This window comes from Tenacibaculum piscium (genome assembly GCF_021390755.1).
In the GTDB taxonomy this organism is placed as follows: Bacteria; Bacteroidota; Bacteroidia; order Flavobacteriales; family Flavobacteriaceae; genus Polaribacter; species Polaribacter piscius.
Genome location: NZ_JAJGWR010000002.1, coordinates 1 through 57,671 on the forward strand (window position 1 = coordinate 1; position 57,671 = coordinate 57,671).

The 57,671-nt window shown below is 30.7% G+C and carries 46 protein-coding genes, 2 tRNA genes and 2 rRNA genes (1 of these 50 running past the window's edge); 28 read left to right on the top strand and 22 right to left on the bottom strand.

The features are described 5' to 3' along the window. Both L0U72_RS04000 and rrf read left to right on the top strand, forming a co-directional pair. A 23S ribosomal RNA gene (locus tag L0U72_RS04000) occupies window positions 1-282 on the top strand; the annotation flags it as partial. 103 nt (window positions 283-385) lie between these two features. Beyond that, a 5S ribosomal RNA gene (gene rrf / locus L0U72_RS04005) occupies window positions 386-494 on the top strand. A 607-nt stretch (window positions 495-1,101) separates the two neighbouring features. Here the strand turns inward: rrf and L0U72_RS04010 are convergent. From L0U72_RS04010 to L0U72_RS04030, 5 genes are read right to left on the bottom strand one after another with little or no spacing between them, the layout of a single operon-like run. Then, entirely contained in the window at window positions 1,102-2,262 is a 1,161-nt protein-coding gene (locus tag L0U72_RS04010) for a metal ABC transporter permease (protein ID WP_233898481.1), read from the bottom strand. A gap of 43 nt (window positions 2,263-2,305) precedes the next feature. After that, on the bottom strand, window positions 2,306-3,436 hold the full coding sequence (locus L0U72_RS04015) for a metal ABC transporter permease (RefSeq protein WP_101917862.1): 1,131 nt from the start codon (window positions 3,434-3,436) through the stop codon (window positions 2,306-2,308). Then, window positions 3,436-4,176: a metal ABC transporter ATP-binding protein gene (locus tag L0U72_RS04020; protein ID WP_101917861.1), complete on the bottom strand. Its 741-nt coding sequence runs from the start codon at window positions 4,174-4,176 to the stop codon at window positions 3,436-3,438. The genes L0U72_RS04015 and L0U72_RS04020 overlap by 1 nt, the downstream gene beginning before the upstream one ends. Before the next feature lie 54 nt (window positions 4,177-4,230). Then, complete coding sequence (locus tag L0U72_RS04025) at window positions 4,231-5,142, bottom strand: metal ABC transporter solute-binding protein, Zn/Mn family (protein ID WP_233898482.1); 912 nt, start codon at window positions 5,140-5,142, stop codon at window positions 4,231-4,233. A gap of 5 nt (window positions 5,143-5,147) precedes the next feature. Next, window positions 5,148-5,804, bottom strand: coding sequence for a metal-dependent transcriptional regulator (locus L0U72_RS04030; RefSeq protein WP_101917860.1), 657 nt, complete (start codon window positions 5,802-5,804; stop codon window positions 5,148-5,150). A 141-nt stretch (window positions 5,805-5,945) separates the two neighbouring features. Between L0U72_RS04030 and L0U72_RS04035 the strand changes: the two genes are divergently transcribed. The 8 genes from L0U72_RS04035 (at window position 5,946) to L0U72_RS04070 (ending at window position 21,742) form a co-directional block, all read left to right on the top strand. Further along, a complete protein-coding gene (locus L0U72_RS04035; protein WP_233898483.1) occupies window positions 5,946-8,288 on the top strand; it encodes a TonB-dependent receptor in 2,343 nt (780 codons plus the stop codon). Window positions 8,289-8,515: 227 nt separating this feature from the next. Continuing rightward, window positions 8,516-11,314, top strand: coding sequence for a TonB-dependent receptor (locus tag L0U72_RS04040; protein ID WP_233884716.1), 2,799 nt, complete (start codon window positions 8,516-8,518; stop codon window positions 11,312-11,314). 222 nt (window positions 11,315-11,536) lie between these two features. After that, window positions 11,537-14,434 carry a hypothetical protein gene (locus L0U72_RS04045; RefSeq protein ID WP_233898484.1) on the top strand — a complete coding sequence of 966 codons (2,898 nt, stop codon included), beginning with the start codon at window positions 11,537-11,539 and terminating at the stop codon, window positions 14,432-14,434. A gap of 170 nt (window positions 14,435-14,604) precedes the next feature. Then, window positions 14,605-17,754, top strand: a complete 3,150-nt coding sequence (locus L0U72_RS04050; protein ID WP_233898485.1) for a UvrD-helicase domain-containing protein — start codon at window positions 14,605-14,607, stop codon at window positions 17,752-17,754. Window positions 17,755-17,991: 237 nt separating this feature from the next. Beyond that, the gene (locus L0U72_RS04055; protein WP_233898486.1) at window positions 17,992-19,365 is read left to right on the top strand and encodes an OmpA family protein; all 1,374 of its coding nucleotides are present in this window, start codon (window positions 17,992-17,994) and stop codon (window positions 19,363-19,365) included. Between the two features lie 182 nt (window positions 19,366-19,547). Next, window positions 19,548-21,059 (top strand): F0F1 ATP synthase subunit beta, encoded by a 1,512-nt coding sequence (gene atpD / locus L0U72_RS04060; RefSeq protein ID WP_101917854.1) that lies wholly within the window; start codon window positions 19,548-19,550, stop codon window positions 21,057-21,059. A gap of 33 nt (window positions 21,060-21,092) precedes the next feature. Next, window positions 21,093-21,386, top strand: coding sequence for a FoF1 ATP synthase subunit delta/epsilon (locus tag L0U72_RS04065; RefSeq protein ID WP_101917853.1), 294 nt, complete (start codon window positions 21,093-21,095; stop codon window positions 21,384-21,386). A 74-nt stretch (window positions 21,387-21,460) separates the two neighbouring features. Further along, window positions 21,461-21,742: a Sec-independent protein translocase subunit TatA/TatB gene (locus tag L0U72_RS04070; protein WP_233884702.1), complete on the top strand. Its 282-nt coding sequence runs from the start codon at window positions 21,461-21,463 to the stop codon at window positions 21,740-21,742. Window positions 21,743-21,745: 3 nt separating this feature from the next. Here L0U72_RS04070 and L0U72_RS04075 read toward each other — a convergent pair whose 3' ends face one another. The 3 genes from L0U72_RS04075 to L0U72_RS04085 are packed head-to-tail and all read right to left on the bottom strand — an operon-like array spanning window position 21,746 to window position 23,307. Further along, a complete protein-coding gene (locus tag L0U72_RS04075; protein WP_233884701.1) occupies window positions 21,746-22,387 on the bottom strand; it encodes an O-methyltransferase in 642 nt (213 codons plus the stop codon). A 37-nt stretch (window positions 22,388-22,424) separates the two neighbouring features. Then, on the bottom strand, window positions 22,425-22,697 hold the full coding sequence (locus L0U72_RS04080; RefSeq protein ID WP_233898487.1) for a hypothetical protein: 273 nt from the start codon (window positions 22,695-22,697) through the stop codon (window positions 22,425-22,427). Window positions 22,698-22,734: 37 nt separating this feature from the next. Then, window positions 22,735-23,307, bottom strand: a complete 573-nt coding sequence (locus L0U72_RS04085) for a sigma-70 family RNA polymerase sigma factor (RefSeq protein WP_233884699.1) — start codon at window positions 23,305-23,307, stop codon at window positions 22,735-22,737. A gap of 176 nt (window positions 23,308-23,483) precedes the next feature. On the opposite strand from L0U72_RS04085, the gene panB reads away from it, so the two are divergent. From panB to L0U72_RS04105, 4 genes are all read left to right on the top strand, one after another. Next, window positions 23,484-24,302, top strand: a complete 819-nt coding sequence (gene panB / locus L0U72_RS04090) for a 3-methyl-2-oxobutanoate hydroxymethyltransferase (protein WP_233897943.1) — start codon at window positions 23,484-23,486, stop codon at window positions 24,300-24,302. Between the two features lie 67 nt (window positions 24,303-24,369). After that, a complete protein-coding gene (locus L0U72_RS04095; RefSeq protein WP_233898679.1) occupies window positions 24,370-25,305 on the top strand; it encodes a 2-hydroxyacid dehydrogenase in 936 nt (311 codons plus the stop codon). Between the two features lie 85 nt (window positions 25,306-25,390). Next, a complete protein-coding gene (locus tag L0U72_RS04100; RefSeq protein WP_101917847.1) occupies window positions 25,391-25,672 on the top strand; it encodes a TM2 domain-containing protein in 282 nt (93 codons plus the stop codon). Window positions 25,673-25,705: 33 nt separating this feature from the next. Beyond that, window positions 25,706-26,038, top strand: a complete 333-nt coding sequence (locus L0U72_RS04105) for a hypothetical protein (protein WP_233898488.1) — start codon at window positions 25,706-25,708, stop codon at window positions 26,036-26,038. Between the two features lie 88 nt (window positions 26,039-26,126). On the opposite strand, the gene bioB is transcribed toward L0U72_RS04105, so the two are convergent. Together bioB and L0U72_RS04115 are read right to left on the bottom strand one after the other, a co-directional pair. Beyond that, window positions 26,127-27,227: a biotin synthase BioB gene (bioB, locus tag L0U72_RS04110; RefSeq protein WP_233898489.1), complete on the bottom strand. Its 1,101-nt coding sequence runs from the start codon at window positions 27,225-27,227 to the stop codon at window positions 26,127-26,129. Between the two features lie 37 nt (window positions 27,228-27,264). After that, on the bottom strand, window positions 27,265-28,407 hold the full coding sequence (locus L0U72_RS04115) for a beta-ketoacyl synthase N-terminal-like domain-containing protein (RefSeq protein ID WP_233898490.1): 1,143 nt from the start codon (window positions 28,405-28,407) through the stop codon (window positions 27,265-27,267). 85 nt (window positions 28,408-28,492) lie between these two features. Here L0U72_RS04115 and L0U72_RS04120 point away from each other — a divergent pair, with 85 nt between their 5' ends. Then, entirely contained in the window at window positions 28,493-28,942 is a 450-nt protein-coding gene (locus L0U72_RS04120) for a cytochrome c oxidase assembly factor Coa1 family protein (protein ID WP_233898491.1), read from the top strand. On the opposite strand, the gene bioA is transcribed toward L0U72_RS04120, so the two are convergent. The 5 genes from bioA to L0U72_RS04145 all read right to left on the bottom strand — a co-directional run bounded on the left by bioA (window position 28,928) and on the right by L0U72_RS04145 (window position 32,249). Further along, on the bottom strand, window positions 28,928-30,193 hold the full coding sequence (bioA, locus tag L0U72_RS04125) for an adenosylmethionine--8-amino-7-oxononanoate transaminase (RefSeq protein WP_233898492.1): 1,266 nt from the start codon (window positions 30,191-30,193) through the stop codon (window positions 28,928-28,930). The genes L0U72_RS04120 and bioA overlap by 15 nt on opposite strands. 4 nt (window positions 30,194-30,197) lie before the next feature. Beyond that, on the bottom strand, window positions 30,198-30,818 hold the full coding sequence (bioD, locus tag L0U72_RS04130; RefSeq protein WP_233898493.1) for a dethiobiotin synthase: 621 nt from the start codon (window positions 30,816-30,818) through the stop codon (window positions 30,198-30,200). Between the two features lie 17 nt (window positions 30,819-30,835). Next, window positions 30,836-31,960 (bottom strand): aminotransferase class I/II-fold pyridoxal phosphate-dependent enzyme, encoded by a 1,125-nt coding sequence (locus L0U72_RS04135; protein WP_233898494.1) that lies wholly within the window; start codon window positions 31,958-31,960, stop codon window positions 30,836-30,838. 74 nt (window positions 31,961-32,034) lie between these two features. Further along, a tRNA-Asn gene (locus L0U72_RS04140) sits at window positions 32,035-32,108 on the bottom strand. 67 nt (window positions 32,109-32,175) lie between these two features. Beyond that, window positions 32,176-32,249 (bottom strand) — tRNA-Asn (locus tag L0U72_RS04145). A gap of 291 nt (window positions 32,250-32,540) precedes the next feature. On the opposite strand from L0U72_RS04145, the gene L0U72_RS04150 reads away from it, so the two are divergent. From L0U72_RS04150 to L0U72_RS04160, 3 genes are all read left to right on the top strand, one after another. Further along, window positions 32,541-35,267 carry a 2-oxoglutarate dehydrogenase E1 component gene (locus L0U72_RS04150; RefSeq protein WP_233884687.1) on the top strand — a complete coding sequence of 909 codons (2,727 nt, stop codon included), beginning with the start codon at window positions 32,541-32,543 and terminating at the stop codon, window positions 35,265-35,267. Window positions 35,268-35,317: 50 nt separating this feature from the next. Beyond that, a complete protein-coding gene (gene odhB, locus L0U72_RS04155; RefSeq protein ID WP_233898495.1) occupies window positions 35,318-36,526 on the top strand; it encodes a 2-oxoglutarate dehydrogenase complex dihydrolipoyllysine-residue succinyltransferase in 1,209 nt (402 codons plus the stop codon). 100 nt (window positions 36,527-36,626) lie between these two features. Further along, the gene (locus L0U72_RS04160) at window positions 36,627-37,208 is read left to right on the top strand and encodes a methyltransferase domain-containing protein (protein WP_233898496.1); all 582 of its coding nucleotides are present in this window, start codon (window positions 36,627-36,629) and stop codon (window positions 37,206-37,208) included. A 401-nt stretch (window positions 37,209-37,609) separates the two neighbouring features. Here L0U72_RS04160 and L0U72_RS04165 read toward each other — a convergent pair whose 3' ends face one another. After that, on the bottom strand, window positions 37,610-38,608 hold the full coding sequence (locus L0U72_RS04165) for a metal-dependent hydrolase (RefSeq protein WP_233898497.1): 999 nt from the start codon (window positions 38,606-38,608) through the stop codon (window positions 37,610-37,612). A gap of 142 nt (window positions 38,609-38,750) precedes the next feature. Here L0U72_RS04165 and L0U72_RS04170 point away from each other — a divergent pair, with 142 nt between their 5' ends. The 5 genes from L0U72_RS04170 (at window position 38,751) to L0U72_RS04190 (ending at window position 47,308) form a co-directional block, all read left to right on the top strand. Beyond that, window positions 38,751-40,055 (top strand): TolC family protein, encoded by a 1,305-nt coding sequence (locus tag L0U72_RS04170; protein WP_233898498.1) that lies wholly within the window; start codon window positions 38,751-38,753, stop codon window positions 40,053-40,055. Window positions 40,056-40,062: 7 nt separating this feature from the next. Beyond that, window positions 40,063-41,172: an efflux RND transporter periplasmic adaptor subunit gene (locus L0U72_RS04175; protein ID WP_233898499.1), complete on the top strand. Its 1,110-nt coding sequence runs from the start codon at window positions 40,063-40,065 to the stop codon at window positions 41,170-41,172. Window positions 41,173-41,281: 109 nt separating this feature from the next. Beyond that, window positions 41,282-44,476: an efflux RND transporter permease subunit gene (locus tag L0U72_RS04180; protein WP_233898500.1), complete on the top strand. Its 3,195-nt coding sequence runs from the start codon at window positions 41,282-41,284 to the stop codon at window positions 44,474-44,476. Window positions 44,477-44,501: 25 nt separating this feature from the next. Then, complete coding sequence (locus tag L0U72_RS04185) at window positions 44,502-44,687, top strand: YgaP family membrane protein (protein WP_101917832.1); 186 nt, start codon at window positions 44,502-44,504, stop codon at window positions 44,685-44,687. Between the two features lie 188 nt (window positions 44,688-44,875). After that, the gene (locus L0U72_RS04190; protein WP_233898501.1) at window positions 44,876-47,308 is read left to right on the top strand and encodes a helix-turn-helix domain-containing protein; all 2,433 of its coding nucleotides are present in this window, start codon (window positions 44,876-44,878) and stop codon (window positions 47,306-47,308) included. A 44-nt stretch (window positions 47,309-47,352) separates the two neighbouring features. Here the strand turns inward: L0U72_RS04190 and L0U72_RS04195 are convergent, their stop codons facing one another. Together L0U72_RS04195 and L0U72_RS04200 are read right to left on the bottom strand one after the other, a co-directional pair. Next, window positions 47,353-49,251 (bottom strand): tetratricopeptide repeat protein, encoded by a 1,899-nt coding sequence (locus L0U72_RS04195; protein WP_233898502.1) that lies wholly within the window; start codon window positions 49,249-49,251, stop codon window positions 47,353-47,355. 15 nt (window positions 49,252-49,266) lie between these two features. Next, window positions 49,267-50,001 carry a LytR/AlgR family response regulator transcription factor gene (locus L0U72_RS04200; RefSeq protein WP_233884672.1) on the bottom strand — a complete coding sequence of 245 codons (735 nt, stop codon included), beginning with the start codon at window positions 49,999-50,001 and terminating at the stop codon, window positions 49,267-49,269. A 249-nt stretch (window positions 50,002-50,250) separates the two neighbouring features. On the opposite strand from L0U72_RS04200, the gene L0U72_RS04205 reads away from it, so the two are divergent. The 4 genes from L0U72_RS04205 to L0U72_RS04220 are packed head-to-tail and all read left to right on the top strand — an operon-like array spanning window position 50,251 to window position 52,950. Continuing rightward, a complete protein-coding gene (locus L0U72_RS04205) occupies window positions 50,251-50,730 on the top strand; it encodes an outer membrane beta-barrel protein (protein WP_101917827.1) in 480 nt (159 codons plus the stop codon). A gap of 32 nt (window positions 50,731-50,762) precedes the next feature. After that, a complete protein-coding gene (locus tag L0U72_RS04210) occupies window positions 50,763-51,320 on the top strand; it encodes a hypothetical protein (protein WP_233898503.1) in 558 nt (185 codons plus the stop codon). Window positions 51,321-51,331: 11 nt separating this feature from the next. Beyond that, window positions 51,332-52,231, top strand: a complete 900-nt coding sequence (locus tag L0U72_RS04215) for a DUF4412 domain-containing protein (protein ID WP_233898504.1) — start codon at window positions 51,332-51,334, stop codon at window positions 52,229-52,231. A gap of 11 nt (window positions 52,232-52,242) precedes the next feature. Next, entirely contained in the window at window positions 52,243-52,950 is a 708-nt protein-coding gene (locus L0U72_RS04220; RefSeq protein ID WP_233898505.1) for a hypothetical protein, read from the top strand. Window positions 52,951-53,023: 73 nt separating this feature from the next. Here the strand turns inward: L0U72_RS04220 and sufD are convergent, their stop codons facing one another. From sufD to L0U72_RS04240, 4 genes are read right to left on the bottom strand one after another with little or no spacing between them, the layout of a single operon-like run. Then, the gene (sufD, locus tag L0U72_RS04225; protein WP_233898506.1) at window positions 53,024-54,340 is read right to left on the bottom strand and encodes a Fe-S cluster assembly protein SufD; all 1,317 of its coding nucleotides are present in this window, start codon (window positions 54,338-54,340) and stop codon (window positions 53,024-53,026) included. Between the two features lie 6 nt (window positions 54,341-54,346). Next, window positions 54,347-55,099 (bottom strand): Fe-S cluster assembly ATPase SufC, encoded by a 753-nt coding sequence (gene sufC, locus L0U72_RS04230; RefSeq protein ID WP_101917822.1) that lies wholly within the window; start codon window positions 55,097-55,099, stop codon window positions 54,347-54,349. Window positions 55,100-55,124: 25 nt separating this feature from the next. Then, window positions 55,125-56,573 (bottom strand): Fe-S cluster assembly protein SufB, encoded by a 1,449-nt coding sequence (gene sufB, locus L0U72_RS04235; RefSeq protein WP_233898507.1) that lies wholly within the window; start codon window positions 56,571-56,573, stop codon window positions 55,125-55,127. Window positions 56,574-56,588: 15 nt separating this feature from the next. Beyond that, window positions 56,589-56,918 (bottom strand): HesB/IscA family protein, encoded by a 330-nt coding sequence (locus tag L0U72_RS04240; protein ID WP_101917820.1) that lies wholly within the window; start codon window positions 56,916-56,918, stop codon window positions 56,589-56,591. Window positions 56,919-57,076: 158 nt separating this feature from the next. On the opposite strand from L0U72_RS04240, the gene L0U72_RS11775 reads away from it, so the two are divergent. Beyond that, window positions 57,077-57,671: the beginning of a LuxR C-terminal-related transcriptional regulator gene (locus tag L0U72_RS11775; protein ID WP_317206238.1), read on the top strand. The gene runs 1,007 nt beyond the window's last position; only the first 595 of its 1,602 coding nucleotides appear in the window; the start codon lies at window positions 57,077-57,079; the stop codon falls past the right edge of the window.

Here is a 57,671-nt window from a genome sequence, read left to right on the forward strand (position 1 = left end):
TTCGGTCTCTATCTGCTGTGGGCGTTAGAAATTTGCGTGGCTTTGACTTTAGTACGAGAGGACCGAGTTGAACTAACCTCTGGTGTATCTGTTGTTCCGCCAGGAGCATTGCAGAGTAGCTACGTTGGGAAGGGATAAGCGCTGAAAGCATATAAGCGCGAAACCCACCACAAGATGAGATTTCTTTAAAGGGTCGTGGAAGATTACCACGTTGATAGGCTATAGGTGTAAAGGCAGTAATGTCATAGCCAAGTAGTACTAATAACCCATAGGCTTATGTAGAAGTCTTGCGCTCGAAAGGGCGCAAGCGTAACTCTTTTGATTATTTACGATATAATTTTTACCAATATGTTAACTTATACAGTTGCAATATACTGAAACATTTTAAGGTGATTATCGCAATGGGGCTCACCTCTTTCCATCCCGAACAGAGAAGTTAAGCCCATTTGCGCCGATGGTACTGCCAATGGTGGGAGAGTAGGTCGTTGCCTTTCTTTTAAACCTCAATCTAAAAAGATTGAGGTTTTTTTTGTGCTAAATTGAAATGATTAAAGCCCCTTTTTAATATATAAAAACGTCCTGCTGAATTTATTTTAGCATCGTATAAAACGAAGAACTACGTCAAATCAGAATGCAAAACTGAAATAAATTTAGGTTGACGGATTCTATTTCTTATTTTTCTCTGATATTTTTTTCAGATAAAATTTAAAACAGACTCTAATAATTACTACTACACGTTTACCTATCTGTTAAAAAGATTCTTTGAAATGACTGGATTTCATAAATAAAAACTAATTTATGAATTTACCGAAACTCAATAAATAGACTTAGCCCCAATTGAAGCTTTGTTTGAGCTCTTTTTTTGATTTTTTTTCAAAAAAAAGCGAGTGCGGAAAGCGGGAATAGCTTCTAATAAAAAATAATGAAATCTTTAATCTAATTCATGAAAAATAGATCAGAGAAATAACTTTTTTAGAGTTGAAAATAAGACAAGCTTTACGACTCTCAATATAATTTTTTAAATCATTAAAATTACTCAAATAGACGAAAAAGAGAAACTGAAATAAATTCGCTTCTATTTTTTAGATGAAATAAAAAAAATTATCCTCGAAATAGAAAAAAGTCTTTTTTCATAGATTCGATTTGAGAATCATCATTCGTAATAATATAATCGATTGCTTTTTCAGTAAAGTTTTTTCCTTTTTGAGTAAGTGATATAATTTGAGTATCAATATGAATTAAATTATTTTTTTCGGCTAACTCTACAATAGCTTTTGCTTTGACTTTATGCCAATTAATATGTTCATTCAAATGATTAATATGGCGCTCTTTTTCTTCTTTATGATTATTTAAATGCAATAAAAAAGTAAGTAATTGCACTTCTTTTTGTTGTTGCTTATTTCGATAAAGTACCGAAATAAGCCCTTGATTTGGAGCAAATAAAAATACTAATAAAAATACCAAACCAAGCATTGTTGTCATAGAACCAGCAATAGAAGCATCGAGCCAATGTGCCATCCAATAGCCTGAAATTGCAGAAAAAATACCAAAAAATATTGAAAAAATAAGCATTTTTTTCAAATCATTCGTTAATAAGTAAGCAGTCGCTGCAGGAGCAATCATTAAGGCAACAACCAAAATTGCACCAACGGCATCAAAAGCTCCCACGGTAGTTATCGAAGCGACAGTCATCAATCCATAATGAATAATAATAGGCGAAAAACCTAAAGAAGTTGCCAAACCAGCATCAAACGTACTTATTTTTAATTCTTTAAAAAAAGCAAGTAATAAACCTATCGTTATTAGTAAAATAATACCAATAATCCATAGTGATTTCGGACCAATATCAACACCTCCAATTAATAATCTATCAAAGGGTGCAAAAGCGAGTTCTCCTAATAAAACGGCATCAACATCCAAATGAATATCATTAGCATTTTTTGCAATTAAAAGCACACCAATACTAAATAATGCGGGAAATACTAAACCAATAGCGGTATCTTCTTTAACTAATTTTGTTTTTTGAATATATTCGACTAAAACCACAGTTATAATTCCTGATAAAGCGCCCATTAATATTAATAAGGGTGAATTTAAATCGTGTGTAATAAAAAAACCGATGACTAATCCAGGTAAAATAGAATGACTGATGGCATCACTAATTAATGCCATTTTTCGCAATACCAAAAACACGCCAGGAATTGCACAAGCTACGGCAACTAAGCTTGCTATTAATTGTATTTCAATTTGAGCACTACTCATTTTAGTTCGTTATTTTTTAGTGTTTTTTAAATTATTTTGATGATTATTTTTCTAAATCATCTATATTTTGATTGTATAAATTACCTGCAAATTGGTATCCTTCTTCTGTCATTGACCACATTTTCCCCTGTACTTTTATATATTTTTTTTCTTCTAGTTTTTTTAATGTTCCGATCGTATATCCTTGAAAATTATTTAAAATTTTTACAGCATGAGGATGCGATTTATCTTGATGAGTTTTCACTAAATCAAACATAAAAGAAAGTGTTTTGTGTAATTCTAAATCACGTCTATTTTTCAAAAAACGAATTTGACGAAAAAGCAATCCTCTTGAGGGCGAAAAAATAAAAGAAAACACCACAAAAACTGCGGCAACCAATACAATTACAGGACCTGTTGATAAATTTGCTTGACTCGCACTAATACCTGTTCCTACAACCCCTGCAAATGCTCCGAAAATCGCTGCTAAAACTACCATCGTACTCAAACTATTTGTCCATTGACGTGCGGCGGCGGCGGGAGCTAATAACATCGCACTCATTAAAACTACGCCCACGGTTTGCAAACCTAAAACGATTGCCAACACAATAAAACTCGTAATTAACGCATCAATAAATTGGATGTTAAATCCTAAGGTTTTTGCATAATCGGCATCAAATAATAAGAGTTTAAATTCTTTCCAAAAAAGTAATAAGACACCCAAACAAATTGCCGTTACAATTGCCATAAACCACACATCTTTGGCTAATAAAGTTGCTGCCTGACCAAATAAAAATTTATCCAATCCAGACTGATTTGCATTGGGCTGTTTTTGAATAAAAGTTAATAATAACATTCCAAATCCGAAGAAAACAGACAATATTAATCCTAAAGCGGTATCAGTTTTTAAATGCGTATTTTTTACGATACTACGAATCCAAAAAGCGCCAATTAATCCACTAATTAAAGCACCTAATAATAATACATTCGTATCTTTTGTACCTGTAATTAAAAAGGCAATAGCTATCCCAGGAAGCGATGCGTGTGAAATGGCATCGCCTAGTAAACTTTGTTTTCTCAATACGGCAAAACTTCCTAGCATACCACAAATAGCTCCTAAAATAGCCGTTCCAATGGTAATTGTTCGAAGGGTATAATCTGAAAAAACGAGCTTAAAATATTCTTGTAAATCCATTATTGTTGTACACTTACTTTATAATTAATTCCGTACGTTTTGGTTAAATTATCATCATTAAAAATTTCTTTAACAGGACCTGTGGCGATTTTTTTGACATTTAAAAAAGTAACCCAATCAAAATATTCAGGAACAGTTTGCAAATCGTGATGCACTACAATTACTGTTTTGCCTGCTTTTCGTAATTCTTTTAAAATATTGATAATCGTAATTTCGGTAGTTGCATCTACGCCTTGAAATGGCTCATCCATAAAATAAATAGACGCATTTTGCGCCAAAGCTCTGGCCAAAAAAACACGCTGTTGTTGTCCGCCTGAAAGTTGTGAAATTTGGCGATTTTTAAAGGCTAACATTCCTACTTTTTCCAAAGCTTCTAAGGCGATTTTTTTCTGTGCATTTCCTGGACGTTTTATCCAACCTAAACTTCCGTAAGTTCCCATGGTAACGACATCTAAAGCTGTGGTTGGAAAATCCCAATCGACACTTCCTTTTTGTGGCACATAAGCGACTAACTTTCGTTGTTTTTCATAGGACTCTCCAAATATCGCAACGCTTCCCGCAATCGGTTTTATAATGCCTAAAATTGATTTTATTAAGGTCGATTTTCCTGCACCGTTTGGTCCAACAATCGCCATTAAAACGCCTTCGGGAATGGCTAAATCAATATCCCAAAGTACGGGTTTGTAATTATAAGCAACCGTTAAATCGTCCACGGTTACGGCATATTTTATATCGCTCATTAACTGTTCTTTTATTATTATACGTTTTAGATTATCAGTATAAATTATACGTTTTTATTTTAATGAATTAACAATCGTATTTACGTTTGCTTTATACATTCCGATATACGTTCCTTCAATGGTTCCTGTGCTTCCTAAAGCATCAGAATATAGCGTTCCACCAATAACAACTTTGTGTCCTTTTGATTTTACGGCTGCTTGTAAAGCTTCAATAGTTCGTTTTGGCACAGAGGTTTCTACAAAAATTGCTTTTACTTTATGTTCGATAATAAATTTTGCTAATTTTTGAACATCTTGAACGCCTGCTTCGGTAGCTGTTGATAATCCTTGCAAACCAACGACATTGAATTTGTGTTGTCTTCCGAAATAATTAAACGCATCGTGAGCGGTTACTAAAATTCTTTTTTCTTCGGATAATTCATTGATTTTTTGTGTTACTTTTATGTTTAAATCTTGTAATTTATCGAGATAAATTTTAGCATTATTTTTATAAAATTCGGCATTTTCAGTATCTATTTCGGCTAATTTATCAGCAAGATAAGAAGTCATTAGTGTCCAATTAGTAATATCGAACCAAATATGCGGATCATAATTTGAGGCAAATAATTCTGAACCTATCAAGTCTTTTTTAGCAATTGCATCTGAAATTTCGATAGTTTTTTTATGTTGATGTTCCATTTTTTCAAAAACCTCTACTAGTTTTCCTTCTAAATGCAATCCACTGTAAATAATAATATCAGCATTAAAAAGCTTAGAAACGTCGCCTTCACTGGCTTTGTATAAATGTGGATCAACGCCTGAACCCATTAATCCATTTACATTTATTTTATCGCCACCGATATTTTTCACCAAATCGGTAACCATTGTAGTGGTGGTTACGATATTTAATTTTCCATCTTTTTTTTCTTCGGATGTTTTACAGCTAATCGCTAATAAAACTAGGAGTATTAAGTATATTTTTTTCATGTTTTTTAGATTTTTTGAATATAAATATTATTGGCAACTTTGTTTGAAATGGTCATTATTTTATCATTTATTTTCACTAAAAACGAATCATCAAAAGGTTCTTTATCCAGTATTTGAATATGTTGTCCTAAGCCGATTTCTTGTTTATCTAAAAAGCGTAAAAATTCAGAAGAAGTATCATTTACACCCACACAAACTCCTTGTTCATTTTTATGCAATGTTGCCAATAAACTTTTTTTGATTTGGGGTAAATTCCCTTGTTTATCAGGGATTGGGTCGCCATGCGGATCTGTTTTCGGATGTCCTAAAAATGCATCTAATTCATCAATTAATTTGGGCGAATGTATATGTTCCAATTGTTCGGCAACCTCATGGACTTCATCCCAAGAAAAATTAAGTTTTTCAACTAAAAAAACCTCCCATAAACGGTGTTTCCGAATAATATTAGCAGCCGTTTTTTTACCAAAATTAGTTAAAGTAACGCCTTGATATTTTTTATAAACAACTAATTTCTTATCGGATAATTTTTTAATCATATCGGTTACCGATGATGCTTTGGTAACCAACATATTTGCAATTGCGTTAGTGGTAATTCCTTTATCGGATACTAAGGCTAAATGATAAATTGTTTTAATATAATTTTCTTCGGATTGACTAAACATCTTCTTTTGATAGTATTTTTTTAATAGGACAAAGATATAATTTTTCATTTATATAAAATAATTTTTAGACAAGTCTAAAAATTATTTTATGTTTGCATTAAATTTAAAACAAGTCTAAACTAAAAAAATAATCATACAGTGATGAAAAAATTACTCTTATTTACTTTTATATTAATTGCATCGTTTGCTAAAGCACAAACAATCAAAGGAAAAATAACCACTTCCAAAGGTGCCATATTACCGTTTGCGAATATCTTGGTTAAAAACACCAATCTTGGCGTAACTGCCGATGAAAATGGCGTGTTTCTTTTAGAGAATATCAAGCTAAACAATCAGAAAAAAGTTACGTTAATTACTTCTGCTATCGGATTTATGTCTTCTCAAAAAAGAATAAATATATCCAAAGAAAAAGTAACAATTATTGATTTTAGCCTGACAGAACACGCCGAATTATTAGATCAAATTACGGTAACAGGAACTCGAACAGACAGACGAAGTACCAAAAATCCTGTGATTGTAAACGTAATAAACAGCCAAACGTTAGCCGATATACAAGCTTGTAATTTATCCGAAGGATTGAAATTTCAAACGGGTTTACGTGTAGAAACTGATTGTCAAACCTGTAATTATACACAACTTAGAATGAACGGTTTATCTGGCGGATATTCGCAAATTTTAATCAATGGTCGCCCAATTTTTAGCCCGCTAACTGGTTTGTATGGTTTGGAACAAATTCCAACCAATATGATTGATAGAATTGAAGTAGTTCGTGGCGGTGGCTCGGCTTTATACGGCTCAAGTGCGATCGGTGGAACGGTGAATGTAATTACCAAAATCCCAAAGAAAAACAACTTTAGTATTGGCTATAATTATCAAAATTTTAAAGGCACTTCCGATCATATTATCGCAGGAAATGCAACGGTTGTAAATGAAGAAAAAAATGCAGGAGTTTCTTTTTTTATCAATAACAGAACTCGTGAAATTTACGATCATAATGGCGATAATTATTCAGAACTTCCAGAATTGAAAAACAATTCATTTGGTACAAATCTATTTTTCTTGCCTACGGATAATCAAAAAATAGAAATTAATTTTAGTAAAATGAACGAATACCGTTATGGTGGTGAAATGATTGAAAACGCACCACATTTCGCCCTACAATCCGAAGAAAGAGTACACGATGTTTATGTTGGAAATGTTGATTATCAAATTAATTTTAATCAAGATAAAAGCTCGTTAATCGCTTATGTAGCCTCACAATATACCGATAGAGAACATTATACAGGAATCCGTCCTGGAACTCAAAATGTAATCGAAGATACCGTGCATTTAGCAAATCCGCCGTACGGAAACTCAGATACAACCACGCTTCAAGGAGGACTTCAATTTAATCATCAATTAGAAGATTTCTTAAAAGGAAATAACGTACTTACTATCGGGTCGGAATTTGTACAAGATGATGTTTTTGATGAAATTAAAGCCTATGAATATAAAGTAGACCAACTTACTCAAAACTACGGTTTCTTCTTTCAAAGTGATTGGGAAATCAATAATAAATGGAATTTATTAGCAGGAGTCCGTTACGATCATCATAAATTAGAAGCGCTCAATAAAGATAAAACAAAGAAATCAATTATCAATAATGTAGCAAGTCCTCGTGTTTCGGTATTATTTAAACCCTTCGAAAAAGCACAACTACGCGCCACTTGGGGAACTGGTTTTAGAGCGCCACAAGCTTTTGATACCGATTTACATATGGCCTTTGCAGGTGGTGGAATCTCAAGAGTACAACTTGCCGATGACTTAAAAAAAGAACGCTCAAATAGCTATACCGTATCTTTTAATTATGATAAACCAACCGAACATTATATCTATGGATTTACTGTTGAAAGTTTTTATACCGAATTAAACAATGCTTTTTATTTAGAAGGAATTGGCGAAGATGAATTTGGAGAAGTTTTCAAAAAAAGAAATGGTGATGGCGCTGTTGTAAATGGAATTACCCTAGAAACACGCTTGAATTATGATGGAATTTTTCAGTTTGATGCAGGTTTTACGTATCAATCTAGCAAATACAATACCGCTGTAAATAATTCGGATGCTCTTGAAAACAAAAAAGAGTTTTTAAGAACACCGAAAACTTATGGATATGCAACAGCAACTTATACGCCAAATCAAAAATTTAAAACCGCATTAAACCTTGTTTATACTGGAGAAATGAACGTATTGCATTTAGCTTCGGATAAAAATTTAGCACAAGATGAATACCTAAAATCACCTAATTTTTTTAATGTCGGAATCAAAACTAGCTACAATTTTAAGTTGGAAAACTTAAAAACTAATATTGAAGTTTCGGCAGGTGTTAAAAATCTTTTTGATGAATATCAAACAACGTTTGATATTGGAAAAGAACGAGATAGCAATTTCATATATGGACCCGCAACGCCAAGAACATATACACTAGGCTTTAAAATATTTCAATAAGCATTTAAAATAATACATTTTATAATGTACTGAAACAGGGAGTTTTACCATAAAGCTCCCTGTTTTTCGTAATATTAACTTAATATTAGATCCCTTAATATCGACTTAATTAACATTAAAGAAACATTCTAATAAAGCAACCATAATTTTCAAGTAACATTAGATTTACAACATAGCATCAGATTTGCAGTGTATATATTAAGAACCTAAGATAAGTATTACGTATAATGAAAAAATTAATAATTATTACTCTTTTAAGCCTTTGTAGTTTTGTGTATGCACAAGATAAAGGAACGGTATCAGGTACGATTTCTGATAAAGAGATGAACGGAGAAGCACTCCCTTTCGCAAATGTTTTTATTAAAGGAACAACTATTGGAGCAACCACCGATATGGATGGTAAATACTCTTTAAGTGTTCCAAGTGGAAGTCAAACAATTGTATTTAGTTTTGTTGGATATCAAACCGTTGAAAAAGCAATTGCTGTAAAAGCAAATCAAAACTTAGTTGTAAACCAACAACTTGGTGCTAGTGAAGGCGTTTCTTTAGACGAAATTGAAATTAAAGCAACCGTTAGTAGAGAAAAAGAAAGTGCTTTGTTATTACAACAAAAGAAAGCAACTGTAATTATTGAAAGTATTGGAGCGCAAGAATTATCAAAAAAAGGAGTTAGTAACGCCGCGGCAGCAACTACTAAAATATCAGGAGTAACTAAAAGTGAAGGTACTGGCGATATTTATATTCGTGGTTTAGGAGATCGTTATTTATCTACCTCAATGAACGGTTTACCTGTTCCTTCGGATAATGTAAATAATAAAAATATCAACCTAAACTTATTTAATACCAACATCATTCAAAATGTAGGAATTTCTAAAACATATACCACTAATAATTATGCAGATCAAGGTTCTGGTTCTGTAAATATTATTTCAAAAGAATTTTCTAAAAAAGGAATTAAAATCGGTTTAAGCGGAGGTAGTAATACCAATGTTATGGAATTAAGTGATTTTAGAAAAACAATCATCAATGAAGATGTTACTTTTGGTTTTCATGAAAAAAAATACGCCTTACAAGACGCTTTAACAAGACAAGGTTGGGATACGAAAACAACCAATATTCCTTTTAATTATGGTGCTTCTATCGGTGGTGGTTATAAATTTGACATCTTCGGAAAAGCTTTAAAATTTGTAGCATCGGCTTCTTACTCTTCTTCAAATAGTTATCAAGAAGGATTATTTAGAAGTTATAAAGCGAATATTTTAGATAAAGGTTTTTCTTATAATGAACAACATGACACTGAAAAATATATTACAAACACTAACGCAACAGGATATATCAATTTCAGTCTAAAATTAAATGACAAGAACAAATTAAAGTACAATACTTTAGTTGTAAATAAAAGTCAAGACTTATTATACGAACAAGGAAGAAAAGGTTTCGGATATGTTTACGATCAAGATCCTAGTGAATATGGTGCTTTTGTAAGAGATCAAAATTTTAAACAAACAACACTTTTTGTAAACCAATTAATGGGAGAGCACAAGTTAGACGAAAACAATACGTTAAACTGGGCTGGAGGTTACAACTTTGTGTTAGCTGAAGAACCTAACAGAATTAGAAATGAAGTAAATATTTTAGATCCTGAAAAACCTTCATCACAAATTCAATATGCACACGTTGGAGATTATCAACAACGTAAATCAAGCCAGAAAATTGAAGACAACGATTATAATGCATTAATTCAAAATAAACTTGCTTTAGGACAAAGTGCTGATGAATTCGAAAAGAAACCATATGCTTTAAATTATGGAATAAATATCCGTAAAAAAGAAAGAAGTTTTAAATCATTATTTGTAGGTGTGAAAGCGAAAGGAATGAAAGCTCCTTCAGTTGATAATATTACCGATACTTTTACTGCTAGTAATTTTAATCCTGATTTATATCCTAATTTAGAATTAAAAGTTCGTCCAAATGATACGTATTCAGCAGATTTAAAAGCTTATGCAGCTTTTGTGAATTTTGATTTTCAACTTGATGAAAAACTTTCAGGAAACTTAGGATTGCGTTTTGAGAAAGATGAAATAAACATGGATTGGAGTGTTGCCAATTATATCGATCAAATAACAGGAAAAGAACGAATTGGTAGTTTGAATAAAAAATACGAAGGTCTTTATCCTAGTGTAAATTTAAAATACGAATTGAACGAAAAAAATTACCTACGTTTCGCTTCAAGTGTAACACAAACATTACCAGAGTTTAAAGAACTTGCTCCTTTAGAATATGTATCGCCAACAGGACGTGTTACCAGAGGAAATCTTGATTTAGAAAAATCAGATATTTATAATATCGATTTAAAATGGGAATTCTTTCCAAGTAGAGAAGAATTGGTATCGGCAACAGTATTTTATAAGCAAATTAAAAATCCTATCAACTTAGGATTAACAAGAGGTTCATCAGGAAACTTCATTTTTGAAAACACTGGAGATAAAGCAGATGTGTTAGGTTTAGAAGTGGAAGGAAAAGTTGGATTGATTAAAAATGAAGACGAAAAAAGCTTATTAAGTGCAACTGGAAATGTTACTGTAATGTATTTAAATCAAGATTTACATAAAGAATTTCAATATAAAGATGTAACAGAATCAAAATTACAAGGAGCTTCTAACTTTATTTTCAATGGTTCTGTAAGTTATAACTCACAAACGGAAAAACCTTTCATCGGAACAGTAACAGGAAACTATTCTTCAGATAAAATATTTTCTTTAGGAGCACCTCGTAGTCAAGATGATAGAGCTACTTTATATAATGACCAAATTATTCAAAAAGGTTTTTTTACTTTAGATGCAATTCTTAGTAAAGAAATTACAAAATACTTAACAGTTAAATTAGTCGGTAAAAATTTATTAAATCCTGAAATTAAACAAACACAATTAGTTAGAAATACAAGTACAGGTATTGAAACTAATGAAACTGTTCAGTTATATAAAAAAGGGCAACAACTTAGTTTAGGACTAAGCCTTTCTTTCTAAGAAACCTTTAACTTTTAAAATAATACTTACTAAAAAATCTTTGTGAATTTTCACAAAGATTTTTTTTTGATTAAAAATTAAAAAACGTAATCAAATATTATAGAAAATCAATAAAAAACAAGTAAACATTTATTAACACTAAAGGCAAACTGTTAACCTTTAATTAAATAACAATAGTTAAACATAGCCTTAATTTGTATAACAGAAATTAAACAAATCAAAATGAAAAAAATAGTCTTAAAAGCTTTTGTAGTAGCGGCATTATTAACAGGAACTACGACTTTCATTAGTTGTGGAAGTGATGAGCCAGAAGTTATTGAAGGTGGTACAGGAACAGGTACTAACCAAGAAGGAACTAAACTTGAAGGAAGAGTTAGTGGTACAATTACCTTAGATGCTTCAAAAGAATATAAGTTAACAGGTTCTTATATTATAGAAGATGGTGGACAATTAATTATTCCTGCAGGGACTAAAATTACGGTTACAGGAACTGGTACAGAAGCATATATTGCGGTATTAATGGGTGGTAAAATTGATATTCAAGGTACAGCAAGCAAGCCTGTCACCATGTCTTCAGCAAATGGAAAACCTGGAGATTGGGGAGGTTTAACTATCTGTGGAAAAGCAACAACAACTGCTGGTGTAGAAGCAGAAGCAGAAGTTGGTGGTTTCAAATATGGTGGAACTGCTGATACTGATAACTCTGGTTCTATTAAGAATTTAATTATTAAAGGAACAGGAGCTTCTATTAACTCTGAATCTCAATATAATGGAATTTCATTATATGCTGTTGGTTCTGGTACTATTATTGAAGATGTAGCTGTAATTGATGGTTCTGATGATGGTATTGAATTTTTTGGAGGTACCGTTTCTGTTAAAAACATCTACTTAGAAAATAACGAAGACGATTCAATTGACTGGACAGAAGGTTGGAATGGAACTGTTGAAAATGCCTATGTTTCTCATACAAAAGCAGGCTTTTCAACTGTATTAGAAGGGGATAAAGCAAATAAGAATCCTAAATTTATTAATTTAACAGCTGTTTCTACAGTAGAAGAAGTTGTTAAAGATAAACCTACTACTGCATTACAATTCAAAAAACAATCTGGAGCAACGATTACAGGATTGTCTTTAACAGGGTATCAAAAAAATATTGACATGAAAGATAGCGGAGCGTTATCAAATGTTAAAATTGAAGGTGAAGATGCAAATCCAGCAACAAACTATACAAAAGCAGCTACGGTAAACGTAAAAGACTTTAGTTGGGTTAATTCATCTGTAGATGTAAATACTGATTTATTACAAGGAACTGTTACTGGAGAAGTTACTTTAGATCCATCAATAGCTTATAAATTAACGGGGTCTTATATCGTACAAGACGGTGGGAAATTAACCATTCCTGCTGGAACTAAAATTACAGTTACAGGAAGTGGTACAGAAGCATATATTGCTGTATTAATGGGCGGTAAAATTGACATTCAAGGAACAGCAAGTAATCCTGTTACTATGTCATCGCCAAATGCAAAACCTGGAGATTGGGGAGGTTTAACTATCTGTGGAAAAGCAACAACAACGGCTGGTGTAGGTGCAGAAGCTGAAGTTGGTGGTTTTAAATACGGTGGAACTGCAAATGCTGATAATTCTGGTTCTATTAAATATTTAATCATAAAAGGAACAGGAGCTTCTATTAATTCAGAATCTCAATATAATGGAGTTTCATTATATGCTGTTGGATCAGGAACAACTATTGAAAATGTAGCTGTAATCGATGGTTCTGATGATGGTATTGAATTTTTTGGAGGAACAGTATCTGTTAAAAACATCTACTTAGAAAACAACGAAGACGATTCAATTGACTGGACAGAAGGTTGGAACGGAACTGTTGAAAATGCTTATATTTCACACTCTAAAACTGGTTTTTCAACGGCTTTAGAAGGAGATAAAGCAAACAACAATCCTAAATTTGTTAATTTAACAGCTGTTTCTACTGTAGAAGGAACTGCATTACAATTCAAAAAAGAATCTGGAGCAACTATTACAGGATTATCTTTAACAGGATATGGTAAAAATATCGACATGAAAGATAACGGAGCGTTATCAAATGTTAAAATTGAAGGTGAAGATGCAAATCCAGCAACAAACTACACAAAAGCCGCTACAGTAAACGTAAAAGACTTTGGTTGGGTAAATTCATCTGTCGATGTAAACTCAGACTTATTACAAGGAACTGTTACTGGTGAAGTTACTTTAGATCCATCAGTAGCTTATAAATTAACAGGTTCTTATATTGTACAAGCTGGTGGAAAATTAATCATTCCTGCTGGAACTAAAATTACCGTTACAGGAAGTGGTACAGAAGCATATATTGCCGTATTAATGGGTGGTAAAATTGAAATTCAAGGTACAGAAAGTACTCCTGTTATAATGTCTTCACCAAAAGGGAAACCTGGAGATTGGGGAGGTTTAACCATCTGTGGAAAAGCAACAACAACCGCTGGTGTAAAAGCTGAAGCTGAAGTTGGAGGTTTTAAATACGGAGGAACTTCTGATGCTGATAGTTCAGGATCAATTAAAAACTTAGTAATTAAAGGAACAGGAGCTTCAATTAACTCTGAATCTCAATATAATGGAATTTCATTATACGCAGTTGGTTCAGGTACAGTAATTGAAAATGTAGCTGTAATTGATGGAGCTGATGATGGTATTGAATTTTTTGGAGGAACAGTATCTGTTACAAATATTTACTTAGAAAACAACGAAGACGATTCAATCGACTGGACAGAAGGATGGAACGGAACCGTTGAAAACTCTTATATTTCACACTCTAAAGAAGGTTTTTCAACAGCTTTAGAAGGAGATAAAGCAAACAACAACCCTAAATTTATTAACTTAACGGCTGTTTCTAGTGTAAACGGAACTGCATTACAATTTAAGAAAGAATCTGGAGCTATCATTACAAACTTACATTTAGATGGATATGATAAAAACATCGACATGAAAGATAATGGAAAGTTATCAAATGTTAAAATTGATGGCGCTGATGCTTCAAAAGAAGATACCTATAACGAAGGAACTAAAGTTGATACTTCAAAATGGTCTTGGAAAAACGCAAGTTTATAAGCCTGAAAATTTGAAGCAATTTGCTTACTAATTTTTAAATATTAATTAATCCAGAGAAGTTCGCTTCTCTGGATTTTTTTTTGAGGATAATTTTTCGAAGATAATTTTTCGCGCTTTTTAAAAGTTGTTTACTATTCTTTAAAAGGTTATTTTGCATTAAAAATTATTCTGTGCAAAATTTATCAACTTTTCAAGTATACAACGCATCAGCTGGAAGTGGAAAAACCTTTACGCTTGTTAAAGAATATCTAAAAGTTTTATTAAAAACAGACGATGTTTTTAAGTTTCAAAAAATATTAGCCATTACTTTTACCAATAAAGCGGCGGGTGAAATGAAAGCACGTGTTTTAGAAAATTTACAAACATTCTCCGAAGGAAAAGAAAATGATTTGTTAAAAATTATTATCAAAGAAATTTCGCTTGATACACAAATTAAAACCAAAATTGATACACAAAAAATACAGCAACGAAGCAAAAAAATAGTCGAAGCAATTTTAAAAAATTATTCGGCATTTTCAATTACAACTATTGATAGTTTTACCCATAAAATCATCAAAAGCTTTGCCTATGATTTAGGATTGCCACTAAATTTTGAAGTGGAAATGGATGCAATTTCATTATTGAATCAAGCCGTTGATGTGTTAATTTCTAAAATCGGGGTCGATACCGATTTAACCAAACTATTAATCGATTTTTCGCTCGATAAAGCTGATGATGATAAATCATGGGATATTTCACTTGAATTAAATGAGTTTTCGAGAATCTTGTTAAATGAAGATGATATCCAGCATTTTAGAAAACTTGAAGATAAAAAATTAAGTGATTTCACCAATTTAAAAAGTAAATTATTTAAAGATCAACAACAAATTAAAACCCGATTCTTAGAAATTGGAAAAAAAGGAATCGCAATAATTGAAACCACACAATTAGAACATAAAGATTTTTACTATTCTATGTTGCCAAAGCATTTTTTAGCGTTATCTGAAAATCCTGCCAAAGCAAAATTTTTTGAACAAACAAAACTTCGAGAACGTATTGAAGAAAATTTCTTTTATGCAAAATCAAAATCAGCCTCTATAAAAAATGCTATTGAAGGAATTTTACCAGAATTATTATCTTTATATATGGAATCTGAAAAGTTGTATCAGCAATTTTTAATGAACAGATTAGCCTTAAAAAGCGTAATTCCGTTAGCCGTTTTAAATTATATAAATCTTGAATTAACACATATTAAAGAAGAAAATAACTTGCGATTAAATGCTGAATTTAATCAATTAATTTCTGATAATATAAAAGACCAACCCGCACCATTTATTTACGAACGAATTGGACAACGATTTATGCATTATTTTATTGATGAAATGCAGGATACATCAGTGTTACAATGGGAAAATATTATTCCGTTAATAGACAATGCCTTGGCACAAGAAGATAGTAATTTGCTTTTAGTTGGAGACGGAAAACAAGCTATTTATCGTTGGCGTGGTGGAAAAGCAACACAATTTATTTCCTTGGGAGCTAGTGCCGAAAATCCGTTTCATATCGACAAAGAAATAAAAACACTAGATACCAACTTTAGAAGTTATAGCGAAATTATTGATTTTAATAATCAGTTTTTTCAACATACCGCTAATTTTTTGGAAAATCAAGACTATAAAAACCTATTTATTGAAGGAAATAAACAATCAACAACAGCTAAAAAAGGCGGTTTTGTATCCCTTTCCTTTTTAGACAAAGAAGAAGAAAAAGCTGATGAGGTTTTAAAATATCCGAAGAAAGTTTTAGAAACTATTCAAAAAGTTCAAAAGACATTTTCTTTAAATGAAATCTGCGTGTTGGTGCGTAAGAAAAAAGATGGTGTTGCTGTAGCAAATTATTTATCAGAAAATGGCGTTCAAATTATTTCTTCCGAAACATTATTACTCAAAAATAGCGCGAAAGTTACCTTTATTACCGATGTTTTACAAGTAATTCAGCATCCAAATGATAAAGAAGCATTATTAGAAGTACTCTATTTTTTACAACATCATTTGAAACTAGAAATAGCTAAAAATTTATTTATTTCAGAAATGATTCAGAAACCACTTGATGCCGTTTTTGAAGAATTTAAACAATATCAAATTTCATTCGATTTAATTAATTTTCATCAACTACCATTTTATGAAAAAATAGAAGAAATTATCCGAAGTTTTAAATTAATTGAAGCTTCCGATGCGTATGTGCAATTTTTCCTAGACATCGTTTTGGAACAACAACGAAAAGGAACAAGTATTCAAGAATTTCTAGATTTTTGGAACGATAAAAAAGAAAATTTAAGCATCGTAGCTCCCGAAACAGGCAATGCTGTGCAAATTATGACCATTCATAAATCCAAAGGATTGGAGTTTCCTGTCGTTATTTTTCCCTATGATTTAGATATTTATCGACAAATAAACCCTAAAATTTGGCTCGATGAATTACCAACAAATTTTGATGGTTTTCAAGAATTATTAGTGCCGTATAACAGCGATTTAAAATCAATAAATGAACGAAGTTTAGAAATTTATCAGCAACAACGAGAAGAAGTTGAATTGGATAATTTTAATCTTTTATATGTCGCACTAACTCGTGCTGTAGAGCAATTACACATCATTACAGAATATAAAATCACTACAAAAGGAGAAGAAAATACCAATCATTATTCAGGGATTTTTATCAACTATCTAAAAGAAAAAAATCGTTGGAATGATGGAAAATTAGACTATTATTTTGGAGAATCAAAAAGAATAAGTACGCCTAAAGAAAATTTTTATACCGCTGAAATTCAACAAGAATTTATTTCAACGCCTTGGCAAAATCATAATATCCATATGTTGGCGAGTGCCTCAAAGTTATGGGATACCGAACAAGGAAAAGCCATCGAATTTGGAAATTTAATTCATGAAATGATGGCTAAAATTTTCAATCAAAATGATGTTGAAAAAGTTGTGCATCAATATGAACAACAAGGAATTATAAATAAAAAACAAGCCGAAAATATTCAAAATGATATTTATAAAATTGTAAATCACCCAAAATTAAAACAATTTTACGCCAAAAATGTAACCGTATATAATGAACGAGAAATTGTAGATGTCGATAATCAAATCCTAATTCCCGATAGATTAGTGCTTTCACAAAACAATGACGTAACGATCTTAGATTATAAAACAGGAAAACCATCGAAAAGTTATCATCAGCAATTATTACGCTATGAACGTGTCTTAAAATCAATTAATTATAAAGTTGTTAAAAAATTACTCATATATATAAATAAAGAAATTTTAGTGGAAGAAGTATAGTTTTTTTTAAATTCAGTAATTAATAAGCAATTAATTAGCTCTTAAATTGTAAATATTAACAAGGAGAAACCACTGTATTTTCTAAGAAATCAATAAAGACTTTATACAGATTTAAATATATTAATTTAAAAACTTTTTTTTGTAATAAGTTTTTGTAGATTTGCTTTTGTAAATAAGTTATAACAACTTACATTTGCGGTATATATAAAACGAACTTTTAATTTAAATTATTTTATAATGAAACAAATCAAATTAGCTGTGATAGCTTTGTTTACGTTTGCTACTATAGCAACAACAAGCGCACAAGATTCAGATAACCCATGGGTTGTTGGTTTTGGAGTTAACAGTGTAGATGTAAGAGGTAACAGAAATTTTGAAGATTTAATTAAAGACGGATTAGGTACTTCAGACTGGAATATTTTACCATCTGTATCAAGAATATCTGTTGACAGATATTTAGATCAAGGTTTTTCTTTACAATTAGCGGGGTCTTTAAATAAGATTGAAACATATCTTAAGAAAGATGATATGGATGAGCTTTACTGGGCTATCGATGCAAACGTAAAGTATGATTTAGATCCTTTAGTAGATTTAATTTTCAAAGGAACAACTCAATATTTTGATCCTTATGTATATTTAGGAGGAGGTTATACTTCTTTAGCTGATGAAGGTACTGCAATGTTAAATGCTGGAGCTGGATTTAATACTTGGTTTAATGATAACTTAGGATTAAACTTCCAAACAGGAGCAAAGCATGATTTTGGTGATAAAGTAAGAGGTCATTATCAACACTCTATTGGTTTAGTTTTCAAATTTGGAGGCACTGATACTGATGGTGATGGTATTTTTGATAAAGATGATGCTTGTCCAGAAGTTGCTGGATTAAAAGAATTTAATGGTTGTCCTGATACAGATGCTGATGGAATTAAAGATGCAGATGATGCATGTCCAGAAGTTGCAGGTTTAGCTGCTTTAAACGGTTGTCCTGATACTGATGGTGATGGAATTGCTGATAAAGATGATGCTTGTCCTACTGTAAAAGGAACAAAAGCGAACAACGGATGTCCTGATACTGATGGTGATGGTGTTGTTGATTCTAAAGATAAATGTCCTACTGTTGCAGGTCCTGTAGATAACAATGGTTGTCCTTACGCAGATACTGATAAAGATGGTGTTTTAGATAAAGACGATAAATGTCCTAAAGTTGCAGGTGTTGCTTCTAACAATGGATGTCCTGAAGTAGTAATTACTAAAGCTGCTGAAAAGAAATTAAATGACTTCGCAAGAGCTATTTACTTTAACTCAGGAAGAACTACTTTTAAGCCTGGTGTTATTGCTAATTTAGATAGAATTGCGTCAATTATGAAGGAATACTCTAAAGCTAACTTTAGTGTTCAGGGTCATACTGATAGCCAAGGTAAAGCTGCTAGTAACTTAAGATTATCTGAAAAAAGAGCGAAAGCTGTTTTAGATTATTTAGCTAACAAAGCAGGTATTCCATCTTCTAGATTAACTTCTGCTGGATTTGGTGAAGACTATCCAATTGCTTCTAATAAAACAAGATCAGGTAGAGCTGAAAACAGACGTGTTGAAATTAAATTAGTAAAATAATTTTATTAAAACATTTATAATATTAAAAGCCTCACGTAAGTGAGGCTTTTTTTTATTTACTAAATTTATTAAAAATAGGCGTAAAGGTTTTTTAAATTCCCCTAAAAAAATTACCTTTGCACATTGAAAAAAGGAGCTAAAGCTCACGCTAGCAAATTAAATAACTTTAATTACATATAGTAATGTCTACAATAACAGGTAAAGTTTCTCAAATTATTGGTCCAGTTATCGATGTTGAGTTTAATACAGAAAATGCTGAATTACCAAAAATTTACGATTCATTAGAAATTAAAAAAGCTGATGGTTCAATTTTAGTATTAGAGGTTCAACAACATATAGGTGAAGATACAGTTCGTACTATTTCGATGGATGCAACTGATGGTTTAAGTAGAGGTACAGAAGTTATCGCTACAGGTAATCCAATTCAAATGCCAATAGGTAAAGATATTTATGGACGTTTGTTTAACGTTACAGGAGATGCTATTGATGGTTTAGGTGATTTACCTAAAACAGGAGATGCAGGTTTGTCAATCCACCGTCAAGCACCAAAATTTGAAGATTTATCTGTATCAACAGAAGTTTTATTTACAGGTATTAAAGTAATTGATTTAATTGAGCCGTACGCAAAAGGAGGTAAAATTGGATTATTTGGTGGAGCAGGAGTAGGTAAAACCGTATTAATTCAGGAGCTAATTAACAACATCGCAAAAGGACATGGAGGTTTATCTGTATTCGCAGGTGTTGGTGAAAGAACTCGTGAAGGAAACGATTTATTAAGAGAGATGTTAGAATCTGGAATTATCAAATATGGTGATGATTTTATGCATTCTATGGAAGAAGGAGGATGGGATTTATCAAAAGTTGATAAACCAGGAATGAGAGACTCTAAAGCTACTTTCGTATTCGGACAAATGAACGAACCACCTGGAGCACGTGCACGTGTTGCCTTATCTGGTTTATCTATTGCTGAATATTTCCGTGATGGAGCAGGAGAAGCACAAGGAAAAGACGTTCTTTTCTTCGTTGATAATATCTTCCGTTTTACACAAGCAGGTTCTGAGGTATCGGCTTTATTAGGTCGTATGCCATCTGCAGTAGGATACCAACCAACATTAGCTACCGAAATGGGAGCAATGCAAGAGCGTATTACTTCTACTAAAAAAGGTTCTATTACATCTGTACAAGCAGTTTATGTACCTGCAGATGATTTAACAGATCCAGCACCAGCAACAACATTTGCCCATTTAGATGCAACTACAGTATTATCTCGTAAAATTGCAGAATTAGGTATTTATCCTGCAGTAGATCCTTTAGATTCTACTTCAAGAATTTTATCTGCTGAAGTTTTAGGAGCTGAACACTATGATACAGCAACAAGAGTAAAAGAAATTTTACAACGTTATAAAGAATTGCAAGATATTATTGCAATTTTAGGTATGGAAGAATTATCTGAAGAAGATAAATTAGTCGTTCACAGAGCACGTCGTGTACAACGTTTCTTATCACAGCCATTTCACGTAGCAGAACAATTTACAGGATTGAAAGGATGTTTAGTTGATATTAAAGATACCATTAAAGGATTTAACATGATTATGGATGGTGAATTAGATAAGTATCCAGAAGCAGCGTTTAACTTAAAAGGATCAATTCAAGAAGCAATTGATGCTGGTGAAAAAATGTTAACTGAAGCATAATTCAACGAATAATTAACAATAATTAATTAAATTATGTTTTTAGAAATTGTAACTCCAGAAGCTATCTTGTTTTCGTCAGAAGTAGATGCTGTTAGTGTACCAGGAATTAATGGTGAATTCCAAATGTTAAATAATCACGCCGCAGTGGTGTCTATTTTAACAAAAGGAACTGTTAAAATACACGTACATACACAAGATCATTTAGTCTTTGATGATTTACATGCAAGTATTATTCCTTTACCTGCAGACTCTAAAGTATTAACTTTAGATATCAAATCAGGAACTTTAGAAATGAAAGATAATAAAGTAATTATTCTTGCAGATTAATTATTTAACTTCATAAATTAAAAAAGCCAAACATTATGTTTGGCTTTTTTTTATTTTAAGTATCTTTGTTTCGTATGAAAGTAGCATTTTTATTTATTGGAGGTCCAGAGATTTTTGTAATCATATTAATTGTGGTCATGTTATTTGGTGCAGATAAAATTCCTGAAATTGCCAGAGGCTTAGGGAAAGGTATCCGTCAGGTAAAAGATGCAACGAATGATATTAAAAAAGAAATCAATAATACAGCAAAAAATCAGGGCATAGATACTGATTTTGTAAAAGATATCGATAAAGAAGTAACCAAGGTTAAAGATGATATTGATGATTTTACAGGACCAATAAAACGTCAGTTTTAAAATTTATTTAACCCGACTAATCGTTAATCCATCACGAATTGGTAATAAAACCGTTTCTATACGAGGGTCTTCGTTTAATTTTTTATTATACTCTAAAAGAATTTTTGTATCAATATCTTTAGGATTTAATTCTTCTACAACTTTTCCACTCCAAAGTACATTATCTGATAAAATAACGCCACCAGTATTCATTTTATCAATAATTAAATCAAAATAATTTAGATAATTTGATTTATCGGCATCAATAAAAACTAAGTCAAATTTGCTGTCTATTGTAGGAATGATATCCAAAGCATTTCCGATATATTGCTTTATTTGATTTTTATAATCAGATTTTTCAAAATAAGTAGCCTGAAGTTCTTCTAATTCTTCATTTTTATCGATAGTGTGTAGCGTTCCATTTTTATGCAATCCTTCGGCTAATGATAAGGCGGAATATCCTGTGTAAGTTCCTATTTCTAAAATTGTTTTAGGCTGTATTAATTTTGATATCATCGATAAAACTCTTCCTTGAAAAGCACCGCTTAGCATCCGTGGATTTAATACTTTTTGCCAAGTTTCTCGGGTTAATTCTTGTAATATTTTCGGTTCTTGTTGCGAATGATTCACAACATATTGGTCGATTTTATCTGGTAAAAAGTGCATGATTATTTATTATAAATATTAATTAAATATATTGAAATTAATTAGTTGATTTTTTTAAAATAGCTAATTCTTTTTTTAATTTTTCTTTTTCTTTTGATGATAAGCAGAGCATTTCATTGTTGCAAATGTTCGCATTCATTTTAAAGATATGCGACATTTTAGTATTTTGTTTGGAATAACGTGAACAAATTTCACAAGCAATTAAATGGGTGTAAAGTTGTATTTTTTCAATTAAAGAAGCCTCTTTATATTGTGCTTTATTACAAATAGTAGTTGCTTTATTACAGGATATTTTCAGTTTTTTAAACATTTTTTGCTCGTTTATTGAACATATTTAAGATTAAGTATTATTTATGAAACCAATTTTTTTCCATACAGTTTCTTAGTTGTGTTCTTGCTCTATGAATAATAACCCATAAATTTGACGGTGTAATCCCTAATTCCTTACAAATTTCTTCGGTTTCAAATTCTTGAATTGTTTTCATTCTAAAAACGATGGCATATTTTTCAGGAAGGCTATTGATACAATGTTCTAATTGTGTTTTTAATTCTTCATTTTCAATGTTTTTTTCGATGTCACTATTCCAATCTTGAGGGATACGCTCTTCAATCCAATCGCCTTGATTTTCACCACTTTCATAAAAATTCATTCGAACTTCGGCTTTTCCTTTTGTTGAATTTATTTTTCGATAATAATCAATAATTTTTCTTTTTAAGATGGAAATTAGCCATGTTTTTTCACTTGCTTTTCCTTGAAAATTTTTGGCTGATTTAAGTCCTGCAAAAAAGGTTTCTTGTACTAAATCTTTAGAAATATTAGCATCATTTACTCGAGATATTGCATATTTAAATAAATAATCTGCATATAAATCGACCCATTTATCGGGCGTTAAAGTATTGGATTTATTGGTTTGGCTCATCACTTTCAAATATAAGTTATTTTTTACTTAAAAGGACTTATTTTTGATGGAGCAATCTATCAGAAAAAGATATTATTAGCCTATGAATCATCAAAAATAAAATACGTTGGAACTTTACTTTTACAGATTTTTCAATAAAATATTTCCGTATTTTTACCAACAAGAAAATTTAAAAAATGTCAGTAGCAAAAAAGCAATATAAAAGAGTTACCACGAAATCATTAGTGGACATGAAAGCAAACGGAGAAAAAATTTCGATGCTTACTGCCTATGATTATACGATGGCAAAAATTGTAGACGGAGCAGGAGTTGACGTTATTTTGGTTGGAGATTCAGCATCGAATGTAATGGCGGGGCATGAAACTACGTTGCCTATTACGCTTGACCAAATGATTTATCATGCGAGTTCGGTAATTCGTGCTATTGAGCGTTGTTTGGTAGTCGTTGATTTGCCTTTTGGAACCTATCAAGGAAATTCTAAAAATGCACTAGATTCCGCTATCAGAATCATGAAAGAATCTGGTGGACACGCCGTGAAATTAGAAGGAGGAAGCGAAATTGGAGAATCTATTTCTCGAATATTAACTGCAGGAATTCCTGTAATGGGACACTTAGGATTAACGCCACAATCGATCTATAAATTTGGAACCTACACCGTTAGAGCCAAGGAAGATGAAGAGGCAGAAAAGTTATTAAAAGATGCCAAATTATTGGAAGAATTAGGGTGTTTTGCCTTAGTTTTAGAAAAAGTTCCCGCAGCGTTAGCAACAAAAGTTGCCGAAAGTTTAACGATACCTGTCATCGGAATTGGTGCTGGTGGTGGCGTAGACGGGCAGGTTTTAGTAACTCATGATATGATTGGAATGACCCATGAATTTAATCCGCGTTTTTTACGTAGATATTTAGATTTATATACCGAAATGACTGGTGCTTTTGAAAGTTATATTGCCGATGTTAAATCGAAAGACTTTCCAAACGAAAAGGAACAATATTAATAGCGTATCCATTAAAAAGCTTTCTGAAAAGAAGGCTTTTTTTATTTTAAAGACTTTTTAAAAGATGATGAAAATACTACACTTAGATTCAAATCACGCATTACTTTTAAATCAATTAAACGATTTAGGTTTTATAAATGAACAAGATTATACCGCATCAAAAGAAATAATAGAAACTAAAATTAATCAATATGATGGAATTATTATCCGAAGTAGGTTCACTATTGATAAACAATTTTTAGACAAAGCAACCAACTTAAAATTCATCGGAAGAGTAGGCGCAGGACTTGAAAATATTGATTGTGAATATGCGAGTCAAAAAGGAATTCATTTAATTTCAGCTCCTGAAGGAAATAGAAACGCGGTTGGTGAACATGCTTTAGGAATGTTATTATCACTTTTCAATAAATTTAGAAAAGCAGATACTGAAGTTAGAAATGGTAAATGGTTGCGAGAAGAAAATCGAGGAATCGAATTAGATGGCAAAACCGTTGGTTTAATTGGTTATGGAAATATGGGAAAATCATTTGCAAAAAAACTGCGAGGTTTTGATGTAAAAGTACTTTGTTATGATATCAAACCTAATGTTGGTGATGAAAATTGTACCCAAGTTTCTTTAGAAGAATTACAACAAAAATCCGATGTTTTAAGTTTACACACACCACAAACTTCAGTAACTACAAATATGATAAATACCGATTTTATCAATGCTTTTTCGAAACCTTTTTGGTTACTAAATACGGCAAGAGGAAAATCGGTCGTTACTTCGGATTTAGTGGAAGCCTTGAAATCAGCAAAAATTTTAGGCGCAGGTTTAGATGTGTTAGAATATGAGAAAAAATCTTTCGAAAACTTATTTGTAAATCAAGAGATGCCCGAAGCATTCCAATATTTAATAAAGGCAGATAATATCTTATTATCGCCACACGTAGCAGGTTGGACCTTAGAAAGTAAGCAAAAATTAGCCCAAACTATTGTTGATAAAATAAAAAAGATTATTTAAAGGTAGAATAAATAAGTTTAATTAATTAAAATTCACCTCTTTTTTATACATTTAGCATTCAATAATAATAATACTATATACTACTATGAGTTTAATTGATGAAAATAAATTAACAGTTCAAAATCAGGAAAGTAAACGTGTTTTAGGAGGTGTTTTAGCAATTTTAATAGGACCATTAGGTATTCATAAATTTGCATTAGGATATACCAAAGAAGGCTTAATAATGTTATTAGGAAGTGTTCTTACTTGCGGATTAGCAGCACCTATTTTTGCAATTATTTCTTTAGTTGAAGGAATTACGTATTTAACAAAATCTGATGAAGAATTTATAAATATGTATCAAGTAAATAAAAAAGGTTGGTTTTAATTCGTTTTAGAAAACGTGTAATAAAAAAATAAAATGGAAGAAAGCAACAACATTTCGAAAGAAAATTTAAAAGAAAAAGCATCAGAATTTGCTGGAAAAGCAAGTGAACACGTTGCCGACGCAATGGAAGGTGTAAAAGCAAAAGTAGGTGAAGTCTTATCAGATGAAACAGTTCAAGACATCAAAAATAAAGCTGCTGAATTTGCTGATGAAGCTAAAGAAACTTTAGAAGAAGTGTCTGAAAAGGCATCAGAGTTTGCGAGTAAAGCAAGTGAAGAGCTTGCCGATTTTGCTGAAGATGCTCAAGAAGAGTTTAAAGAAGCAACTACGAAAGCTAAGAAAATTATCAAAGATTTATTAGATTAGTATTAAGAAATAATAGATAAAAAAGCATCGTTTTAATAAACGATGCTTTTTAATTTAATAAATCAAAAAAGAAATAAAACAGTACTTTTTATTTTTTACGTAATTCTAACGCTTCTTGCTTTTTCTCTTCGTTACGTTCAATTTTATGTTCAGGTCGTGTCCATTTAGGCTTTTCACCCAAGTTTTCAAAAGCAGAATCTTTTGCTTCTACCGTTTGTGGTTGTACCTTTTTAGTAAAAGGTTTCTGAGGATTTAAACCTAGCATTTTAAACATTTTCATATCTTCATCAACATCAGGATTTGGCGTTGTTAATAATTTATCACCAGCAAAAATAGAATTTGCACCTGCAAAGAAACACATTGCTTGTCCTTCTCTACTCATTTGCGTTCTTCCTGCCGATAAACGAACCTGAGTTTCAGGTAAAACGATACGTGCAGTAGCTACCATACGAACCATATCCCAAATTTCAACAGGTTTTTGATCTTCCAAAGGAGTTCCTTCAACAGCAACCAACGCATTAATTGGCGTAGATTCTGGCTGAGGACTTAAAGTAGATAAAGCCACTAACATTCCAGCTCTATCTTCTGCATTTTCACCCATTCCAATAATTCCACCAGAACAAACAGTTACGTTTGTTTTACGCACATTATCAATCGTATCTAATCTATCTTGATATCCACGTGTAGAAATCACTTCTTTATAATATTCTTCCGATGAATCTAAGTTATGATTATAGGCGTATAAACCAGCTTCTGCCAAACGTTGTGCTTGGTTTTCAGTAACCATTCCTAAAGTACAGCAAACCTCCATATCCAATTTATTAATGGTTCTAACCATGTCTAAAACTTGGTCAAATTCAGGACCATCTTTTACATTTCTCCAAGCCGCACCCATACAAACACGAGAACTTCCGCTCGATTTTGCTCTTAAAGCTTGTGCTTTTACTTGACGTACTGACATTAAATCATTTCCATCAACATTGGTATGATAACGTGCCGCTTGCGGACAATATCCACAATCTTCCGAACAACCACCAGTTTTTATAGATAACAATGTAGAAACCTGTACTACATTAGGGTCATGACTTTTTCTATGAATTGTTGCAGCTTCATATAAAAGCTCCATTAAAGGTTTATTATATATTTCAAGAACTTCTTCTTTCGTCCAGTTATGTCTTACTTCACTCATAAAAATCAAGTTATTTGTAATGTCAAAAATAGCAATATTATTTTGATATTAATACAGAAACAGCATTTCCGCCAAAACCAACAGCATTTACTAAAATATTTTTTATTTTTTTCGGATGATTTTGTTTTTCAGCAAACGGAACTTCAATTACTTTCTGATGTTGTAAAATTAGTATTGCTAACTCCAAACTAAGTAATCCAGAAGTACCAAAAGTATGCCCAACTTTCCATTTATTGGTGGTTAAAAAAGGTTTTTTATCGCCAAAAACTTCATGAATGGCATTAATTTCAGATTGATCACCTTTAATAGTTCCAGGAGCGTGCATTACAATAACATCAATATCATCCATAGAAATATCAGCTAAAGCCATTTTCATAGATTTTTGAAAACAGTCGGCATTTGCAGAAACAGATGTATTATGTTTTAAAACTTCCGTAGCAAAACCGATGCCTTTAATAAGTGCGATTGCATTTTCTTGAACACCTTTTTCTAAACAAAAAACAGCAGCAGCTTCACCCAAAACCATGGTATTTTTCTGTTTATCTAAATCAAAAGCTTTACAAGGATATTCATCTGTTTCTTTCGAATAGACTTTTAAAGCTTGCATTTGTGCGATAGTAAAATCGGTTAAAGAAGCTTCACTTGCGCCAATCATAAATTTTTCTGACATACCAGATTGTAACCAAGCAATTCCATTTAATAAAGAGTGTAAGCCGGTAGAACAGGTAATAGAATGTGAAATTTCAGGACCATTTGATTGTAAATCGTGAGCAATCCAAGAAGAAATATTTCCTAAAGTGGTGGTTGGCGAACTTAAAGTTGCTGATTTTCCTGTTTCTAAAAACTCTTTATGATATTTTTCAAACAAAGAAGTTGCACCTCTTGACGAGCCAATATTAATTCCAAAGTTATCTTCTGATGTCCAATTTGTTTTTTCAATTGCTTTTCTGGCAACATAAATTGTGTATAAAACCGAATCATCTAAACTTTTGTATTTATTATCTGAATTTCTGATAATATCAATTGCAAGTTTATCTTCATCAGTTAAGCTTCCTGTCCAAACAGTTTCTTTTAAACTTAGAAAATGTTTTTGGTTTAGATAATTCTCCCAAATTTGATTAGCATTACTACCTAAAGCAGAAACTGAAGCAAAAGAGGTAATAGAAATAGATTGTTTCAATACATTTAATTTTCTGCAAAAATAAAGGTAAAATCAAGTATTACGAAATAAATAAATATTTATATTGTCAAAAAAAGCAAGGTAAATGGAAGTACAAGAAGAAAAAAGTTGGTTTAGTAAAAATTGGGGTTGGGTTGTGCCAGTAGGCGGTTGCGGATGTGGTTGTTTAGGTTTTATTTTATTCGCTTTTTTAGGAATTGGTGCGACTATTTTTAGTGTTTTTGATACAATAACAAATTCAACACCTGTAACATATGCCGTAGAACAGGCGGCGAATAATAAAAAAGTTATCAATTTATTAGGAGAGCCAATTGAGGAAGTAGGTATTCCATCAGGAAATATATCATTAGAAAATGAAAATGGAGAAGTTGATTTTTCTATTGATATAAAAGGACCGAACGGAAAAGGAACTTTAGTTGTTCGAGGAATAAGAGCAAACGGAGAATGGATTTATGAAGATTTATATGTTCGTATTAAAGAATCATCCGAAGAAATAAATTTGTTAAATAACCAAAAGGTTTTAGAAAATATCTAAAACCTTTTCAATAGTTGTATATACTTTTTGCAGTTGTTTTTCTGTAATTATATAAGGTGGCTGAATGTAAATAGTATTTCCTAACGGACGTAAAAACACGCCATCATTCATAAAATGTTTTAATAATTGATCACGTAAAGTTCCGTAACGATTTGCGTTTGTTTTTAAATCGATAGCTAAAATAACTCCTTTCGAACGTGTGGAAGCTACTTTTGAATGTTGCTTAATTTTATCTTCAAACGTTTTGTGAGAATTTGAAATAAACTGAATACTATCTTGAATATCTTTAGTTTGTAATAATTCGATAGTTGCCAAAGCTGCGCTACAAGCTATCGGATTTGCAGAATACGTATGACAGTGAAAAAATCCTTTAGAAATATCATTACTTAAAAAAGTACTGTAAATTTCTTCGGTACAAGATGTAATTGCCATTGGCACTAATCCGCCAGTTAAGGCTTTACTTAGGCAGATAATATCGGGTTTTGTAGTAATTTCATCCGAAGCAAAATTGTTTCCTGTTTTACCAAAACCAGTCATTACTTCATCGGCAATAGTTAAAATATTGTTTTGCTTACAGAATTTTAAAATTTCGTTTAAGTCGGTAGCTTCATGAATTTTCATTCCCGCAGCACCTTGAACTAAGGGTTCGTAAATAAAACCAGCAATATTATTTTCGGCAACTATATTTTCTAGTTCTTTAATAATAGCATCATTATTTGAACCATCAGGAACAGAAATTCGCTTAATATCCATTAAAAAATCCTCAAAAGGACCATTGTAAGCCGATAACCCAGAAACTGACATTGCTCCAAAAGTATCTCCATGAAATCCATTTTCAAAAGCAATAAAAGTGGTTCGTTTTTCGTCTTTATTAAAGTAGTATTGCAACGCCATTTTAATAGCTGCTTCAACTGCTGTTGAGCCGTTATCGTTAAAGAATATTCTGTTTTGATTTTTAGGAAGAATTTTAATCAGTTCTTCGGATAATTTTACTGCAGGTTCGTGCGTAAAATCGCTAAACATTATTTGATCTAATGTTTGCATTTGTTTGTAAACACGACTGGTAATAAAATCGTTACAATGCCCGAACATACAAGTGTACCACGATGAAATTGCATCAATATACTCATTGCCTTTTTCATCGGTTAAAATACATCCTTTTGCTTTTACAATTCCTAAGCTATCAGGGTGTGTTTGATGTTGTTTTAACGGATGCCATAAATGTTTTTTATCTCTTTCTTGTAAATTCATTCGTTTATAGGTTGATTAAATTCTCTTTAAAAAGTTCGGCATATTCTTTAATCACACTTTTATCAAAATATGGTTCTTCATCAATTCGACCAATTACAGGAATACCTGTCATCTTTTTGATTATTTCCTCTGTGGTTTTATGTTTATCACCAGAAAAAATAATAGAAACGTCAAAACCTTTTTGTTTCAATAAATTTACGGTTAATAAGGTATGATTAATACTTCCTAAATAATGACGAGAAACCACAATTACTTTATAATCAGGTTTTATAATATCTAAAATAGTATCGGTGTTATTTAAAGGAACGAATATTCCGCCAGCACCTTCTATAATTAAATTTTTGTTATCAGTTTTTGGTTCTATAATTTTAGCTAAATCAATAGTAATGTTTTCGATTTCTGCCGCTGAATGTGGGCTCATCGGTGTTTTTAACGCATACGAATTTGGATGGATTATTGTTTTTTTATTAGAAATAAATTTCTTGATTTTATGAGAATCGGAATCATCTAATTCACCAGCTTGTATAGGTTTCCAATAATCAGCTTCTAATGCTTCGGTAAATATTGCCGATGCAACTGTTTTTCCTACTTCTGTAGAAATTCCTGTAATAAAATATGTAGCCATTTAAAAGATTTTTTACTTTAAACAAAAGTAACAAGATGTTCTAAAACACAAGTGATTTCTTCAAAAGAATTATAGGAATGTAAACAAAAACGAAGTCTTTCTTCTCCTTTATTTACTGTGGGCGATAAAATTGCTTTTACATCAAATCCTTTTTCTTGCAATTTTTTTGAAATTGTTTTCACATTCTGATTTCCAGAAATAATACAACAATGAATTGCTGAATTACTTGCTATAAAATGAAGCTGTAATCTGTTTATTTCTTTTTTGAAAAATAAAATATTTTTCTGAAGTTTTTCTGTTGCTTTACTGCTGATTAATTCGGAATATGCAAATTTTATGGTTGCCAAACTATGGGGCGATAATCCTGTGGTATAAATAAAACTTCTTGAAAAATTTATTAAATATTGCTTCAATTCTTTACTTGTTAAAACAACTGCTCCGTGGCATCCCATTGCTTTTCCAAAGGTTACAATTCTTGCAAAAACGGCATTTTTTATGGTTGATTTTTCAATTGAATCATTGTTGAAAACTCCTACGGAATGTGCTTCATCAATAATTAAATAAGCATTGTTTTGTGTTACAATTTCTGATAATTTTTTCAAATTAGGCATATCGCCATCCATTGAAAAAACAGCTTCTGTTACTACATAAATTTCGGTATCGTTTTTTGATTGATGTTTGCTGATTTTTTTCTCTAAATCTTCTAAATTATTATGTTTGAATTTAAAAGATTGCGCATTCGATAATTGAATTCCATCACGAATAGAAGCGTGGATAAATTCATCATATAAAATAATATCGCCTCGTTGAGGTACTGCTGAAAAAAAACCAATATTCGCATCATATCCCGAATTAAAAATTAAAGCTTCTTCGGAATGATGAAATTGAGCAAGTTCTTTTTCGATACTATTATATAAAGGATGATTTCCTGAAAGTAAGCGAGAACCTGTTGCGCCATTTTGTAAAATGCTATTATCAATTAAAAATTGATGTGTTTTATTAAAAATTACTTCTGATTTTGCAAATCCTAAATAATCATTGGAAGAAAAATCAATGACATTATTTTCTTTTCCAAGCGTTCTTAGAGATTTGTTTTTTGTCCGCTGAAGTAATTTTTGTGTTAGTTTTTTAGGAAACGACATAACAATAAATATAGCATGTAAAAGCATATAAAATAAAAAAGACTTACAAGTAAATGTAAGTCTTTTCTTAAAAGCTCCTCCTTTAGGACTCGAACCTAAGACCCTCTGATTAACAGTCAGATGCTCTAACCAACTGAGCTAAGGAGGAATGTTCATGTAGAACAAAATATGTGTTGTAACTATTAAGGAAGTTACAGTTTCCTATGTTTAATTTGCTCCTCCTTTAGGACTCGAACCTAAGACCCTCTGATTAACAGTCAGATGCTCTAACCAACTGAGCTAAGGAGGAATTTAAAACGATTTTAATAAAAAAAAGTTTTAAAATGCGAGTGCAAATTTAAGACCTTTTTTCAAATATACAAAGTTTTTTTGAGGAAAAATGAAATAAATTTTACAATTTTATGTTTTTGTGCTGTATGTCAAGTGTTTATGTTTATATGTGTGAAAAATGATGTTGTTTTGCTTTTTTGTTGAAAAAAAATAAAGGTATCAAAATAAGCGTAAAATAAAGTCTTATTTTTAGTAAAAGTTGTATTTTTGTGTCGATTATTCTTATTGACAGAAAAGCATAGTAAAATATATGGACAAGTTTTCGTTCTTGAACGCAGCACATACAGGTTTTATAAGTGATTTATATGAACAGTATCAAAAAAATCCTGACGCAGTAGAAGCTAGTTGGCGGAGTTTTTTTCAAGGTTATGACCTAGCCAATGAAGATTACTCGTTAACAGAAGATGAGGTTTCGGTAGAAGTACCAGATGCCGTACGAAAGGAATTTTTAGTGATCGATTTAATAAATGGCTACCGAACAAGAGGGCATTTGTTTACCAAAACAAATCCAGTTCGGGATCGTAGAAAATACAATCCTACCTTAGATCTTGAAACTTTTGGATTACATCAAACCGATTTAACAACCGTTTTTAATGCAGGAGGTGTTTTGGGCATCGGGGCAACAACCTTGGCTCAAATAATACATCATTTAAAAGCAATCTTTTGCGAAAGCATTGGGGTTGAATATATGTATTTACGTAATCCTGAAGAATTAAATTGGTGGCAAAATCGTTTGAATAAAAACGATAACCAGTCTAATTATGATGTAGAAGCAAAAAAATACATTTTAACAAAATTAAATCAAGCATCAACATTTGAAAGTTTTTTACAAACAAAATATGTTGGGCAGAAACGTTTTTCTGTAGAAGGTGGTGAAACATTAATTCCTGGAGTTAGTGTAGCACTTCGTGATGCTGCTGAGAAATACGGCGTAGAAGAATGTGTCTTAGGAATGGCGCATCGTGGTCGTTTAAATACCTTGGTAAATATCTTCAAAAAACCAGTTCGTGATTTATTTAGCGAATTTGAAGGAAAAGATTTTGAAGATCAAGATATTGATGGTGATGTAAAATATCACTTAGGATTAACTTTAAGTAAAGCGTATAAAGGTGGGCAAAAAATGAAGATGAATTTGGTTCCAAATCCATCACATTTAGAAACCGTAGATGCTGTTGCTGAAGGAATTGTTCGCGCTAAAATAGATTTAGATTATAATGGCGATAATGGTAAAATTTTACCAATATTAGTACACGGTGATGCTGCAATTGCAGGACAAGGTATCGTATATGAAATAGCTCAAATGATGACCTTAAACGGTTATAAAACAGGAGGGACTATTCATGTTGTGGTAAATAATCAAGTAGGATTTACAACCAATTATTTAGACGCACGTTCTAGTACGTATTGTACTGATATCGCAAAAGTAACGCTATCGCCAGTACTACACGTTAATGCAGATGATGCCGAAGCAGTTTGTCATGCTATGGAAATGGCTGTTGAATATCGAATGAAATTCAAAAAAGATATTTATATTGATTTATTAGGATATCGTAAATATGGTCATAACGAAGGTGATGAGCCACGTTTTACACAACCTAAATTATATCAAGCAATCTCTAAGCATAAAAATGCCAAAGAAATATACGCCGCAAAATTAATTGAAGAAGGAACAATTTCTGCCGATTATGTAAAACAAATTACAGATGAATTTAAAGCACATCTGGAAGTAGAATTTGCAGCATCTAAAAAGAAAACGACTTCTAAGATACAAGAATTCATGCCAGAGGTATGGGAGGGATTTGCACGTAAACAATTACAAGAAATGTTACAACCTATAAATACTACGTATTCGGTTGCCGCATTAAAAGATATCGCTAAAGTAATTTCTACAACTCCACAAGGACATAAATTTGTTCGTAAAGCAGAACGTATTTTACAAGGACGTAAAAAAATGGTCTTTGAAGAAAATACTTTAGATTGGGGAACCGCAGAAAATTTAGCCTACGGAACTTTATTAGAAGAAGGATTTAATGTTCGTATTTCTGGAGAAGATGTAGAAAGAGGAACATTCTCGCACCGTCATGCAATTATGCGTGATGAAGAAACTTCAGAGCGTGTTAATTTATTAAATACCAATACCAAAAATAAAGGGGAAATGACTATTTTCAATTCTCATTTATCGGAATATGGTGTTTTAGGATTCGATTACGGATATGCGATGGCTGCTCCAAATACCTTAACTATTTGGGAAGCACAATTTGGTGATTTTGCCAATGGAGCACAAATTGTATTCGATCAATATATTTGTTCGGCAGAAGCAAAATGGAAATTACAAAACGGACTGGTAATGTTATTACCTCACGGATATGAAGGGCAAGGACCTGAACATTCATCTGGTAGAATAGAGCGTTTTTTACAGTCATCAGCAATTGATAACTGGACCATTGCAAATTGTTCGACACCAGCAAATATGTATCATATTTTGCGTCGTCAAATGAAACGTGAATTTAGAAAACCTTTAGTCGTTTTTACTCCTAAAAGTTTATTGCGTTCGCCAAAAGCTGTAAATTCGATTGAGGATTTAGCAAATGGAAGTTTCCAAGAAGTAATTGATGATACTATTGATACTTCAAAAGTGAAAAAAATGGTGTTCTGTACAGGTAAATTTTATTATGATTTACTAGCAGAACGTGAAAAATTAGAAAGACAAGATATTGCTTTAGTAAGAATAGAGCAGTTGTTCCCATTACACAATGAGCAAATAAAAGCTGTAATGGATAAGTATCCAAATGTAGAACGTTATGTTTGGGCACAAGAAGAACCTAAAAACATGGGATCTTGGAGTTATATGTTAGAGCGTTTTGAATTAGCTAAGTTAGAATGTGCATCGAGAGGTTATCATTCTGCACCAGCAGCAGGTTCAAGTGCACGTTACAAACGTCGTCACCAAGAAGTGTTAGACAAAGTTTTCGATTAAAAAAACTCGATTAAAAAAGAATAATTTCAGATATATAAAATTTAGTACTGATGATTTTAGAAATGAAAGTTCCTTCTCCGGGGGAGTCAATTACAGAAGTAGAAATAGCAACGTGGTTAGTTGAAGATGGTGATTATGTTGAAAAAGATCAGCCAATTGCCGAAGTAGATTCTGACAAAGCAACCTTAGAATTACCTGCGGAAGAAAGCGGAATTATCACTTTAAAAGCAGAAGAAGGCGATGCTGTAGAAGTTGGCGCTGTAGTGTGTCTTATTGATATGAGCGCTGCAAAACCAGCAGGTGAATCTTCAACTGTAACAAAAGAAGAAGCACCAAAAGTGGAAGCTCCTAAAGCAGTAGCTCCAAAGGCTACAACCTATGCTACAGGAACAGCTTCTCCTGCAGCTAAAAAAGTGTTAGCAGAAAAAGGAATTCCTGCTGGTTCTGTAAAAGGAACTGGGAAAGATGGTCGTGTAACTAAGGAAGACGCTGTAAAAGCAGTACCTTCTATGGGAACGCAACCTACAAACGGTTCTCGTGGAACTGAACGTAAAAAAATGTCAATGTTGCGTAGAAAAGTAGCGCAACGTTTGGTAGCTGTAAAAAGTGAAACTGCAATGTTAACTACGTTTAACGAAGTAAACATGCAGCCAATTTTTGATTTACGTAAAGAATATAAAGAAGACTTTAAAGCAAAGCACGGAGTTGGATTAGGATTTATGTCTTTTTTCACTTTAGCAGTTGTTAGAGCTTTAGAATTATATCCTGACGTAAATTCTATGATTGATGGAGATTACCAAATTAAAAATGAATTTCAAGATATTTCTATTGCAGTTTCTGGTCCTAAAGGATTAATGGTTCCTGTAATTAGAAATGCTGAAGATTTATCTTTTAGAGGTGTTGAAAGCGAAGTAAAACGTTTAGCTTTACGTGCTAGAGACGGGCAAATTACGGTGGATGAAATGACTGGTGGAACATTTACTATTACAAATGGTGGTGTTTTTGGTTCTATGTTATCAACGCCAATTTTAAATCCTCCACAAAGTGGAATTTTAGGAATGCACAACATTGTAAACAGACCAATGGCTGTGAATGGTGAAGTAGTAATTCAGCCAATTATGTATGTTGCATTATCGTATGACCATAGAGTTGTTGATGGTCGCGAATCTGTTGGATTCTTAGTAGCTGTTAAAGAAGCTTTAGAAAACCCAATGGAGTTATTAATGGATAACAATCCTAAGAAAGCATTAGAAATGTAAACCAAAAATTTGGTTTTATATATATTCAAAATCCCAAGTATAACACTTGGGATTTTTTTGTTATTTATAAAAAGTTGTTAATTTTAATGAAAAAATAAGAATGAATTTATCTGAATTTTTCTGGGATAATAAGTACCTAAACAATAAAATAGGTTGGGATTTAGGTGAAATTTCACCTCCATTAAAAATGTATTTTGATCAACTAAAAAATAAAGAATTAAAAATATTAATTCCAGGTGGTGGAAATTCTTACGAAGCAGAATATCTTTTTAATAATGGATTTAAGAATGTTTTTGTAGTAGATTTATCTAAAACAGCCTTAGAAAATATAAAAAAAAGAGTCCCAAGTTTTCCTAAAGAACAATTGATTTTAGGTGATTTTTTTGACTTGAATATTACTTTTGATTTAGTAATTGAACAAACTTTTTTTTGTGCTTTAAATCCAAATTTAAGACTAAATTATCCTAAAAAAATGAATGACCTACTAACTGAAAAAGGAAAATTAGTAGGCTTACTTTTTGATGCTATATTAAATGATAATCATCCTCCTTTTGGTGGTAATAAAAAGGAATACATTACATATTTTAAACCTTATTTTAGATTTAATGTTTTAGAAAAATGCTATAATTCATATCACAACAGACAAGGAATGGAGCTGTTTATGATATTTCAAAAGTTATAATTTATTTTTAGAGCCTGTTTAATAATTAAATAAACTGTCAGTTCGAGTGATTTTTTTCCTTCAAAAAAATTGTATCGAGAACTTTTTTGCTTAAAAATCATCAACATAAAAGAATTCAAATTCTCGATACAACTTTAATTCCTTTTAGAGCCTGTTTAAATTTCATCTGAAAAAAATATAGTGGCAAAAAATGACGGCAAGGGGTTAAAACCCCTTGTTAAAAGAAGCTTAAAATCACAAAAAAAGCTAAAAAATGTGGCAAATCAGGATGAGAAACTGAAATAAATTCAGTTTGACGCATTTTTATTTTTAAAAGAAGGGGTTTTAACCCCTTGCTATGGCTATTTTGATGTTACAAAAATTTTTGGAATAAAATTTAAACAGGTTCTTATAATTAATTTTTAATTTCCTTTTAAGCGAATCCATAAATCAGTTATTAATTTTTTTCCATCACGTTTGTCTTTTGGTTGTTCGGTAAAAGTTACATTTCCTAAATTATCAACAGTAATTTTATACTTAAAAACAAAATTTTCAGCATTTGTATTGATACTTAAAAGTCCGAATCTTAAATCATTAAAATAAAGTTCATCTTCTTTTTTATTGATAGTATACCAACCTTCAGAAATAAAAATCATACGTTTAACAGTTTCATTTTTAGAAAGTTTTCCTAACAAATGATGATTTTTTAGATGTTTTGTAAAAGTGATTGGTTTTGTATCAAGAAAGGAATAATTAGCTAATAAAAAGGCATTTTCTGTTTGTACGTTGGCACTCCAAAGTATGGTGTTTAAAGGGGAAGGTCTTGTATCAATTTCTGAATATTCGATATTCTGATTTTCTAAAGCTTTTTCAAATTGATTAAAAGCGAGCCATTTTAATAAAAAAGTTAGTACTAAATAAGAAGAACTGATAATTAATCCTAATTTATTGTAAAAAGCACGTTTTTTGCTAACTCGTTTTTGTGTCATCGCAAAAATTAAAAACACTAAAAAAGGAACTGTATAAAGCGGGTCAATAACAAAAATGGTTTTAAAAGCTAAGCGGATATCAAAAGGCCAAAATAATTGAGTTCCCCAAGTAGTATGTGCATCTAAAATAGGATGTGTTACAAATGCTAAAAAGAATAACCAAGTCCAATTTTTAAAGTTTTTATATTTTTCATAACGATTAACTATCCACGCAAAAATAGGCGCAAAAAGTACAGAAAAAACAATAGAATGTGTAAATCCACGATGTATATAAAGTGCGGTTACTTTATCTGTAAAAAATGAAGCAAGTACATCTAAATCAGGAATTGTTCCTGCAATAGCTCCGTAAAACATTGCTCTGTTTCCAATTTTTCTTCCTAAAACAGCTTCGCCAACAGCAGCTCCTAATATAATTTGAGTTAATGAATCCATATATTACAAAAATAAATGAAGTAGATTAAAGAGTAGATAGAATTTTAATAAAGCTTTTAAAATATAAACTTCACAGTAACAAATGTTACTTATAAAAGTGTATTAAGATAGTAGTTTTGTGGTAACTTAATAGAATAGTACCATGAAAAATAAATTATTAATAGTATCATTTATATTGTTTTCGCTCTTGATAAGAGGACAAGAGGTTATGGTTATTGCCAAAAGTGATGTTATTGCTAAAGTGAAAGAGAATAATAATACACTTAAAATGTCGGCACAAGATATTTTAGCTGCTAAAGGAGATTATAATCAAACAAATGCGGTGTTCTTACCAGATATTACAGCTTCATATACAGGAATAGTAACTACAAATCCGTTAATGGCTTTTGGTTCTAAATTAAATCAAGGAATTTTAACACAAAATGATTTCAATCCTGATTTATTAAATAATCCTTCTCAAACGCAAAATTTTGCAACAAAGCTTCAAGTACAACAACCGTTAATTAATCTTGATGGAATTTATCAACGAAAAGCAGCTAAAGCAAAATTAAATGCTACTACTTTTCAACATGAAAGAACTAACGATTATATTCAGTTAGCAGTTGAAAAAGCTTACATGGAATTACAACTAGCTTATAAAACAGTTGAGGTTTTAGAAAAAGTACAGCAAACAGCTAATGAAAATAAGCGATTAGCAACCAATAACTTTCAACAAGGATATTTACAAAGAGCCGATGTATTAGCAGTTGAAGTTCGTGTAACTGAAATAGCAAATCAATTACAATATGCAAAAAGTAATATTGAAAATGCGTCTAATTATATATCGTTATTGATGAATGATACCAGTAATCGTATTTTAAAACCATCAGATTTATTGACTGTAACTCCTGAAATAATTACTACTACAAAACTTTCTGAAAACAGAGCCGATATTAAAGCAATGCGTTTTGCAAAAGATGCTTATCAACAATTATATAAAGCCGATAAAAAGACATTTTTACCTCGATTAAATGCTTTTGGAAGTTATGAATTATATGATGCTAAAATTTTTAAAGCAGGGGCAAGTGGTTATTTAGTTGGAATGCAATTGAGTTGGGATGTTTTTAAAGGATATAAACACTTTGGGAAAACTCAAAAAAGTAAAGCTACTTTTGAAAAAGCATCAATTGAATTAGAAGAATATCAGGCTAAAAGTACTGTAGAACTTCATAAAGCAAAACGTTTGTTACGTGATGTTAAAAATAATTTAATACTTACAAAACTAGCATTAGAACAATCAGAAGAATCTTTGAGAATTAGAAAAAATAGATTCGAACAAGGTTTAGAAAAAACCACCGATTTATTATCCGCAGAAACCAAATATGCACAAAAAAAAATACAATATTATAACACGATTTTTCAGCATAATTACGCCAATGCTTACGTACAATTTTTAACCAAAGAATAATTTTAAGATGAAAAAATATTTATATACAATCGCACTTGTTTCAGTATCCTTTTTAATAACAAGTTGTGGAAACGATACTAAAAAAATATCAGAAGATACTTCAAACCCAATTACTGTAACAGTCAAAAAAGTGGAAGCAATAAATTCAAATTTATTTGTAACTGCAAGTGGGAAAACTCAAGCCGTACAAAGTGCCGATTTAAGTACTCGAATGATGGGTTTTGTAAATGAAGTTTATGTAAATGTTGGCGATAAAGTAAAGAAAGGACAATTATTAATTGCCATCAATAATGCCGATTTACAAGCAAAACGTGCGCAAGTAAATGCAGGGATTACTCAAGCAAAAGTAGGGTATAAAAATGCTGAAAAAGATTTTACACGTTTTAAAAATTTATTAGCTGAAAATAGTGTTTCTCAAAAAGAAATGGATGATATAACTGCTAATTTTCAAATGGCAAAAGCAGGTTTAGAAGCGGCAAATCAACAAAAAAACGAAGTGAATTCGCAGTTTAAATATACGAATATAACTGCTCCTTTTTCTGGTATAATAACTAGTAAAAATATTGAAAAAGGTGCGATGGCAAATCCTGGAATGTCGTTGTTATCAATTGAAAAACCGAATGAATTTGAAGTAATTGCAATGGTTTCAGAAAGTGAAATTTTGAAAATTAAAAAAAACTCGGAAGCTACTGTTATTGTAAAATCAATTAATCAAAAAATAAAAGGAAAGGTTACTGAAATTAGTACATCAGCAAAAAATACAGGAGGACAGTTTTTAGTAAAAGTAGCGTTAGATAAAACACCAATTAAAATTTTATCAGGAATGTTTACTACGGTTCAGTTTTCTACTTCAGAAACAACATCAGAAATTACTGAAAACACAAAAATAAACGTCACAAATAAAGTGTTAATTCCTAAAAATGTTATTGTTACTAAAGGTCAACTTTCGGGAATTTATACGCTAAGTCAAAGTAATACAGCCGTTTTACGTTGGTTGCGTTTAGGACGTTCTTTTGGTGAAAATATTGAAGTATTATCAGGCTTATCTGCTGATGAAACTTATATAATCAATGCAAAAGGAAAACTTTACAATGGCGTTAAAGTTACAATTCAATAATTAAAAACTGCGTTAGGGATAGCAGTGTAAATCCTTTTTTTGCTGCCATATATGGCAAAAAAAGATTGCAACGGATAGCCCGTTTAAACGCCCAAAAATAATAAATAATATGAAAGAAGGTTTAGCTGGTAAAATTGCCAAAAGCTTTATAGGTTCTAAACTTACCGTGCTTTTAATGATCGTTTTTATGGTTGTTGGAGTGTATAGTTCGTTTTTAATTCCGAGAGAGGAAGAACCGCAAATTGATGTGCCAATGGCTGATATTTTTGTAGGATATCCTGGAGCGAGTCCAACAGAAGTAGAGTCGAGAGTGATAAAGCCTTTGGAAAAATTAATTTCGAATATCAAAGGAGTAGAGTATGTGTACGCAACAGCAATGAACGAGAAAGCAATGGTTATTGTTCAGTTTTATGTTGGTGAAGATATTGAACGTTCGTTTGTGAAATTATACAACGAAATTAATAAACATATGGACAAAATGCCGAAAGGTGTTACGTTTCCGTTGATAAAAACAAGAGCTATTGATGATGTGCCAATGTTGGGGTTAACGCTGTGGAGTGAAAATTATACAGGATATCAGTTAAGCCAAATGGCAGAAGAACTTGAAGGAGAAATTAAGAAGATAAATGATGTAGCGATTACGCATAAAATTGGTGGTAGCGATAGGCAATTACGAGTTGTTTTAGATAAAGATAAATTAGCCTCGTCAGGTTTAGATTTTTTAACAGTTTCTGAAATGATTAAGGCGAATAATAGTCAGTTAAGTTCGGGAAGTTTTATTAAAAATGATACAGAGTTTTTAGTGCAAACGGGTAATTTTTTAGCTTCTGTTACTGATGTTGAAAATTTAGTAGTTGGTATTCAACAAAATAAACCTATCTATTTAAAACAAATTGCTACTATTATTGATGGTGCTGAAATTCCTCAAAATTATGTGAGTTTAGGTTTTGGAAAAGCAAGTGATAAATCAACAAATTATAAATCTGAATATCCTGCGGTTACTATTTCGGTAGCAAAACGAAAAGGAGCAGATGCGATGAAAATTGCCGATGTAATTTTAGCAAAAGTTACACATTTACGTTCAAATTTAATTCCTGATGATGTACATGTTGAGGTTACTAGAAATTATGGAGAAACAGCTTCACATAAAGTATCGGAATTATTGTTACACCTTATCGGTTCTATTATTGCGGTTACTTTAGTAGTAATGTTGGCGATGGGTTGGCGTGGTGGTTTGGTGGTGTTTTTATCTGTTCCAATTACTTTTGCATTAACGTTATTGAGTTATTATATGCTTGATTATACGTTAAACAGAATTACACTTTTTGCCTTGGTTTTTGTTACAGGAATTGTAGTTGATGATTCTATAATTATTGCCGAAAATATGCACAGGCATTTTAAAATGAAGCGTTTGCCTTTTAAAGAAGCCGCTTTATATGCAATTAATGAAGTTGGAAATCCAACAATTTTGGCAACTTTTACGGTAATCGCATCTGTTTTACCAATGGCTTTTGTATCTGGATTAATGGGACCTTATATGGCACCAATGCCAATTGGGGCATCTATTGCAATGATTTTATCATTATTTGTAGCCTTAACAATTACGCCTTATTTAGGATATATTTTCTTGAGAGAAAAAGATAAAAAAGGAGCAGTTGAAAAACAAGAAAAACCTTTAGAGGAAACCTTTATTTATAAGGTTTACAATAAATATGAACGTCCTTTATTAGAGAATAAAACAAAAAGATGGGCATTTTTAGGTGGTACTTTTATCGTTTTATTAGCGACTATGGTATTGTTTTTTACAAAATCGGTAGCTGTTAAAATGTTGCCTTTTGATAATAAAAATGAATTTCAGGTGGTAATTGATATGCCTGAAGGAACTACTTTGGAAAGAACAGGCGTGGTTGCACAAGAAATTTCACAATATTTAGCAACTCGCCCAGAAGTTGTAAATTATCAAAACTATATAGGAACTTCTGCACCGATAACTTTTAACGGTTTGGTACGTCATTATGATTTACGTGGCGGGAGTAATATGGCGGATATTCAAGTTAATTTAATTGATAAAGGTGAACGAACTATTCAAAGTCATGATATTGCAAAATTATTTCGTCCTGATATTCAAAAAATAGCTTCAAAATATAATGCCAATGTAAAATTAGTAGAAGTTCCGCCAGGACCTCCTGTTTTATCAACCATTGTTGCCGAAATTTATGGACCTGATTATAAAGAGCAAATTAAAATTGCTAATAGTATTCAGAATATTTTAAAAAATACAGCTGATGTAGTTGATATTGATTGGATGGTAGAAGATGACCAAATAAAGTATCAGTTTGAAATAGATAAAGAAAAAGCGATGTTGTACGGAGTTGCTCCTCAACAAATTGCATATACTATGAATATGGCACTTTCTAACCGAGCAATCACGAATTTATATGATGAAAATTCGGTAAATCAAGTTGGTTTGGTATTAGCTTTAGATGAAAAAGAAAAATCAAGCATTGCGGATATTTCTCAATTAAAGATAACATCGAAACAAGGAAATATGGTGCCAATTTCAGATTTAGTAAGCATCAAAAAAACAATTGCAGCGAAAAGTATTTATCGAAAAAATCAAAAAAGAGTCGTGTATGTAATGGCAGATATGGCTGGAGAATTGGAAAGTCCTGCATATGCAATTTTAGGAATGGAAGAAAAATTAAAGCAAATTAAACTTCCCGAAGGTTATAAATTAAACGAAATGTATTTAGGTCAGCCAGCTTATGAAGATGATTACACCGTAAAATGGGACGGAGAATGGCAAATTACATTAGAGGTTTTTAGAGATTTAGGAATCGCTTTTTTAGGAGCAATTATCTTAATTTATATTTTAATTGTTGGATGGTTTCAAAACTTTAAAGCACCAATCGTAATGATGGTTGCTATTCCATTATCATTAATCGGAATTGTTTTAGGACACTGGATTATGGGCGCATTTTTTACTGCAACTTCATTTATTGGGATGATTGCTTTGGCAGGAATTATGGTACGGAATTCTGTTTTATTGATTGATTTTATCAATCTAAGACTTGCCGAAGGAATTCCTTTAAAACAAGCGGCAATTGAAGCAGGAGCTGTTCGTACAACTCCTATTTTATTAACTGCAGGAACAGTAGTTATTGGAGCATTTGTAATATTATTTGACCCGATTTTTCAAGGATTGGCAATTTCGTTAATGGGTGGAACTATTGTATCAACAATTTTAACTTTATTGGTTGTGCCATTGGTGTATTATATGATTGAGCGTAAAAATTACAAGTAAGTATAAATTTAAAAAAAGAAACAAAATGTTAAATAAATATTTCAGAATTATAGTAGGAACTTTTGTATTGTTAAGTGTTGTATTAACCGTTTATGTGAATCCAAATTGGATGTGGTTTACAGTTTTTATCGGTGTGAATTTAATTCAATCAGCATTTACAAAGTGGTGCTTATTAGAAACCATTTTATCAAAAGTATTTAAAATTAAATAGTAGAAAATATTATTTTAAAGACTATTAATCCTACACTTTTTGTGTGGGATTTTTTGTTTTCAATATTTAATTGATATTAAAATATAGAAATTTTAAAAAATATTCTGATTCATATAAAATTAAATAAAAGAGTATCTTAAAAAAAGTATTTTTACATATTCTAATAAATAGAGTAGAATAACTTCGTGATGATAGAAAATAAAGAATTAGACCTTGCCATTCAGTTTATAGAAAAAACAGATAGAAACCTTTTTATCACAGGAAAAGCAGGTACAGGAAAAACTACTTTTTTACATAAAATAAAAAATGAGTCATTAAAAAGAATGGTTATTGTTGCGCCAACAGGTGTTGCTGCAATTAACGCAAAAGGTGTAACAATTCATTCTTTTTTTCAAATGCCCTTTGGACCTATTTTACCAAATCAGATAGAAAAGACTTCGAATCAGCAACGTAAGTTTAATAAAACTAAAATTGATATTATCAGATCTTTAGATTTAGTAATAATCGATGAAATTAGTATGGTTAGAGCTGATTTATTAGATGGAATCGACCAAGTTTTAAGAAAATATAAAAACAGAAATAAAGTTTTTGGCGGTGCACAAGTTTTAATGATTGGCGATTTACAACAATTATCGCCTGTAGTAAGACCAAATGATTGGAGTTTATTAAAAGAACATTATGCATCAGTTTTCTTTTTTAGTAGCAAAGCATTTCAAGAATCAAATACTATAAGCCTCGAATTAAAGAAAATTTATAGGCAAGATAATGATGAATTTATCGAAATTTTAAATGAAATTAGAAACGATTGTTTATCAGAAAAATCAGCAATTATTTTAAATAAAAGATATAATCCTGATTTTGAACCAAAAAAACAAGATGGATATATCACTTTAACAACTCATAATAAAAGAGCAGAGGCGATTAACACGCTAGAATTAGAAAAAATAAAAAAGAAAAGTTTCTTTTTTAAAGCCGATGTTTCTGGTAAGTTCAATGAAAATTCATATCCAAATAGTGATGATTTAGAATTAAAAGTAGGGGCTCAGGTAATGTTTATCAAAAATGATAGTTCTCCTGAAAAAAGATATTTCAATGGTAAAATTGGAGAAATAAGAAAAATTGATGACGATACTATTTATGTAAAATGCCCTAATGATGATTTTGAAATTGAAACTACAAAAGAAATTTGGGAGAATATTACCTATTCAATAGATGAAGAAACGAAAGAAATAAAAGAAGATGTTGCTGGTTCTTTTACTCAAATTCCTTTAAGATTGGCTTGGGCAATTACAATTCATAAAAGTCAAGGTTTAACTTTTGAAAAAGCAATTATTGATGCAGAAGCTTCTTTTGCACATGGTCAAACCTATGTTGCGCTTAGTCGATGCACTAGTTTAGAAGGAATTGTTTTAAAAACAAGAATTGGAAGTAGTTCGATTATTAATGATAGAACAGTCGATTCTTTTAATAAAAAAGTAAATGAAAATGTACCTGATGAAACTGTATTAAGTGAATCAGAAAAAACATATCAACTTAATTTAATTTCAGAATTATTTGATTTTCGTCCTTTTTTATATCCAACAACTAGAGCTATTGAAATTTTTTATCAAAATCAAACTAGCTTAAATGGTATTATGATTAATCATTTAGAAACGATAAAAGATAATGGAATAATTCCATTATTAAAAGTAGCAAATGGTTTTAAAATTCAATTACAGCAACTATCGGAAGCAGCTGTTTTAGCCGAAAATAGCGATGTAATTAATGATCGATTTAGAAAAGCAATTACTTATTTTAAAACTCAAACCGAAGAGTTTATTAAAAAACCATTAAGCGGAATTTCATTTTCAACAGATAATCAAGCGGTTCAAAAAGAGTTAGAAAAGCAGATTTATACACTACATAATTTATTATCAATAAAATTATATTGTTTTCTTAAATTAAAAGATAGTTTTCACGTAAAAGAGTATTTGCAAATTAGAGCGGATGCTATTTTACAAAATGCTGAAAAACCAGTTAAAAAGAAATTAATTTCATCTAGAGATCCTGCTTTAGCAGTAAGTTTACGAGAATTAAGAGATCAAATATCTAAAAAAGAAGGTGTTCCTCACTTTCAAATATTCGCTCAAAAAACGTTGTATGCAATTTGTGATTCTCTTCCACAAACAGCTCAAGAATTATTGAAAGTTGAAGGAATGGGTAAAATTAGAGTGCAAAAATATGGTGGTCAAATTTTAGATACAGTTAGTATTTATTGTAAAAAACAAGGTCTTAAACAGCATATTAAATTAGGCGTTAATAAAGTCGCAGTAAAGAAAAAAGAAGTGAAAATTCCAACAAGAGAAATAACCTATAATTTTTTTAAAGAAGGAATGTCAGCTAAAGAAATAGCTAACAAAAGAGGGTTGACATTAAATACTATTGAAACACATTTAATGAGTTATATCAGTAGTGGAGAAATCGATGTTTTGGATTTGATGCCTGTAAAAAAATATAAAGAATTAGTTGAAATTATTGAAGAAACTGACTTTAAAAGTTTAAGCGAATTGAAGAAAAAAATAGATAAAAATAAATTCTCTTTTTCAGAATTAAAAATGGTCTTGTTTTCATTGAAAATATAATATTTACTTTTAATCTATTTTATAATAAAATAAGTTATCTAAAGTTAATCTATTTGTGACGGAATTTTAACATTAACTTTAGTACCTCTAGGTGTGTTGTATTCGTCTTTTAAATCTTCATAAGAAAGTGTATAATTATCTTTATAAAAATTCTCTAAAATTTGATTTACTAAAGAAATTCCTATTGAATTTTTATACCTTTTTTGTTCTTTTTTTAATTCTTTAGTTTTTTGTCTTCCTATGCCATTATCTGTAATAGCAATGCAGACGTGTTCTTTAGATTGCTTTACATTAATAGTCATTTTTTTATTTTTGACAGAAGCGATTCCATGCCAAATAGCATTTTCTAACAAAGGTTGTAATACAAATGGTGGAGTTTTAATATTTGAAAGAGAGATGTTTTCTGAAATATTAATTTTAAATTCAATATCGTCTTCAAAACGAGCATTTTCAAGCTCAACATATAGTTGTGAATTGTATAGTTCATCTTCTAAAGAAATACTTTTTACCATACTTTTTTCCAGAACTCTCCTTGTAAATTCAGAAAATTTATTTAGATAATCAATAGCATCGTGTTTTTCATTTTTGATGATATAATGTTTTATCGAATTTAAGGCGTTAAAAATAAAATGAGGGTTTAATTGAGAGCGTAATATTTTACTATCTAGGTCTGAAATCTTTTTTTTGGATTGAAGTTGTTTTTGGCGTGTAATAAAATATATAATTATAAAAATGAATGTAATAATTCCGACTCCTATAATCCATAAATTCATAGCATTTTTATGATTCAGCTCATTTATTTCTTGGGTAGCTTCTAATTTGGTAATTCGATTTTTCTTTTTATTAGTTTCATATTTAAGTATCAAGTCGTTAACATATTGTGCTTTTTTATTGGCATTAAATTGCTGTTTTATTTCTACATGTTTCTTATAATGATTTAATGCTTTTTTATGTTGATTTATATCTTGATAATATTCAAAAAAATAATAATGAATATTAACTAATAATGTTTTAAAGGATTCTTTTTGGGCTATTTTTAAACTTTCATTTAAATAGTTATTAGCTAATTTATATTGCTTTGTTTTTAGAAATAAGTGTCCAAAATTAGCTTTAGTACTCGCTATATAAAATTTATTTTTTACAGATAAAGCAATCGGTCTCGCTTGGTCTAAGTAACTTTTTGCTTTTTTATACTTTTTTGCTTTGATATTAATATTAGCTAAGCTGTTATAACAAATCATTCGCCCGAAATGATTGTTTATTTTGGTATCAATTTCTAATGCTTTAAGAACATATTGTTCTGCTTGTTTTATTTTTTCTTGCGCAACTTTAACTTTTGCTATATTTTCATAATTGATAGATTGTGACCACTTATTTTTAGACTTTTTAGCACAACTTAAAGCAGCTTGATAATTTTTAAGAGCTAAAGGATATTGTTCTAAGTAATAATAAATATTTCCAATAGAGTTGTAGGAAACCTCAATACTTCTGAGTATTCCATACGAAGGGTTTTTAATTGCTTCGGCAATTTCTAACGCTTCTTTATTATAATCAATAGCTGTTTTATGGGCATCCATTTTTCGATAATCCACTCCAATCATATTTAAGCAAAAAATAATAAATTCATCGCTTTTTTTAGTTTTTGCTATCGCTAAGGCTCGTTTGTGCGTGGTAACTGCTTTTTCAAATAAAGAATACTTACGGTAATTGTTTCCTAGGTGAATTAACTCATATATTTGACCGAATGCAAAATTATTTTTAGTAAAAATTTTTAAAAGCTCTTTTTGCTTTATCGTATCTTTGCTATGTTTTTTTAATAAGTGATTAATTTCTTTATAAGTGTAGGTTTTATTGTAATCTATATTATCTAAAAATTTTTGACTTTGAATGGTTAGCGTATAAAAAAAACAACTTAAGATTACGTAAAATTTGAAAAATTGCATAATTTTTTTCTGATTTTAAAAATGATTTAAAAGCTCGTTTTTTTTATGACGAGCAACAGGTATTTTTTTATCATTGTCCATAATCAAATAAGCTTCTGTTTTAAAAAATTTTTTAATTTTTTGAAGATTTACGACATATGAATTGTGAGTACGATAAAAAAGCTTAGTATCTAACATACTTGTTACGTCTTTTAAATTTTTACTTAAAAAAATATCTTTTTGATTTTCAATGGTTAAACGAGTATAACTACCATCAGCTTCGGCATAAATAATTTTCTGTACTTCAATAAAAGTTAAACAGCCATCAGTATGCACCGCTATTTTTTTTTTAGTTTGATTATTATTATAATCTAATAAAAAATCTTCAAAAGCATCAATATTTATGGCAGATGATTTACGTTGTTTAATACGCTCTATGGCTTCCTTTAACTGTGAGTTACTAATAGGTTTTAGTAAATAATCATATGCTCCTTTTCTAATCGCTTTTAAAGCATGTTCTCCATAGGCGGTAGTGAAAATAATAGCAAAATCATTGCTTTTTACTTTATCTAAAAAGGTAAATCCATTCATTGAAGGCATTTCTATATCTAAAAAAATAGCATCAATACTATTGGTTTTTAAAAAGGAAATAGCCTCTTTGGGTTCTGTAAATGTTTGTGTAACTATAATATCGTCTTTAAAACTTCCTAATTCCCAAATTAAATTTTCGATAGATTTTAATTCATCATCTACAATAATTACTCGAATCATTTTACATTAAATTTTAAGCTAATTTATTAATTATTTTTTCTAGATATATAACTGAAATTATAATATGACCAATTAAAACTATAACTAGTATAAAATAGTTTATGGTTTGCATTTTACTTTAAAAAAGTGATTCTATAAGGTTTATTAAACAAACTATAAAGATAAACTTACGAACTATAAAATAGGAGTTTTAAAGATTGTTTTATTAACGCAGGTTTGTACTGTATTAATAATTTAATTTTTATAGAAATGAAAAAAAATGTATTCACAATTTTAGCATTATTGGTAACGATAGTAACTTTTAGTCAAACAAAAATAGGAGCAAATTTAGTTTATGGATCAGAATCAGATTTAGGAATTGGAGCTAAGGCTTCGTTTGGTTTATCTGAAGAATTTAAAATTTCGCCAAGTATTAATTACTTTTTTTCTGAAAGTGTGCCAAACGTATCAATTACAACAATGAGCTTTAACGCAGACGCACATTATTTCTTTGAGATACAAGATAAATTTAGCTTGTATCCTTTGGCTGGTATCAATGTGTTTTATACAAGCGTATCTTCATCATACATTACATCGTATTCAGCTTCTTCTAATAGCTTTGGATTAAACTTAGGTGGAGGAATGAACTACCTATTATCTGAAAAACTAACCGCTTTTTCTGAAATAAAATTGATGTTAAATACAGGTAATCAAGTAGTTTTTTGTGCTGGCGTAATGTATAATCTATAAGTATTTATAATTTTTTTAAAACAACAATAATAATGAAAACAATAAAATATATCTCTAAATTTATAGGTCTTATAATAGCGATTACTTTACTAATATCATGTTCTGAAAACAATCAAGAAGATGATTTAATAGACCCAGTATCTGATGGAAATTCATTTTATGAATTAAAAATAAACGGTGTTACTTATGAAAATAAAGCAATATCAAATGCGAGTGCGATTGTTGTAAAAGGTATCGATGAAGAAACTAAAAAAGCGATCAATACAACTTCTGCTTTTATAGAAAATGAACAAATACGTTTTAATGCTGTTATTGTTAAAATAGATGAGCAATTAAAATCTTTAGAAAGTAATCAAGAGGAGTATTCAACAATAATTATTACGTTAAATAATAAAATGTATTTTTCTAAAACAGGAACAATTACCATAAAAAAAGAGAAACCTTATGGTATTTTTAACTTAACGACACATCAAGTAGGGGCAGGAAAAACAGCCATACTTTTTGAATTTTCGGGAACGTTTATAGATGTAAATGAAACTGAAATTTCTATTTCAGGAAAAATTAATATAGCAAAAGAACAAGCTATTTAAAATTCATAAAGATGGGAAAAGCAATGAAATTGATACTTGTACTATTTTTTTTATTTAACTATTCTAAAGCAGATGCACAATTTTGGAAAAAATTAATAAAAAAAGCGGAACAAAAAATTGAGCGAGAAGCAGATAACCGAGCAGAAAAACGGGTAAATAAAAAGATAGATAAAACATTTGATACTGCCGAAAATACAGTAGATGGCAAAATTAAAAAGAAAAAAAATAAGCGACAAACTAAAAATACCAATAATATTGAAAGTTCCCAAACACCAAAAGGTTTTGGGAATATTCAAGGTATTATGAAAATGATGAAGGAAGATGTTCCTATCAAAGAAAAATATACGTTTAATAATACGATAACGGTAAAGCAATTTGGTAAGAATATGCCTTCTGAACCTGTAAAACAATCATTAGGAGATAATGCTTTTTTATCCGAAACGAAAAAAGATAAATTGATAATAGATGTTCAAAGCAACGCTATGATTATAATTAATAAAAGAAAAAAAAAAGCACAGGTTGTGTCTTTAAATATGCTTAAAGCTTTTGAAGGAGTTACTAATAGTGATGAGAAATTTTCGAAACCAATCATAACGAAATTAAGTGATACGAAAATAATTATGGGATATGCATGTAAAGGTACTCAAATTAAGGATCATGATATGATAATTACCCTATGGCATACAAAACAAGTTAATATAGATTCTTCTGTAATGTTTGATTTTGCTTCTAAAATTCCTGGTGCATCAAAAAATATTTCGAAAATTTCATATTATAAAAAACTTGGTTTTGTAATGAAAACAAGCATTTTAACAACTAAAGGAAAACATCAATACGGTTCAGAAGTAATTAATATAGCTAAAAAACCTTTTACTATAAACATAAATAACTATAAAATAGTTAAACCTTAAAGCATATAATCATGAATAAAATAGTTAAGATTTTAAGCTTATTACTGTTATTTATTACAATAATGTCTTGTAGTAGTAATGAAGATCCTACGTCAAAAAAAATAAATATACCAGAAGATGGTACACCGAATCAAGATTATAAAGCATTAAGATTACATATTGATAGTATATATACGGATATAAAAAGTTTTGAAATTCCTAGTAAATTTCCTGGGCTTAATGAAGAGAAAACAAAACGTGTAACTGAATTATTTTCTAAATATAAAGAAGATATTCATAAATATGCAGATTTAATTTTAATACCTGAAAAAACAACAGTAACATCTTCTATCTATGAATATATTTATGATAAAGAGGTTCATAGCTGGGAAAACTCCTCAAATAATCAAATCAATCAGTTTACAATTATAGATAAAACTTATTTAGGTTATGAATTTACATATCAAAATTTGAATAAAGAAGGTAGTATAGTAAGTAAACCTTTAAATGGTATTTTTAGGATTGATGATGATGTTGATTTTATCCTTTATGATGGTATAAAAGAATCTCAGAAAATGAATTGGAGATATTCAAAAAAGAAGTTTTTTTTTGTTATTTATCAAGGTAACAAGAGGTTTGTTGTTGATATATATAAAAAAGGCGAAAATGCTGGGCGTTTAACTGTTTACGATAAAGATATTCATCCTAAAGCTAGTGTAGAGGATTATCTTTGGGACTAAATTTTGAAATTTTATGTATTAAAAACACACCATTCTTTTATAAAAAAATGGTGTGTTTTTAAATATGATTTTTTTATAAATCGAAACCAATATTTACGCCTAATTTATTCGCAATTATAGCGTTTATTCGTTTTTTAACTTCTGGTATTTTTACGCTTTCTAAAACCGTATTAGCAAAGGCATACATTAATAATGCTTTTCCTTCTTTCTTAGGAATTCCACGTTGTTGCATGTAAAATAATGCTTCATCGTCTAATTGCCCAATCGTACAACCGTGCGAACATTTCACATCATCAGCAAAAATTTCTAATTGTGGTTTTGCGTTGATTGTTGCTTTATCACTAATTAAAACATTGTTGTTTTGCTGATACGCATTTGTTTTTTGAGCCTTTTTATCAACAATTACTTTACCGTTGAAAACTGCTGTAGAACGTCCGCCATAAATCCCTTTGTAATCTTGATGAGATTCACAATTAGGTTCAATATGATGCACCAATGTATGATGATCGATATGTTGTTTTCCTTCAGAAATCGTAATTCCTTTTAAAATAGAGTCGATATGTTCTCCTCTTTGATAAAAATTCAAATTATTACGGGTAATATTTCCTCCAAAAGAAAAAGTATGTACAGAAACAATACTGTTCGATTTTTGCTCAATATATACATTATCAATTAATGACGCATTTTCTACATCATTTTGAATTTTATACATATCAACCGTAGCATCTTTAGCCGCATAAACTTCTGTTACCGCATTTGTTAAAACAGGGTTCGATGTTAAACTTTGATGACGCTCAATAATTTGAACATGCGCATTTTGTTCGGCAATAATCAAGTTACGAGGCTGAGTCATTACAGCAACATCATTTTTATCCGTGGTAAAATAAATAATCTGTATCGGCTTTTGTACTTCTACATTTTTAGGAATATAAATATACGCTCCTTCGTTTGCAAATGCCGTATTTAGCGATGTTAAATTATCTTGTTTGGCTATTTTATTGAAATAATTTTCAATAATAGTTTTATATTTCGGTTTGGTCAATGCTGATGACATTAAGCAAACATCAATAGTATCGTGTGTCGTTTCTGATAAGAAAGAACTATATTTTCCGTTGATAAACACAATTTTATAAGTGTCAATATCGTGGATAAAATATTTTTTCACATCGGCTAAATCAATTGCTCCATCCGAGTTTGGAAAAATATTATAATCGTGTTTTAACACTGAATTTAAAGACGTGTATTTCCATGCTTCTAATTTCTTAGTAGGAAATCCTAGTTCTTCAAAATTTTGAAGTGCTTTACTTCTAATATCGTGTACATCACAATTAATATCTTCGCCATTCTCAAAGGCAACATATGAGGCAGTTATTTTGTCTTTTAATTCCATATTTCTTTAAGAATTAACTTCGTCTTTAATCCAATCATATCCTTTAGCTTCTAATTCTAAAGCTAAAGAAGCATCGCCAGATTTTACAATTTGACCATTGTATAAAACGTGAACAAAATCAGGAACGATATAATCTAATAAACGTTGGTAATGTGTAATAACAATTACTGCATTATCTTTCGATTTTAATTTATTAACTCCGTTAGCCACGATACGTAACGCATCGATATCTAAACCAGAATCCGTTTCATCTAAAATGGCTAATTTAGGTTCAAGCATTGCCATTTGAAAAATCTCATTACGTTTCTTTTCTCCACCAGAAAAACCTTGGTTTAAAGAACGAGATAAAAATTTACGGTCAATTTCTAACAATTCTGATTTCTCACGAATCATTTTTAACATATCTTTTGCAGGCATGTCTTCTAAACCTTTGGCTTTACGATTTTCGTTAATTGCCGTTTTTATAAAGTTGGTTACAGAAACTCCAGGAATTTCAACAGGATATTGGAATGATAAAAACACGCCTTTATGCGCTCTTTCATCAGGAGATAACTCGCTAATATCTTCGTTATTTAAGGTTATTTTTCCTTGCGTAACTTCGTATTCTTCTTTTCCTGCGATAACATTTGCTAAGGTACTTTTACCAGCTCCGTTAGGACCCATTATAGCATGGATTTCACCAGCTTTAATTTCTAAATTCAATCCTTTTAAGATTGATTTATCTTCTATGTTAGCGTGTAAGTTTTCTATTTTTAACATGGTAATATATCTTTGTTATTGGCTATTAACCAACGCTTCCTTCTAAACTGATTTCTAATAATTTTTGTGCTTCTACAGCAAATTCCATTGGTAATTTATTCAGTACTTCTTTACTAAATCCGTTTACGATTAATGCAATTGCTTTTTCGGTATCAATTCCACGTTGATTACAGTAAAATAATTGGTCTTCCCCAATTTTACTAGTTGTCGCTTCGTGTTCTATCTGTGCCGATTTGTTTTTCGTTTCAATATATGGAAACGTGTGTGCGCCACATTCATTCCCCATTAATAAAGAATCACATTGAGAAAAGTTACGTGCATTTTCGGCACGTGGTCCTATTTGAACCAATCCTCTATAACTGTTTTGTGATTTTCCTGCGGATATTCCTTTAGAAATAATGGTTGACTTAGTATTTTTACCTAAGTGAATCATTTTAGTTCCTGTATCAGCTTGCTGATAATTATTAGTTACAGCAATTGAATAAAATTCTCCAACAGAATTGTCTCCTTTTAAAATACAACTTGGATATTTCCAAGTAACTGCCGAACCTGTTTCTACTTGTGTCCAAGAAACTTTTGCATTGGTTTCACAGATAGCTCTTTTAGTTACAAAATTGTAAACACCACCTTTTCCTTCTGCATTTCCAGGATACCAGTTTTGAACCGTAGAATATTTAATTTCAGCATCGTCCATGGCAATTAATTCAACAACTGCGGCATGTAACTGATTTTCATCTCTACTAGGAGCAGTACATCCTTCTAAATAAGAAACATAACTTCCTTTGTCGGCAACAACTAAAGTTCTTTCAAATTGTCCTGTTCCTCCTTCGTTAATTCTAAAATACGTTGATAATTCCATCGGGCAACGAACACCTTTTGGGATGTAACAGAAAGATCCATCAGAAAAAACTGCTGAATTTAAGGCCGCATAAAAATTATCGGTAGTAGGAACAACAGTTCCTAAATACTTTCTTACCAATTCAGGATGTTCTTGAATTGCTTCCGAAATAGGCATAAAAATAATTCCTTTTTTACCTAAAGTTTCTCTAAAAGTGGTTGCAACAGAAACTGAATCGACAACAATATCAACCGCTACGTTTGCTAACTTTTTTTGTTCATCTAAAGAAATTCCTAAACGTTTAAAAGTGTCCAATAATTCAGGATCAACTTCGTCTAAACTGTTTAATTTTGGTTTTTCTTTTGGTGCTGAATAATAGGCAATGTCTTGAAATTTTGGTTTTTCGTAATGAACATTTGCCCATTCAGGTTCTTCCATTTTTTTCCAAACTTTAAAGGCTTCTAAACGCCAATCAGTCATCCATTGAGGCTCGTTTTTCTTTTTTGAAATTGCACGAACCACATCTTCATTTAACCCTTTTGCAAAGGTTTCACTTTCTATATCAGTATAAAAACCATATTCATATTCTTTGGTTTTTAACTCTTCTCTTAAATCGTCTTCGGTATACTTGCTCATAAGTGAGTTGTAATTTTATAAAGAAAAACTTTCGCCACAACCACAGGTGCGATTTGCATTCGGGTTATTAAAAACAAAACCTTTTCCGTTTAAACCTCCAGAATACTCTAAAGTAGTTCCTACAAGGTATAAAAAACTTTTTTTATCAACAACAATTTTTATGTTGTTCTCTTCGAAAATTTTATCGTTTTCTTGGGTGCTTTTGTCAAAAGTTAAGTCGTACGATAATCCTGAACAACCACCACTTTTTACGCCAACACGTACAAAATCTACTGTAGCATCAAAGCCGTCATCCGTCATTAATTCAATAACCTTCTTTTTTGCTGTTTCTGAAACTTTTATCATATTTTTAGTGGTTTAACTATAAATAAGTTGCAAATATACTTACAAAATATGATTTTTATCAGCTTTTTAATCAATAAACTATGTAATTTTACACGAGCCTTTTTCTTAAAAAGTAACATCAAAATTAAACATAAATAAAATCAAACATAAACGGTACAATGCTAAAACAATTATTCGTGTTTTTTATTTCTATTAGTTTTTTTTCGATATCAGCACAGCTTCAAAATACATCTCAGGATAAATATCAAAATTTAAAAGATAAAACAACAACCGATTTCTTTAAACTAAAAACAAAACCCGATACCAAAGAAAAAGTAGATGCACTTCTTCTATTATTTAAAAAATCTGCCATCAAAAAATATGTGGATTATAGCATCGCCGAAGAAGCAATCAAAACCGCTCGGAAAATTTATTATGTTGATGGAATTGCTAAAGGATACAGTAGAATTGGCGTTACAGCTCGCTATCAACAAGAGTATTATAAATCGATAGAAAATCATAAAAATGCTTTAAATTATTTTCAAAAATCGACAGATACACTCGCTAAAGTGAAATGTTTGAATAGTTTGGGTGTTACTTATCGAAAAATAAATTTAGAAAAACAAGCCTTTAAATACTATTTTGAAGCCTACGGTTTAGCCGATAAAATAAAAAGTGATAGAAGTAAATCAATAGCTTTAAACGGAATTGGAAATGTTTTTTCAAATATAAATGAACATCAAAAAGCATTGTATTATTTTAAAGAAGCCTTGA

Excerpts from the sequence above, each read along its gene's own strand:
- L0U72_RS04010 (WP_233898481.1), bottom strand. The coding sequence starts at position 2,262 with ATGAGTAGTGCTCAAATTGAAATACAATTAATAGCAAGCTTAGTTGCC.
- L0U72_RS04015 (WP_101917862.1), bottom strand. The coding sequence starts at position 3,436 with ATGGATTTACAAGAATATTTTAAGCTCGTTTTTTCAGATTATACCCTT.
- L0U72_RS04020 (WP_101917861.1), bottom strand. The coding sequence starts at position 4,176 with ATGAGCGATATAAAATATGCCGTAACCGTGGACGATTTAACGGTTGCT.
- L0U72_RS04025 (WP_233898482.1), bottom strand. The coding sequence starts at position 5,142 with ATGAAAAAAATATACTTAATACTCCTAGTTTTATTAGCGATTAGCTGT.
- L0U72_RS04030 (WP_101917860.1), bottom strand. The coding sequence starts at position 5,804 with ATGTTTAGTCAATCCGAAGAAAATTATATTAAAACAATTTATCATTTA.
- L0U72_RS04035 (WP_233898483.1), top strand. The coding sequence starts at position 5,946 with ATGAAAAAATTACTCTTATTTACTTTTATATTAATTGCATCGTTTGCT.
- L0U72_RS04040 (WP_233884716.1), top strand. The coding sequence starts at position 8,516 with ATGAAAAAATTAATAATTATTACTCTTTTAAGCCTTTGTAGTTTTGTG.
- L0U72_RS04045 (WP_233898484.1), top strand. The coding sequence starts at position 11,537 with ATGAAAAAAATAGTCTTAAAAGCTTTTGTAGTAGCGGCATTATTAACA.
- L0U72_RS04055 (WP_233898486.1), top strand. The coding sequence starts at position 17,992 with ATGAAACAAATCAAATTAGCTGTGATAGCTTTGTTTACGTTTGCTACT.
- atpD (WP_101917854.1), top strand. The coding sequence starts at position 19,548 with ATGTCTACAATAACAGGTAAAGTTTCTCAAATTATTGGTCCAGTTATC.
- L0U72_RS04065 (WP_101917853.1), top strand. The coding sequence starts at position 21,093 with ATGTTTTTAGAAATTGTAACTCCAGAAGCTATCTTGTTTTCGTCAGAA.
- L0U72_RS04070 (WP_233884702.1), top strand. The coding sequence starts at position 21,461 with ATGAAAGTAGCATTTTTATTTATTGGAGGTCCAGAGATTTTTGTAATC.
- L0U72_RS04075 (WP_233884701.1), bottom strand. The coding sequence starts at position 22,387 with ATGCACTTTTTACCAGATAAAATCGACCAATATGTTGTGAATCATTCG.
- L0U72_RS04080 (WP_233898487.1), bottom strand. The coding sequence starts at position 22,697 with ATGTTTAAAAAACTGAAAATATCCTGTAATAAAGCAACTACTATTTGT.
- L0U72_RS04085 (WP_233884699.1), bottom strand. The coding sequence starts at position 23,307 with ATGAGCCAAACCAATAAATCCAATACTTTAACGCCCGATAAATGGGTC.
- panB (WP_233897943.1), top strand. The coding sequence starts at position 23,484 with ATGTCAGTAGCAAAAAAGCAATATAAAAGAGTTACCACGAAATCATTA.
- L0U72_RS04095 (WP_233898679.1), top strand. The coding sequence starts at position 24,370 with ATGAAAATACTACACTTAGATTCAAATCACGCATTACTTTTAAATCAA.
- L0U72_RS04100 (WP_101917847.1), top strand. The coding sequence starts at position 25,391 with ATGAGTTTAATTGATGAAAATAAATTAACAGTTCAAAATCAGGAAAGT.
- L0U72_RS04105 (WP_233898488.1), top strand. The coding sequence starts at position 25,706 with ATGGAAGAAAGCAACAACATTTCGAAAGAAAATTTAAAAGAAAAAGCA.
- bioB (WP_233898489.1), bottom strand. The coding sequence starts at position 27,227 with ATGAGTGAAGTAAGACATAACTGGACGAAAGAAGAAGTTCTTGAAATA.
- L0U72_RS04120 (WP_233898491.1), top strand. The coding sequence starts at position 28,493 with ATGGAAGTACAAGAAGAAAAAAGTTGGTTTAGTAAAAATTGGGGTTGG.
- bioA (WP_233898492.1), bottom strand. The coding sequence starts at position 30,193 with ATGAATTTACAAGAAAGAGATAAAAAACATTTATGGCATCCGTTAAAA.
- bioD (WP_233898493.1), bottom strand. The coding sequence starts at position 30,818 with ATGGCTACATATTTTATTACAGGAATTTCTACAGAAGTAGGAAAAACA.
- L0U72_RS04135 (WP_233898494.1), bottom strand. The coding sequence starts at position 31,960 with ATGTCGTTTCCTAAAAAACTAACACAAAAATTACTTCAGCGGACAAAA.
- L0U72_RS04150 (WP_233884687.1), top strand. The coding sequence starts at position 32,541 with ATGGACAAGTTTTCGTTCTTGAACGCAGCACATACAGGTTTTATAAGT.
- odhB (WP_233898495.1), top strand. The coding sequence starts at position 35,318 with ATGATTTTAGAAATGAAAGTTCCTTCTCCGGGGGAGTCAATTACAGAA.
- L0U72_RS04160 (WP_233898496.1), top strand. The coding sequence starts at position 36,627 with ATGAATTTATCTGAATTTTTCTGGGATAATAAGTACCTAAACAATAAA.
- L0U72_RS04165 (WP_233898497.1), bottom strand. The coding sequence starts at position 38,608 with ATGGATTCATTAACTCAAATTATATTAGGAGCTGCTGTTGGCGAAGCT.
- L0U72_RS04170 (WP_233898498.1), top strand. The coding sequence starts at position 38,751 with ATGAAAAATAAATTATTAATAGTATCATTTATATTGTTTTCGCTCTTG.
- L0U72_RS04175 (WP_233898499.1), top strand. The coding sequence starts at position 40,063 with ATGAAAAAATATTTATATACAATCGCACTTGTTTCAGTATCCTTTTTA.
- L0U72_RS04180 (WP_233898500.1), top strand. The coding sequence starts at position 41,282 with ATGAAAGAAGGTTTAGCTGGTAAAATTGCCAAAAGCTTTATAGGTTCT.
- L0U72_RS04185 (WP_101917832.1), top strand. The coding sequence starts at position 44,502 with ATGTTAAATAAATATTTCAGAATTATAGTAGGAACTTTTGTATTGTTA.
- L0U72_RS04190 (WP_233898501.1), top strand. The coding sequence starts at position 44,876 with ATGATAGAAAATAAAGAATTAGACCTTGCCATTCAGTTTATAGAAAAA.
- L0U72_RS04195 (WP_233898502.1), bottom strand. The coding sequence starts at position 49,251 with ATGCAATTTTTCAAATTTTACGTAATCTTAAGTTGTTTTTTTTATACG.
- L0U72_RS04200 (WP_233884672.1), bottom strand. The coding sequence starts at position 50,001 with ATGATTCGAGTAATTATTGTAGATGATGAATTAAAATCTATCGAAAAT.
- L0U72_RS04205 (WP_101917827.1), top strand. The coding sequence starts at position 50,251 with ATGAAAAAAAATGTATTCACAATTTTAGCATTATTGGTAACGATAGTA.
- L0U72_RS04210 (WP_233898503.1), top strand. The coding sequence starts at position 50,763 with ATGAAAACAATAAAATATATCTCTAAATTTATAGGTCTTATAATAGCG.
- L0U72_RS04215 (WP_233898504.1), top strand. The coding sequence starts at position 51,332 with ATGGGAAAAGCAATGAAATTGATACTTGTACTATTTTTTTTATTTAAC.
- L0U72_RS04220 (WP_233898505.1), top strand. The coding sequence starts at position 52,243 with ATGAATAAAATAGTTAAGATTTTAAGCTTATTACTGTTATTTATTACA.
- sufD (WP_233898506.1), bottom strand. The coding sequence starts at position 54,340 with ATGGAATTAAAAGACAAAATAACTGCCTCATATGTTGCCTTTGAGAAT.
- sufC (WP_101917822.1), bottom strand. The coding sequence starts at position 55,099 with ATGTTAAAAATAGAAAACTTACACGCTAACATAGAAGATAAATCAATC.
- sufB (WP_233898507.1), bottom strand. The coding sequence starts at position 56,573 with ATGAGCAAGTATACCGAAGACGATTTAAGAGAAGAGTTAAAAACCAAA.
- L0U72_RS04240 (WP_101917820.1), bottom strand. The coding sequence starts at position 56,918 with ATGATAAAAGTTTCAGAAACAGCAAAAAAGAAGGTTATTGAATTAATG.